Here is a 57671-nt window from a genome sequence, read left to right as displayed (position 1 = left end):
AACGGCCACACATTCAACCGATCATGCATTAAATCATGTGATTATTGAATTTTACGAAAAGCTGTCGTCTTGGGAGCACGCCATTGTACGTGACAAAGGTTTTAGTCTGTCGCAGGTGCACACCATTGAGTTACTTGGCGTGCATGGCGCTATGCGAATGAAGGAACTGGCGGACAAGATTGGTGTCACAACGGGCACATTAACGGTTCAAATCGATAAAATGGTGGAGGCACAGTGGGTCGTGCGACGCCCCCATGAAACCGATCGCCGTTCGATTCTGGTGGAGTTAACAGAGAAGGGCCAAGCCTTGTTCCTTGAACATGATGCTCTGCATCTACAACTCACCACAGATCTCACCGCAAAAATGAGCAGTGAGGAACGAATCGTGCTGCTTAATTTGCTGTCACGCATGAATAACGAGTTTTAATTTACCTTACGTCATCGACTAAAAAGCGTCCCTCGTTGACGCTTTTTTTATAGCACGACATCTTTAAAAACGCGATTCATTCTAGATTAATCATCTGCTATTACAGTATCTTACCTTTTGTTACATTCTTGTTGGATTAATAGTTGAACTGGATATTAATTAAGGTAATGTAAGTGCAGATCTCAAGATGGACTTTGTATAAAAGGAATAGAATGAATAATAAATTACTGCCTTGGTGCATTGCAGGAGTGCTCGGAATGAGCGGTCAACTTCACGCAGAAGAAGATAAATATATTTGGTTGGAAGATGTTGAAGGCGCTAAGCCAATGGAATGGGTGAAAACCCAAAATGCCGTATCTGCCGCCGAAATTAAAGCCTTCAAAGGTTTTGATACCATAGTGGCGAATAGCCTCGCCATCCTGAACGATAAAGAACGCATTCCCTACGCCACCCATATTGGCGACAAGTTATATAACTTTTGGAAGGATGACACCCATGTGCGCGGCATTTATCGTCGCACCACAATGGAAGAATATGCCAAGGCCGATCCTAAATGGGAAACCGTGCTCGATATCGATGCCCTAGGTAAAGCCGAAGCCGTCAATTGGGTATTTAAGGATATTAGCTGTCAATATCCTGAAAATGAGCGCTGTTTTGTCTCATTGTCTCGCGGCGGTGCCGATGCGGTGGAAGTGCGTGAATTTAATCTCAACACTAAATCCTTTGTTACTGCCAAAGATAAGCCATTCTTTTTAAAAGAAGCCAAATCAAGCCTGAGCTGGATAGATAAAGATCACGCCTTTGTCGGTACTGATTTTGGTGATGGTCAAAGCATGACGGATTCGGGTTATCCCCGGGGCGTTAAACTGTGGCAACGCGGCACGCCACTCGAGCAAGCTAAGCCTGTTTTTACCGGCGACAAGGCTTCAGTTGCAGTCTCTGGCTGGGTGTTATTCGATGATAAAACTCCGCTGAGTTTAGTGACCGAGGCGCATACCTTCTACACCGCCAGCCAATATGTGTACCAAGACGGTAAACTCATTGGATTGCCTTTACCGCAAGATTCTGAGATTAAAGGTTATTTCAAAGGTAAGTTATTCATTGAGTTAAAGAGTGATTTAACCAATCAAGACGGTAACTTTAAGCAAGGCGCGGTCGTGTATGCCGATGTAGCTGATCTCATCGCTCAAAAAGCCAAGTTCAGTTTATTTGTGAGCCCGACTCAAACCGCATCGATTGCGCAGCTCAGTTTTAGCAAGAGTGCAATTTTCGTTAATTGGCTCGATAACGTGAAAAGCAAATTAGTGCGTTATGAGCAAGACGAAAAGGGCGCTTGGCAGAGCACTCACGTACCGTTTGAAGCGAATGGCGCCTTGACTGTGATGGACGTTGAGCAAGACAGTGATGATTTCTTCGTGAATTACACTAGTTTTCTTGAGCCTTCAAGTCTCTACACTGTGAATGCCAAAACCTTAAATCCAAAGAAAATTAAAGGTATGCCGCAACAGTTTGCTGCGGACAAGTTTAAAACTGAGCAATATTTTGCGACGTCTAAAGATGGCACTAAAGTGCCGTATTTTGTGGTGATGGCTAAGGATCTTAAGTTAGATGGCACTAATCCCACGCTACTTTACGGTTACGGCGGGTTTGAAGTGTCGCTGCGTCCTTCTTATTCGGCCACCATTGGTAAGAATTGGTTAGAGCAGGGCGGCGTCTATGTGTTATCCAACATTCGTGGCGGTGGCGAATACGGCCCTGCTTGGCATCAAGCGGCGTTAAAGCAAAATCGACATAAAGCCTATGAGGATTTTGAGGCTATCGCTGAAGATTTGATTGCCCGTAAAATCACCTCAAGCAAACATTTAGGCATCCAAGGTGGCAGCAACGGCGGCCTGTTAATGGGCGCGGCATTTACCCGCAGACCAGATCTTTATAATGCTGTCGTGTGCCAAGTACCTTTACTTGATATGTTTAGATTCAATAAGTTGCTAGCGGGTGCCAGCTGGATGGGCGAATACGGTAACCCTGATATTCCAGAAGAATGGGCGTACATTAAAACCTACTCGCCTTATCATAACCTGCATAAAGACGTGCATTATCCAAAGGTCTTTTTCACCACTTCTACCCGTGACGACAGGGTTCACCCAGGTCACGCCCGTAAGATGGTCGCTAAGATGAAAGACATGGGGATTGATGTGTTGTACTACGAAAATATCGAAGGTGGCCACGCCGGCGCTGCAGATAATAATCAAGCTGCGGAACTTAATTCAATGGCGTTTGCCTACTTATTACAGCAGTTACGATAATCACCGCAGGGTTAACATGAATTGTTAATTCGTTGGTGATAAAAACCGAGCAAGGCCCTAATAGGTTGGGGAGCAAAAAACGGTCGAACTCATTGAGGTTCGGCCGTTTTTTTAAGTTTGTTTTTTAAATGTGAGCATTAACCACAGATAATTTGAGCCATTACCAAGAGCTTGCTACTATGGCAAAAAATTTGACTGTTACAGCCTAAGATTACCTTAAGAAAATTAAGTTAGTCTCGACAAACAACTAATTTGAGTGAGAGCTATCAGTGCTAGCAAGATTTAAGACTCTATCGGTGAATCGATTCACTTTTATCACAGCGTTATTTTACGTTTGTATCTTCAATATCCCACTATTCGGCATCATTAAAAAAGGCATCGAAAAACAACCGGATGTCGATCCTATTTTCATCGCCACTATGCCGTTGTTTTTAGCATTTGCCCTCAGTTTTGTGTTTTCCTTATTTACGGTGAAGTACCTCGTTAAGCCGTTTTTCATCATACTCACCTTGTTGTCATCGAGTGTGTTCTTCGCCGCCTATCAATACAATGTCGTGTTTGATTACGGCATGATAGAAAACACCTTTCAAACCAATCATGCTGAAGCGCTGATGTATGTGAATTTTGCTTCGATAATGAATATGTTACTGACAGGGATTTTACCTGCGTACCTTATCTATAAGGCCGATATTCAGTACCAGCCTTTCTTCAAAGAGTTACTGCATAAAGTGCTGTTTATGCTGGCGATGTTGGCGGGGCTCGGCATTATTGCTTTCTTTTATTTCCAAGATTACGCCGCCTTTGGCCGCAACAACGACGAGCTAAAACGTTATATCGTACCGACGTATTTTATTGGCGCTGCGTCTAAGTACATTAATGTGCACTACTTACAAACGCCGATTGAATATCAGCCGCTGGGTCTCGATGCTAAAAATGTCAGTGCCAACCCTAATGGTAAACCTAACTTATTAGTGCTTGTGGTCGGTGAAACCGCGCGTTCGATGAGTTATCAGTATTATGGTTACGACAAGCCAACCAACGCCCATACCCAAGATCAAGGCTTAATTGTCTTTAAAGATACCAGTTCATGTGGCACGGCAACGGCAGTCTCCCTGCCTTGCATGTTCTCGCGCATGGGACGGGAAGACTACGATTCACGCCGCGCCTATGCCCAAGATACTGCGGTAGATGTGTTGAACCATGGCGGGATTAAAGTGCAATGGTTTGATAACGACTCTGGCTGTAAAGGCGTGTGCGATCAAGTTGAAAACATTTCGATTGATTTGAACAGCGATCCTGAGTTGTGTACTGGCCAATATTGTTTCGACCAAGTGTTACTCAACAAATTAGATGAAACCTTGGCCACTGCAGAACGCAAAGATACCGTGATTGTCCTGCATGTGATTGGTAGCCATGGACCGACGTATTTCTTACGTTATCCACCGGAGCACCGTAAGTTCACACCGGATTGTCAGCGCAGCGATATCCAAAACTGTAGCCCAGATGAGCTGATGAACACCTACGACAACACTATTTTGTATACTGACTACATCATCAGCGAAGTAGTGAAAAAGTTACAAAATCAGCAAGATAAATTTGATCCAGCCATGTTGTATCTCAGCGACCACGGCGAATCTTTAGGCGAGAAGGGCATGTATTTACATGGCGCACCTTACAGCATTGCCCCAATCGAACAGACGAGTATTCCTATGGTTGCTTGGGTATCTGAAGATTTCAGTAAAGATAACCACTTAGACATGGCCTGTTTAGCTGAGCACGCGGCGAAGGGCGGTTTCTCCCATGACAATTTATTCGACAGTCTTTTAGGCTTAATGAATGTCAAGACCGAGGTATATCAGCCTAAGTTAGATATCTTTGCCAGTTGCCGAGGTTAATCAACCCATTAACTCATCAATATTGAGTCGCTAACATTATCGTGCGACTCAATATTATCTTGTGACTAAGTATGATCTACTGACCAAAAGTTATTGAGTGATACCTCGTTAGTTTGTCTTAGTCGATCCAAGTATGAACTTCAAAGAGGATGGCAACATCCTCTTTTCTTTTGCGCCCTATCATAATAATTGATTTCTCCCATATCCAAATCCAAGCACATGAGTTAACTTAATGCATACAAAAACATAACAAGTCTATGGTTCGCGATTTATGCCTTCTACTGCAGAAAATAAAGAGCTTGATTCTGCCGCGCAAATTTTGCGTTTGGCCGTACCGCAAATGTCTGCCCTCGATATCCCCGTTACACCTGAAAACTACACTGTTTGGTATGAATATTTTGCAGGGACAAATCTCGATTTAAACCGTGCGATTGATGGCTTTCTGGCAAATTCGGTCTCTTTTACCAAGGAGGTCAACACCAGCCTGTATAAGAACTTTATTCAAGAACAGTCACCCGAAGTGATTGAAAATGTGCAGATTGAAACGCAAATCCTGATCAATAGTTTGTTAAGTAAAATCAGCCAGTTGAGTCAAGGCACTGCGGCGTTTTCAGGTTCATTAGCCGAGTTTGGTTTACGCCTACAGACGAATCCCGACATTAATACCTTAAACGAGCTGGTTGACGGTGTAGTCGATGAAATGCAGATGCTACTCATCAACAACCGTGAGATGGAGCAAAGCCTGTGCACCATGGGCCAAGAAGTGCAAAATCTTAAATCGGAAATGGAAAACCTGAGCCTAGCAGCGATGACTGACCAATTAACCTCGCTGCACAATCGCCGTGCCTATGAACTGAGTATTCAAGATCAAATCTACCTCTCCCAAGATCACCAAACCCGTTGCAGCCTTTTACTGATCGATATCGATAATTTTAAAGCTTTTAACGACACCTATGGCCATTTAACCGGCGATAAAGTGTTGGCCTATGTCGCATTAGCCTTAAAACAATGTGTGCGAGGGGATGATTTTGTGGCGCGTTATGGCGGCGAAGAATTTGTGGTGGTGTTACCCAATACCCATTTTCACGATGCATTACAAGTGGCTGAAAATTTACGGGAACGTATCTCTGAGCGCCGCTTAACCATAGGAAAAGACAAAAAACTTTCCCTCGGCGCGATTACTGTTTCGATTGGTCTCGCTTCATTACAGCAAGGCGACGATGCAGAAACTCTATTCAGTCGCGCCGACAAAGCGCTGTATCAAGCGAAGGCCGAAGGCCGTAACTGCGTGAGAGGATAAATAGATAGGGGATTTGCGGCTGAGTTTTGCTGGTTCAGTTACCATAAACAGGTTGATTTTGCTGCGTTTATTCAGCCAATGGTGCACGGCCTAGGCTCATTACCAATACTCTTCTCAAGCATCCTGACATTTTAAGTGATTAATAGATAAGAGTAAGTTGCATAAAAATTAAACTGTGTGGTTGTACTATGGATTTCAGCAGATGTGATAACAAAACGCCGCAAATCATTGCGGCGTTTTGTTAAGTTTGGATAGGCTCTATTTGTCACTGGGCGGTTTTAAATCCATATGCATTTTGATCAAATGCTCCTCCATGTCGAAGCTCACCTTAAAACCGAGACTCTTGGCAAGGCTGGCCATATTGCGATTCTCGAACATGGTAAAGCCGGTCAGCACAGGCGTATCGTTAGCTTGGTAATACTTAATCAGTTTTTCGAGCAACAACTTACCTAAACCTATTCCTTGATGATCGCCGCGCACTGCCATAGCAAACTCGGCCTCGGTATTGTCGGGGTCGATGGACGCACGCACAGCACCTAAAGTGATGTCATCACCATCGGGGCCTTTGGCGGTGGCGATAAAAGCCATCTCACGGGCGTAATCGATTTGAGTTAATACCGCCATTTCTTCATGGGTCATTTTCGATCGCACCCCAAAATAACGTTTGTATCTGTCTTCATCGGATAACGAATTATCAAAAGCCAAATGCTTGGGCTCATCTTCGGGAAGAATCGGTCTTAACATCACCTTTAGGCCATTTTTAAGCTCGGCAACTTCTTCTAATTCCTTCGGATACGGCATGATGGCCATGCGCGATGAACTGTCGGCATTGGCATCGTGCAAACGGATATTCACATCGAGCAGCGTGATATTTTCACCCGCGGCTAATACCGGGTTTAAATCCAAAGAGGCGATTTCGGGGCAATCGATAATGATGTGGGATATTTGCGTTAGCATCACACACAGGGCATTCATGTCTAAACCGAGCGGTAAATGCCTGTCCTTCAACTTATGGGTCTTTAACGCTTGGATCACCATGTAACGCGCCAGTGCCATATTCAGTGGCGGCAGGGCAACGGCGGCGTCATTGGTAGGGTCCCATTCAGAACCGCCTTCACCAAGACAAATTGCCGGACCAAAGACAGGATCGCTTATCACGGCAACACGGATTTCCTGTGCGCCAGCGGTCAACGCCATCTTTTGCACTATCATGCCTTCGATAATGGCTTCGGGATTGGCTTGATGCACCCTTTGGGTAATGGCACTCGCGGCGTGGCGGATATCTTCGGCCGAGGTTAAATTGAGCATTACCCCGTGCACATCGGACTTATGCAAGATGTTCGGAGACTGCACTTTTAACGCTAAGGGATAGCCCGCTTCATTAGCGATGGCGACCGCTTCATCGGCATCTTTCACAAACCAAGTGTCTATCGTGTTCAGCCCATAGGCGCGCAAAATAGGACTTGCCTCGTGGGTTTCGAGTACCGATTTACCTTTCGCTTGAGCCGCTTGCAGTAATGTGCGCGCCGTGTGGCTATCGGTAGGAATATTGTCGGGAATAGATTGCGGTACTTCTTGCAGCAGTTTTTGGTTGCGGCGGTATTCAACCATGTGCATAAAAGCACCCACGGCGCCTTCGGGCGTACGATAGGTGGATATGCCGCCCTTAGTGAAGCGTTTTCGCGCCTGATAGGCTGAGTCTTCGCCGCTCCAGTTGGTCAAAATATTAAGGCGATTCTTTTTCGGATGCGCGTGGATCACGCTAATCAAGGCATCGGCGATTTCAACGCTTTCACCGAGCGCCGAAGGTGAGTGTAATACCAAAATGGCATCCAGCTCATTGGAATCCATCAAGATAGTCAAGGCTTTAGCATATCGTGACGCGTTCGCATCACCAATGATATCGATGGGATTTTGCCTTGACCAAGTATTAGGCAACACGGCCTCTAATTTCGCTATGGTGTCATCTGACAATTCAGCCAATTTACCGCCGCGCATAATGAGTTCATCCACCGCTAACACCGCGGGGCCACCACCATTACTGATAATCCCTAAGCGTTCACCTTGCAGCGGATTGGAATGCGCAAGGCTTTCAACCGCGGCAAACAGTTCAATCAAGTCGTTAACCCGTAGCATACCCGCACGGCGAAATGCGGCTTCATATACGGCATCGTTACCGCCAACGCCGCCCGTATGTAATTTTGCGGCGCGGGCCCCTTCGGCGCTGCGACCAGATTTAATCACCAGAATCGGTTTATTGCGTGAGGCGGCTCGCGCAGCGGAGAGGAAATGGCGTTTCTCATTCACAGAATCGATATAAAGCATGATGGCACTGGTGCGACTGTCGCGACCAAGGTAATCGAGCAATTCGTCAAAGTTAATGTCGGTGGCATCGCCCAGAGAGATAAAGGACGAAAAGCCAATACCTTTGTTATTAGCCCAATCGAGTACTGTTGTACAAATGGCGGCTGATTGAGACACGAAGGCAATTTTACCCGGTAGGGCGCTGGCATGGGCCAAACTGGCGTTTAATCCCAATGGCGGCAGCAACATACCTAAGCTATTTGGCCCCAGAATGCGCATCCCGTAACGCTTGGCATTTTGCATTGTTAGATCAAGTAGACTCACGCCATCTTCGTTAAATTCCTGCGCCATGCCCGACGCCATAATTATCGCCACTTTACAGCCAAATTGCGCCAGGGTTTCAACGATGGCGGGCACACGGCAAGCGCGGGTACAGATGACGGCTAAATCGGGTTTGATGGGTAACGCTTCAATATTGGGATAGGCGAGCACACCCATCACTGCCCGATATTTAGGGGTGACGGGCATGATAGGCCCAGAAAAACCACTGGAGAGCAGGTTTTTCATCAGCACATTACCCGCGCGTTTCTCGGTATTCGAAGCGCCGATAATGGCAACGGAAGTCGGTTTAAATAAGGAGTGTAATGTACGTTGACTCATAAGCGATTCCATCCCAATCAATGACGCTTCCAGTGTAACCTAGGGTATGAATACTGCACAGTTAAGTTTCGGGTTCTATAAAGGCAAGTTTATTAGCAAATCATGAATTTACAGCGATTTATTGAAGATTGGCGCCCAATACTGAGGATTTCTAACGGGATAACTGCATTTTCCGCATTGCGACACGTAACAATGTGAAAAATTTCACTTTCATGTTTGAAAATCACCCAATATGAAACTACTTTTTAATCACTGTACAATTATTGTGAAGTCCATATGACATACAAGGATGGGGTCGTTGCGTTGCTCGCGGCAGGCGTTGGATATTTGCTGAGTTTAATCACCTTGTGGGCGATGGGGCCGATTATTTCTGTGTTGATTATGTTGCTGTGGCAATTTTATCAGCACAAGCAAATGCAGTCAGTTCAACAGCATGATGATAAGTCTTCAAACACCCAACTTGCCGCCGATTGGCAAGCTCACGTCAGTCTGTATCAAGAAACAATCACCACACTCAACAGTTGTGGATCTAACATTGACAGCGTACTTGCGGTGCAGGGCGATGCGGTCAATCTGCTGGGAGAATCGTTTGATGGCTTAGGGCGATTAATGACCGAGCAAACAGGCTTCATTTCAGCTCTTGTTCAAAGCACTGACGATGCTGAGTTATTCCATTCAGACCAAATGAAACAATTTGCCAATAATACCTCTATGACGTTAGAGCGCTTTATTCAATCCACCATAGAAATGTCGGCATCGACAATGGAGTTGTTGGAGAAAGTGAACCTCATCTATGAGTCTATGCCCCAAGCGATGAAAGCTTTGCAGGATATAGATCAGATCTCTTCCCAGACCAATTTACTCGCCTTAAATGCGGCAATTGAAGCGGCGCGGGCGGGTGATGCGGGCAGGGGATTTGCGGTTGTGGCCGATGAGGTGCGGGCTTTATCCACTCGCAGTGCAGGCTTTAGTGAAGGCATTCAAAAACAGCTTAGATCGATTCAAACTCAGATTGAGCAATTAACCGTACACGTGAGTAAAGTTGCTGCACAAGATATGACTTATATCATAGATGCAAAGAAGGATATTGATACTGCGCTAAGGCAGATTATCGTTAAAGCAGAGAAGGATTCTCAAGTGATCGAACGCATAGATTCATCGGCACATGAACTCGAACAGGCCATTTCAGATACGATACGTGGCTTGCAGTTCAGTGATATCACCTCCCAAAGTCTGATTTATACTAATCAATCCTTAAGCCATTTAAAAGAGTCCCTCAATCGTGTTGCCACTATGTCACAACAGGAGTTTTGCATTCAAGGTGATGACATTTCGACACAAATGAGTCGCCGACGCCAGGAGACGCATAATCCCGTATCGAGGGATCAAATAACCTGTGGTGAAATTGAACTCTTTTAATTAGGGATAGCATAATGTCAAATATTAAAGTTATTTCATTGCCAGAGCGCTTTGACTTTTATTACCACAAGAAATTTACCAGTGATTATCAAGAGATGTTAACCCTCCCAGAGGTTAATCATATTATTTTAGATTTTAGCCGAGTGCTTTATTTGGACAGTTCTGCTTTAGGCATGATGGTACTGCTGCATCGAAAGGCGCAGGAATTACATATTTCAACATCTGTCAAAGGGGCACATGGACAGGCGAATGAAATCCTAGATATCGCCAATATGCAGAAAATATACATCATAGAGTAACACTCGTTATGGTATCACTTACTCAGCCTGAACATTTTATATTAGTTGTCGATGATGATGCTATTGCGAGTCAGAGGATCAGTGATTTTATTCATAGTAAAGGTTACAACGTGATTGTTTGTAATGATCTCGAGGAGGTATTTTTTGAAATAACGCAAAATACGGTTGATTTAATCCTGATTAACTACTGGCTCAAAGATGGCACTGCACTGGCGTTACTGAATAAGTTGAACGAGGAAAAACAAGAAACGCCTGTTATTGTGATGAGTGAGACTAAAGAAAGCCAAAACGTGTTAGCGTGTTTTAGTATGGGGGTATTAGATTTTGTCGTTAAACCGATCAATGTTGAAATATTTTGGTACAAAGTTGAATGCTTACTTAGCCGTGTGCAACTACAACATAAAGTCGAACAACAAAGAATTGAACTCGAAAAAATGCTTTATGAGAAGGCCAGAGAAGAACACATGGCCCGGCATTTGTTTGAGCACTTAGTTAATATTGATAATACTGATTTTGATTTTGTGCAGACCTACTGCCAAGCAAGTGCCAATTTTAGTGGTGATATTATCCTTAATGGCATGGCACCTAATGGCAATTTCTTCTTAATTCTCGCTGATTCAACGGGTCATGGCCTGAGTGCAGCCATGCCGATTATGCGCGTCGCGAGCACATTTAGAGCTATGGTTTTAAAGGGGTTTTCTTTAATAACGCTGATCTACGAGCTGAATGCTAAGGTTCATCGCGAGAATCCAGAAGACAGATTCGTAGCCTGTATTATTTTGGAAGCCGATTTTAATCGCAATAAATTACACATTTGGAATGGCGGTATGCCGCCTGTGTATATTCAGGCTGATGAACGCGCCAAGTTACTGAATACTGATGTTGAAGAACGTCATATTTCAAGTTCAGATAACCATAAAGCGATTGAACAATTTAAATCAACCAATATGGCACTGGGTATATTGCCGCCACATACTTTTATTGCTGATATTTTTACCATTGATTTACCGAATAATGGCCATGCCTGTCTTTTTAGTGACGGTTTAATTGAGCAATATACCCATGAAGAACGCCCATTTGGTATTGATAAATTAAAGGAGTTGTTTATTAATTTATCCGGTGGCCTTACCCATTATTTGAATGAAAATATGCATGAGTACTGCTCTGCTGAAAATATTGCAGATGATATTACGATTTGCACTTTAGATTTCGAGAAACTAAGCAGTTGGCATCAAAGTCGAGAAGTCAGCCGAGTGCAATCTATCATGGACGGTGAGTTTTGTTGGGATGTCAGCATCGCCGGACCTATGTTACTCAGCGCTGACTATTTAAGCTCATTAAATCAATTTTTAAGCATATTTGGCTTTGCCACTCATTTCTGCCAACGGGTTTTTACTGTCGTCGCAGAGTTATTTAGCAACGCCATTGACCATGGTGTACTAAAATTAGATTCACGGCTAAAAAACGATCCAGAAGGCTTCGAACTGTACCATAGTATTAGGGACAGTTTTGCAGACAGACTCACATCAAACGATTGGGTGAAAGTGAGCATTATCTGGCGCTCATCGCAAAACGAGTTACATATTAGTGTGAGCGACAGTGGAAAAGGTTTTACGGGTAATGAGAACATCATTGCTGACATTCCTCAGTTGTCTGGTCGCGGTCTCTCACTGGTGAAAACATTATCTAAGACCTACGAATTAGTACCCCCAGGGAATATAACTAAAGTCATAATGGAATAGCGCATGAGTAAAAAAATATTAATTGTTGATGATTCCGCTGCGATTCGACAAATGGTCGAAGCGACCCTTAAATCGGCTAACTATCAAGTGGTGCTGGCCAAAGATGGTCGAGAAGCCCTCGATATCTGTAACGGGCAGAAATTTGATTTTATTCTGACTGATCAGAATATGCCGCGAATGGATGGGCTGACCTTAATTAAATCCTTACGTGCGATGTCGGCATTTATGCGAACTCCGATCATTATGCTTACGACCGAAGCGGGCGATGACATGAAGGCGCAAGGAAAAGCGGCAGGTGCGACGGGATGGATGGTAAAACCCTTTGATCCTCAAAAGCTGTTGGCTATTACGGCAAAAGTGCTGGGTTAACTGCAACGGGGTGCGCTATGTCCATCAATATGGCCGAGTTCCATCAGGTCTTTTTTGAAGAAAGTCATGAACATCTTGAAAATATGGAACAATTGCTATTGGCATTGGACCTTGCTTCTCCCGATCCTGAAGAACTGAACACAATTTTCCGTGCCGCCCACTCGATTAAAGGTGGCAGCGGTATTTTTGGTTTTACCGCACTGACCAGTGTCACCCATGTGATGGAAAACCTGCTGGATAAGACCCGCAAGGGCAACTTCCAACTCACCTCATCGATTATCGATTTACTGCTGAGTACCGTTGATACGCTATCTCATATATTGAGCCTGTACCGCGAAGAAGAACAGATTGATTGGCAGGAGGTGGAGTACAGTAAAAGTCAGCTGGTCGCAGCGTTAAATGGCGAGTCTTTTAGCTCATCGGTTGCAGTACGCAATGGCACTGATGCTGCTAATGCTCCGATTTCTCCCATTATCCAAGCCGAGTCAGTGGAGAAGGTGGAAGATCAGGGTTTTGGATTCTTTGAAGTTGAAATGGCTCGCGATATTGCTATTGAAGGTGAAGACTTTGGCTTTTTTGAAGAGGCTTATCAAGCCGAAGAAATCAGCGTACAAAGTGTCATAAATGATGTAAGCAATACTGAGAAAGCGGCAGAGCCCTTTGATTTCACATCCGATGATGAATTAGGTTTTGGCTTTTTTGAAGCGTTGACGCCCGAATCCTTCGCTAATGAAATCGAGTTACTGAGCTCAAAGCCAGTAGCGCCTAAGGTAGTTAAACCCACCACAGTTGCCAATCAAGCTAAAGTCAACGCAGATAGCAGCCAAGCAAAACGCGGCATATTTAAAGAAAAAGAGGGCGCTACTGACGCCAAAGTGTCGCCTGCTATAAGTGTTCCCGCGAGTGTTTCTGTAAACCCCAGCTCGCCTGCTGCAATCCATTCAAATGCAACAAATTCAAATGCGGCACTCAGTTCATCCGCTATACCAAAAAATACGCCTCCAGAGATGAAAGCAGCGGCTAAAAAACCTGCCGCGTCGGCTCAGGATGCCACCTTAAGGGTCGAAACCTCCAAAATCGATACCCTGGTCAATCTAGCGGGCGAGCTAGTGATCACTCAGTCCATGCTAACGCTTATTGGCAATGAAATGACGGGCGATTTAGGCGAGCGGCTTAAGACTGCGCTCAACGAATTGGAACGTAATACCCGTGAAATGCAAGAAGCTGTGATGTCGGTGCGTATGCTGCCGGTATCTTTTGTGTTTAACCGTTTCAATCGTTTGGTGAGGGATCTTTCTGAGCAACTGGGTAAAAACGTCAATCTCGTGATTGAAGGTGGCAACACAGAAATTGATAAGGGCATGATTGAAAAGCTTGTCGATCCACTGACCCATTTAGTGCGCAATAGCTTAGATCACGGCATCGAAAAACCTGAAAAACGACTCGCAGCGGGTAAATCCGAAGTGGGCGTATTGTCCCTAAAAGCCAGCCAAAGGGGGGGCAATATTGTTATCGCTGTGCATGATAATGGCGCAGGTTTAAACCGTGAGCGCATTATTCAAAAGGCGCGGGAAAACGGTTTGCAAGTGGCTGATAACATTAGCGACAAGCAAGTCTGGCAATTGATTTTTGCCGCAGGTTTTTCAACCGCAGTGGAAGTCACAGACGTGTCTGGCCGCGGTGTCGGTATGGATGTGGTGCGCCGTAATATTGAAGCCTTAGGCGGACGCATTGATATTGAGTCGACTGAGGGTCAAGGTTCAACCTTTGAAATCCAATTGCCACTTACGCTGGCGATTGTCGATGGTATGACGGTTTCTGTGGGAAGTCAGATCTACATTTTGCCCTTAGTGCACATCATTGAATCTATTCAGCCGCAAACTGAACAACTCAAATTTCTAGCCAAAGAAAGACTTTTAAAAGTACGTGAAGAATACTTACCCCTGCTAAACCTTTATCAGCTGATGGAAATTGAGCCCAATGCTAAGAGCCCTGAAGAGGGCATAGTGGTATTGCTCGAAAGCAACCACAAGCGCTTTGGCCTGTGCGTTGATGCCTTAGTTGGCCAGCAGCAAGTCGTGATCAAGAGTCTTGAAAAACATTATCGTAGGATCCCCGGAGTTTCAGGCGCCACCATCATGGGCGATGGCAGCGTCGCTTTGATCCTCGATGTCGAATCGCTCGCTCTGCACATAAAAAATTAAGGAAATAGCCATGGAGAGTCGATCAACTATGACTGCCAAAGTGGAATACAACTCCCATGATGAGGTGGAGTTTTTGAGTTTTATGCTGGGCGAAGAGCACTATGCCCTCGATATTATGTCTGTGAAAGAAATTCGTGGTTATGAGTCAGTCACCAAAATTGCCAACGCCCCCAGCTTTATAAAAGGCGTGATTAATCTGCGCGGTGACATAGTGCCCATAGTGGATTTACGGATGAAATTTGCAGTTGGAGCAGTCACTTATAACGAGTTCACTATCGTCATTATGCTCAACGTATTCGAGCGCATTGTCGGCATAGTGGTCGATGCCGTATCCGATGTGATTAAGCTATCAGCGGAGGAGATCTTACCCGCACCAGAATTTGGTGTGGCGTTCGATAGTCGCTATCTCAAAGGCTTAGCCACAGTCGAGGATAAGATGATCATTTTAGTAAATATTCAGGCTCTGATCAGCAGTGATGAGCTGGGTCTAATTGATGCAAATAGTCTGACTGATCAGGAGTAACAATAATGAGTATCTTCAAATTTTTTGGCAATGATGAAGCGCGTGAGCAAAGGGATGAAGAGCGTCAGCGCTATTTTCAGCTACTCGATAACAGTGGCAACAGCTTCATGATTGCTGACAGTCAGCGCAATATCATCTATGCGAATAAAGCCGTCGTCCGCTTGCTGCAAGAGGCCGAGGATGATATTCGTAAAGAGTTACCCCAATTCTCGGTCGCTAAACTGATAGGCAGTAATATCGATATTTTCCATAAAAATCCAGCGCATCAACGCAACCTGTTAGAGCGTTTGACTCAGTCCCATACTGCGCAAATCACCATTGGCAAGCGTACCTTTAGGTTGATTCTGACGCCGATTATCACCTCTGAAAATAAACACTTAGGTACAGGTGTTGAGTGGATAGATCGCACCGAAAGTATCGAAGCCGAGCGCGCAACCCAGCGTATTATGGAAGCGCTCAACAATACCAGTACCAACGTCATGATCGCCGATGCTAACCGTACCATCATTTATATGAATCGCTCGGTCGAAGCCATGTTACGTCAGTCTGAGCATGAAATTAGGCAGGCTTTACCGCATTTTTCTGTGGATAAAATCCTCGGCAGCTCGATGGATATCTTCCATCGTAATCCTGCCCACCAAGCGAGTCTACTCGATAAATTAGACCGCAAATATGAATCGCTGATTAAGGTGGCCAGCTGCCATTTCCGTTTAACCGCTAGCCCCATAGTGTCAAAAGAAGGCGAGCGCTTAGGGACTGTGGTTGAATGGCTCGACCGCACCATTGAAGTGCAAACCGAGCAAGAGATTTCCCGCATTGTGACCGCAGCAGCTGCGGGTGATTTCTCCCAAAGGGCGGACACCGAAGGCAAGCAAGGTTTCTTCCTGATGCTGGCGAACAACTTAAATTCCTTAATTGAAACCTCAGACCGTGGACTACAAGATGTGGCGCGCGTACTGATGGCGCTGGCGGATGGCGATCTGACCACCCGCATTTATAACGACTATGAAGGCACGTTTAATGATTTGAAAAACTATTCAAATCAAACCGCTGAAAAGCTATCTTTCATGATCCAAGATATTCAGCGAGCGGCGGATACCATTAATACCGCCTCAGCAGAAATTGCCCAAGGCAACGCCGATTTATCCAGCCGCACCGAAGAGCAAGCCTCGAGCCTAGAAGAAACCTCCGCCAGCATGGAGGAACTCACAGGTACAGTGAAACTCAATGCGGATAACGCCAGCCAAGCCAATGCCTTAGCATCTAAAGCTTCGGAAGTGGCGGTGGACGGTGGTGAGCTTATCCAGCAAGTCGTACAGACCATGGCATCGATTAATGAATCGGCGCGTAAGATTGCCGACATCATTGGTGTTATCGATGGTATTGCTTTCCAAACCAATATCTTAGCGCTTAATGCCGCCGTTGAAGCCGCGCGGGCGGGTGAGCAAGGGCGCGGCTTTGCTGTAGTCGCATCAGAAGTGCGCAGTTTAGCCCAACGCTCGGCCAATGCCGCTAAAGATATCAAGGCATTGATCTCGGATTCCGTGTCTAAAATCGAGAGTGGCAACAGCCTTGTCGGTAAGTCCGGCGATACCATGAAGGAAATCGTCATCGCCATTAAACGCGTGAACGACATCATGGCGGAAATCGCCTCAGCGTCTAATGAGCAGGCAATCGGTATTGATGAGATCAGCAAAGCCGTGGTGCAAATGGATGAAATGACCCAGCAAAATGCGGCATTGGTTGAAGAAGCGGCCGCCGCCGCTGAAAGCATGCAATCCCAAGCACAGCAACTCTCAGACAGTGTTGCAAGTTTTCGTGTAGACGATGAGGATGAAGCCCCAAGACACAGCAACGCGCGATTAGCGGCGCCCAAAGCGAAGGCGATGAAACCCATCAAACAGCAGCTTCAATCTATGGCAAAATCAAGGGTGACAGAGAAACCCAAAACCAATGCAATGAAGCCCATGAAGCAAGATCAAGATGAATGGGAAGAATTTTAATTGAGCGAAAACAAACCATTGGAGCGAGAGTTTGCCTATACCTCGGTGCACTTTAATACTGCGCGGACGACGCTGTACCGCTTAGCGGGGATCAAACTCGCCGATAGCAAGGATGCTATGGTGTATAGCCGTTTAGTGCGGCGGATCAGGACATTGAAATTAGCCGGATTCTCGCCTTATTTTGAGTATCTGTTAAGCCATGAAAACGAACACCAAGAATTTATTAATGCGTTAACCACCAATCAAACGGCTTTTTTCAGGGAACCGCATCACTTTGAGGTGTTAAAGCAATATTTAATCGATAATCCAGATACCCGCAGGATCTGGTGTGCGGCCAGTAGCACAGGGGAAGAACCATACTCGATCGCCATTGCTGTCGCTGAGCATTTTAATAGTTTTAAAACGCCTATCGAGATCATTGCCTCCGATATCGACAGCGGCGTACTAAAAAAGGCTGAAATGGGTATTTATCCCTTAGACCGGATTGATACTGTCAGCGATATCCGCAAGAAACGTTTTTTTCACCGTGGACGCGGTTCACAGTTGGGCAATGTGCGCGTGGTGCCCGAATTAAAACAAATGCTCAAGTTCACCCGCATTAATTTACTCGATTCTTTTTGGCCGCTAAAAACGCCAATCGATGTGATTTTTTGCCGTAATGTAATGATTTATTTCGATAAAGAAACACAGGAAGTCATTTTAAAACACATGATGAACTCCCTCAGCGAGGATGGGCTTTATATAGCGGGACATTCGGAAAATTTTAACATGTTCCCGCAAATTATCACTGCCGTTGGCCAAACAACCTATCGGCCAGTGAAGGGGCTCATGAGTGCTAAAACCTAATATCGAATATGCCATTACAGAGCCGAATCGCTATCATGACCATCATTTTGGTTGCGATGCGGTAAAGATATTACCCGGCGAGTATTTTGCGACCCGTGAAGACACCATGATAGTGACAGTGCTTGGCTCCTGCGTGTCCGTGTGTTTGTATGATCCTAAGCTCAAAATTGGCGGGATGAATCACTTTTTATTGCCAAGCGATAACAGCAATTGCACTGGGGTACTCGCTGACTCAGCCCGTTACGGCGTATATGCAATGGAGCTATTAATCAACGACTTGCTCAAGCTTGGCGCGCAGCGCAATTCACTCGAAGCTAAGGTGTTTGGGGGGGGCAATATGTTACGTGGCTTTACCGTGCACAACATTGGCGAGCGTAATGCCGAGTTTGTGATTGAATACCTCAATCTGGAAAACATCCCCATAATGGCTGCCGATTTACTCGATGTGTATCCGCGCAAAGTGTATTTTTTCCCCCATACGGGCAAAGTGAAAGTTCGCAAAATTAAAACCATGCATAACAGCACGATTCTTGACCGAGAAAGCGAGTACCGCTTACGGGTTCGTAATCTCCCCACGGGCGGTGACGTTGAACTATTTGGTGATTAAGTTATGACGATCAAAGTGCTAGTTGTTGATGATTCCGCGCTGATGCGCAGCCTACTCGGTAAAATGATTGAGGCTGATCCTGAACTGTCTCTGGTTGGGCAAGCTGCCGATGCCTTTGAGGCCAAGGATCTGGTGAATCAATTTCGCCCCGATGTGATCACCTTAGACATCGAAATGCCTAAAGTGGATGGCTTAACCTTTCTGGACCGCTTGATGAAAGCCAGACCCACTGCGGTAGTAATGATTTCCTCATTAACCGAGCAGGGCGCTGATGCGACCTTTAACGCCTTGGCCTTAGGCGCGGTAGATTTTATCCCTAAACCGAAATTAGACTCGCCCCAAGGTATCCATGATTATCAGGATTTGATTTTAGATAAGATCAAATCCGCCGCGAAAGCCAAAATCATCAAACCGCAAAAATTTGTTGAGCCAACACGCCCAGTATCGAGTAAGCGGCCGGTATTGGCCAATACAACCCTAACCCAGCATCTAGTTGCGATAGGCGCCTCTACAGGCGGCACTGAAGCCATTTTGTATGTATTACAGCATTTACCTGCGGCTATGCCACCGATAGTGATCACCCAACACATGCCAGCGGGTTTTACCCGCACTTTTGCCGAACGCTTAAATCGACTGTCACGGATCACAGTCAAAGAAGCCGAGCACGGTGAGCGACTTTTACCCAGTTATGCCTATGTTGCCCCTGGCGATCATCACCTTGAGATCATCAAAGTGGGTGGCAGTTATAAAGTGAAATTAACCCAAGATGAAAAGGTCAGCGGCCACAGGCCGTCGGTCGATGTGATGTTTAATGCCTTGGCCCAATGTGCCGCGCCCAATATCAGCGCGATGATATTAACCGGCATGGGCAAAGATGGCGCCGAAGGTATGGTGGCGCTGCATCAAAAAGGCGTCACCACTTTTGCCCAAGATGAACAAAGTTGTGTGGTATTTGGTATGCCAAGGGAAGCGATAAAGTGCCGCGCGGTGGATTATGTGGTGGAGTTGTCGCAGATGCCGAGCAAGCTTATCAACCATTTAAGCTCACTGTGATTGCTGCCTTTAACGTGCTTAAAAAGTAATCATCAATATGGCGGTGAGTCAAACCGAATGACATTACGGCCTGATTCATGCGCCGGATGAGTGAATGGCGTTCAATCCTGCCCACTTGGTGAAAACACTAATTGATTTCGGCCTAAACGTTTCGCCTCGTACAAGTGCTTATCCGCCAGTAACAGACAATCTTGAAACTCCTCACATTCGTCCGAGAACACTAAACCGCCGCTGAGCGTCACCTTAAACTCAACGCCATCTTCGACAAAGACGATATGGCTAAAGCTCTCGCGGATCGTATTTAACTTAGCTATCGCCAATGGTTTTTGCATATCTGGCAGCACTAACATAAATTCCTCGCCGCCATAGCGACCGGTAAAGTCAGTTTGCCGTAAGGACTGTTGTAGAAGATGGGCAAAGGCCAGCAACACCTTATCACCGCCGGCATGGCCATAGGTGTCGTTCACTTTTTTGAAGTGATCTAAATCGAACATGGCGATACAAACCTGAGAGTTAATTCGCCTCGCCACGTTATAGCAGCGCCTCGCGGCAACCAGAATCTGGGTATGGTTTAACAATCCCGTTAAGCTGTCGCGGCTTGCCGAACTGCGAATATCATGGCCACGTTGGGCGCGGGATATCACTTGCGCGACAAATAAGCTCGGCGCAGTTTGCTTCGAAATTAGGTCATCTGATCCCGCTTGTATGATGCTGACTTTATTCTGCATGGTATCGTCAGAGCTCAACACGAGAATTGGGCTAGAGGTGTATTTATCCAGTTGGCGTATCATCTTTGCCAGTTCAAGCCCGTTCACCTCAGGCATGTATAAATCAAAGATGAACAAATCAGGCTCAAACTGCTCAAGGGCAGGCAAAACTTGCTCGGCGCTCGATAACCCTTTCACCATCAAACCGTGACTGCGTAACAGGCTTGAAAAATAATCCACCATAGACTGTTGATCATCCACCAGTAACACCTTCAAGGGCTGCTTCTCTGACATCTTGAGAGATTGATGGATTTTGCGCACCAATAAAGTGGTTTCCGCAGGTTTGACAAAATATTCGCTAACGTTGGCACGAATGGCCAGCAACCGCATGTCAAAATCCCCGCGCGAGGATAAAACAAACACTCGGGTATTGTTCTTTTCAAACTCTGTGGCGGCTTCGAACAAGGCCTCTTCAGTCCAATCGGGCAGAATTAAATCCAATAGAATCAGATCGAAGGGCGTTTCATTTTGCACCACCAGAAAGCTCGTGAAATTCAAAAAATGCTGCACACTAAAACCGAACTCTCGCAGTTGCTTTGTGATCATTGCGCCGACATTACCATCGTCTTCTATGATGGCAATATGGTGATCATGCCGCGCTTTAGCCGGTTTATAGGGACTTTGCTGCATTTGCGCCTCTACCACAGGCGGCGACGGTTGACCGCGCATATTGTTTTGCAACAACTGGTGGAAGAGGGTATCTAAGCCTTTGATAGTAGGAAGTTCGGGAGCTGGCGCATTGAGCAACCCTTTAAGCTGCAACTCGAGTTTGTCGACTATGTGTTTGGTATCCGACAACCCAAAGGTCTCGCTCGATCCTTTTAAGTTATGCACCTCACGATACACAGCAGACAACATGTGTGCATTCCAATTTTTACGCAATGAAATCCACAGGGTAATGATTTGTTTCTTTTTATCAGGGAGCGCATGTAAAAACTGTCGTTTAAGTTGCTCTAACGAATCTTCAAAACTCATAGGCAATAGATATCCTAAATGATTGAGCCCTAGGTTTTCCGTGTGGTCGCTACTTCGGGACGATAAAACCTGTTTATACCGATACTGAAATTGGCACTGTTATCAACAGAAGGGTGTAACAGATTCAACCAATTGCATGTATCTTTTGACTGACTAATAGAGTGTAAACCACTGCGAAAAAAACGACGGGGAAAAGCACAGATGTTACCCGCCTAAATAGACTTCCTTTTTCAATCGCCAATACTCGGGTTGTGATATAAAACAGCAAAACGCAAAATATTTTATGCAAAACAGCAGGATAATGATGATGTGTATTTTGTATCAAAAGTGATTGTGATAAGTTAGCGTCATTAAAAACAATCACTTGTTGCAAAAGGATTTTTGTCAGTGAGCATAGCGTTTTATAATGGCCATGCCGTAACACTCTCGGCGCAGTATTTGTCTAAAACCTTTGAAGAAGTGCATTCAAGTTGGTTACATCATCTTTTTCCGATCCTCGCGAGAGACAAACTATCGATATTGGATGTGGGAGCGGGCTCAGGGCGGGATGTGCATTATTTAGCCAAAAAGGCACAGAGCAAAGAGACGCAAATTTTTGCAATCGAACCTGCGGTTGCTTTAGCGAAAATGGGGCAGGTGTTAACGCGGGATCTACCCGTTCGTTGGATTGAGGATAGTTTACCTCAGCTACAAAAAGTAGTTGGCCTAGCACAACAGTTCGATCTGATTTTACTCAGCGCTGTGTGGATGCATTTATCTCCCTCTGAGCGCCCACTAGCACTAGCAACACTCTCACGTTTACTCAATTCAACGGGACTTTTAGTCATCAGTTTGCGCCATGGTCTAAGCCCCGATGCCCGCGTTATGCACCCAGTCAGTGCAGATGAATTGCTCGCACTGGCTGCAGATTGCCAGCTAGCACTCAAAGATTCGAGCCAAGATGAGACTGACAAACTCGGTCGCACGCAAGTGCATTGGCAGACACTCGTATTTACACCAAAAGCCGTCCCAAACGTTACTGTTCCCGAAGCAAACGCCATTATTCAGGGGCGTCATCATGCCGATTGATGCGAGAAGACAAGTTGAATTTATTAGCTATTTACAACGTCTGTTGGTTGAAGGTGATTTCGTTGCAACATATAAATTTGCCTTACTGCATGCGATCGCCGATATCTGCATCGAACGGCCATTAATACTCAATGCCGATCCTGAACAGAAAACCGCGATCAGTATTGATGAACTGGTTGAAAAGTTTATTGAACTCTATTGGCAACACTCCTTACCTTTTGGTGCTGTTAATGCGCATTTTGTTCTACTTCAAAATAATGGAAAGCAATCAGCCTTAATCAACAGTTTGATTGAGCTACGTAATCAAGGCGTTAACAGTTTATCCCAGTTAAAAGCGCATCTTAGTTATCCTGCTCTATTGAGTAAAACGCGCGGCACCGTTAAAGAGGGCCCGTTATGGCGCTTACAAATTTTGTCCCGAAACGCAGATTGTTTTCTTTATCCCCATGATAAAACTAAAAATTATATCGAGTTGAATCCGGGTATCGCATTCTGCTTCAGGCGATTTCATGATTTAGTGGTGTCATTAGCTCGCACACAATGGGTGCAGAAAGTCGCCGAGTTTCCCGCAAATCTGGTCGTTATTGGCAGTAAAGGCAATTTAAGCGAGTTTCTATTTGGCAGTGACCGACAGACGATCACTCACGCTAGACCTGTGCTGCTTGATATCCAAAAGGGCCAATGCTTCTATTGCCATAAGTCATTAAAAGAAACTGGCGAAGTGGATCACTTTATTCCTTGGGCACGATATCCTAATGATTTAGGGCATAATTTTGTCCTCGCTCATAGCAGTTGCAATAACAATAAACGCGATCATCTTGCCGCACAGCGTCACAAAGATAACTGGTATGAGCAAAACATTATCCAGCATGGCCAAGCGTTACATTCTGAACTCAGCCGATATTTCGTCTGTGAAAGTGATCGATCCGAAGCCATCACCACTTGGGCCTATCAGCTTGCAGGGCAAAATCGCTCTCCACTCTGGCTCGATAAAAAAACCTTAGTGCCTTTTAACGCGATAGATAATGACTTATCGAGTACAGCAATTTAGAAACAAAGTAGTAAGTAGCGTTTATTCAGCCTCAGAATCTTAATAATCTAATTTTTAAAGGAAAGGTATGACAGAGTTACTAAAAGGGATTTTTTCAGTTTCACTTATTTTGTTGGGTATGGGAGCGATTTTAGTCCCTATGTTTTTTGTTATACGACATAGAGACAGAACGGTAAAGCTGCCTATTGATAGGGAAAAGTTGAACAGATTGCCTGGTTTTGGCATTCAAAAACAGATCCAAGAGCTGCAATTTGATATTCTGAGCGCAATGCTCATGTCGGTCATCGTTGTCACCATTCCGTTTGCATTTGAAGGATTAAGGGGATACCTCGACAAAGGTACATTTCCTTTGGCATTTATTGGATTCATTGTACTCGGCCCAATTTATTTTGTGGTCAAAACCTATCGTAGTATGACTCGATTGACTAAGTTACGTTTGGGGCATACGGCCGAATTAGCTACTGCAGCCGAACTAATGCGTTTGCAGGGATTGGGTTATCAAGTTTTCCATGATATTCAAGCCGATGGTTTTAACATTGATCACTTAGTCGTGGGGATTAATGGTGTGTTTGCCATTGAAACTAAGGGGCGGCATAAGTGGTACAGTGATAAGAAGAATGAGTCAAATGGTGGGCAACATAAGGCACATGAGTTGTTTTACCGTGATGGGAAATTGGTGTTTCCGTCTTGGACAGAAACGGCACCGATTGAACAAGCTCAACGTCAAGCTAAGTGGGTGAGTGAATGGCTCACAAAGGCTGTAGGCCAATCTATTCTGGTAATGCCTGTACTCGTATTTCCCGGGTGGATGGTGAAGTCACAAACTAAACCACCGTTTCCTATCATTAATCATAAGCAAGTCGCGATTACACTTCCTAAGATGAATGCCGCTATATTCACTCAAGAGCAAGTGAATGCGATTGCTTATCAAATTATGCAACGTTGTTTGCAGGGCAAGCCATAACTCTCTTCAGATTTTTAAATCATTATTTAGCCCAATAAAAAAGTCGTCATTGGATAACCAATGACGACTTTTTAATGCGATAACGCTGGGTTAATCAGCGTAAGTTAGCCTAATATTATGCGCTTTTTCTCGCTTCCATTTCAGCTTGGCTTGAAAGGTACTCATCGAAGGTACCTTGGAAGTTAATTATTTTTTTATCTTTAATATCAATGATACGCGTTGCGAGTGACGATACAAACTCACGGTCATGACTAACGAATATCAAGGTGCCTTCAAAGTCTTTCAACGCATTGTTTAATGCTTCGATAGCTTCCATGTCCATGTGGTTGGTCGGTTCGTCCATGATCAGCACGTTGATGTCTTGCATCATTAACTTACCGAATAACAAGCGGTTTTTCTCTCCGCCTGAACAGTTACGGGCTTTCTTGTTGGCATCGTCTTCGGTGAACAGCAGACGGCCTAACATGGCGCGTACCATTAGATCGTTGTGCTTGGGTTGGCGCCACTGTGACATCCAATCCATTAGCGTGTAGTCATTATCAAATTCGTCACTGCTGTCTTGCGGGCAGTAGCCGATTGATGCGTTTTCTGACCACTTGATCACGCCTTTATTGTGTTCTAAATCATTGACTAAGCAACGTAGGAAGGTGGTTTTACCCACGCCGTTCTCGCCGATAATCGCTAATTTTGCGCCGGCTTCGAGGATCAAGTCGCCGCCTTGGAATAACTGTTCGCCATCAAACCCGTGGGCGAGATCTTCGAGGATCAGCGCTTGGCGATGCATTTTTTTGCCGGCATCAAAACGAATAGAAGGGTGGATACGGCTAGATGATTTCACATCATCGAGTTTAATCTTGTCCATCTTTTTAGCGCGCGAGCTAGCTTGCTTCGCTTTAGAGGCGTTGGCACCAAAGCGGTTAACGAAGTCTTGCAGTTCTTCGATTTCAGCACTTTTCTTGGCGTTGCCCGACAATAATTGCTCGCGGATCAAAGAGGATTGGGCGAGGAAGTATTCGTAGTTACCTGGGTAAATGCGCAGTTCGCCGTAATCGATATCGGCCATGTGGGTACAGACGGCATTCAAGAAATGTCTATCATGGGAAATAATGATCATGGTGCATTTACGTTTGTTCAACTCGGCTTCTAACCAGCTAATGGTATGGATGTCCAAGTTGTTGGTTGGTTCGTCGAGCAGCAGAATATCTGGATTGGCAAATAGCGCTTGTGCCAACAGGACTCGTAGTTTCCAGCCCGGTGCCACTTGCTGCATTAGGCCGTAATGGAAAGATTCTTCAATACCCGCTTCGAGCAGGATTTCACCGGCGCGGCTTTCTGCGCTGTAGCCATCCATTTCGGCAAATTCACTTTCAAGATCGCCAACGCGCATGCCATCTTCTTCAGTCATATTTGGATTAGCGTAAATTGCATCGCGTTCCTGTTTGACTTTCCACAGGGCTACATCCCCCATGATCACTGCATCGATCACACTGTATTGTTCAAACGCGAACTGATCTTGGCTTAGGGTACCGACTTTTAAGCCGGGCGTGATGGACACATTGCCAGAGGTTGGCGCTAAAGCTCCGCTGAGGATCTTCATAAAGGTCGATTTGCCACAGCCATTCGCGCCGATCAAACCATAGCGGTGACCATTGCCAAATTTCGCTGAAATGTTTTCAAACAATGGCTCAGGGCCAAACTGCATCGTGATGTTCGCGGTAGAGATCAAAGGAGCTTTCCTAGGTATTTGCTAACGGGGATTGTGACAAACAAGCCTCAAAATGAAACATGCGCTTCACCCACTCTAAGCCAAAACATTAAAGTTGGGATAATAAGGTCGCGGAGTATACAGACTAAGGGCTAAAGATGCGAGCAAGTATGTGATGCGCAGCTATAAATCGAGCCGTTTCAGTTGCGTTTATTTTGAGGATGAGCGAAGGCGTAAGCGGTTTATCGGCAAAAATTGGCACAGGTCTGAGCTTGCTACTGAGTGAAGGTCTGTTAAGTATCTCTTATCTAAGCGTCTACCTATGAAGTCTCTATATAAAATGCCTATCTATGAGGTGTCGATGGTAGATTCAAGCCTTCATGGCGACTTGAGACGCGGTGGATTTCATGCGCTAAAGCCAATGCTAAACCCCGCCAGAGCAAATAAAAGGAGGCGTTTAGCTTATTTACCGTTATTATTCCCGCAGTTTTGCTGAGAAAGCAGATTTTGCGGCTAATTCTGCGGCTACATAGTTAACTGCTCTATATGCAAGTTTTGGGTCTTTAAGATTAACGATTCAAGTATATAACGCTGCATGCTAGTGCCGTCACTTAGCAAATAGCTTAGCGAGTATCATCATTCGCCTAGATGGCTTAAATGACTTAAGTGATTTTAATGGCTTAATTAACTAATGTTATAGCTGTCATAGCCCGTTTAGTCGCAAATTCAGTAACTAATTTGATAACTCAACACCGTAAACTTATACAGTAAAATCAGCCAATTGGGCTGAATTTGGAATTCCCATGATACAAGAGCAACAAAACAACCCATTACACGGCCTCAAACTCGAGACAATGATCACTGAGTTAGTCGATTTTTACGGTTGGAAAATTTTATTCGCAGCATTAAAGCTAGGCTGCTTTAACACCAATCCGACCATTGAGGCCAGTGTCATTTTCCTCAAAAAAACCGAATGGGCGCGGGAGAAAGTGGAAAACTTCTACCTGTACCGATTTAAGCGTATGCCTAAAGCCGTCGGTGAGCAGTTTGACCTCAAGCCACGTGAGCGAGGTTTTGCCTCAGGTATCGCGCCGCGTAAACCGATGGAACTGACATTAGCCTCTATCGCTGAAATGCAGGCCAAAGCCAGCGCCGAGTACGAAGCGGGCAACCGCCGTCCAAACTCTGGATATGGAGCAGGTAGCTCAGGTAAAAGCGCAGGCAAAAAACCTGCGGGTGGACGTGGAACAGGTTCTGGCTATGGTTCATCGAATAGCAGCTCCCAGCGCCGAAGCGAGCCTAGAAACGATTCAAGAAATGATTCAAAAATGACAGAGCGCTCAGGACCAAGCCCGTCGACAGATGATAACGATCCGTGGGGCACTAAGCGTAGCTAATCCTAATCCCATGTCTGCCAAATTTAGCGGACATGGCTTTTAGCTGGCGTTAGTTTTGCACTCGTTTTTTCACGCATGCGATTTGCCGTTGTTTCTACGGCTTGCAATTCTCATGCAGGTAAAGAGTGAGTTTTTGTATTCAGTTTGCTCTGGTATGAGTTGGCTTTAGTTCTTGAGTTGATTTTTACAAGGCGTGGCTTTTGTAAGCGTAGGTTTGAAGTTATGGATCTGACTGTTTGATAAAACGTCTGATTTATCGCCTGATTAAATGAAAAAGAGGTTAACCGTAGAACACGGTTAACCTCTTTTTTATGATTAACTATTCACTTTATTGCATGATGGTTAGAAAATTCTCGGGGGTTATAGTTTTAGATTTGCATATCGAGCGCATAATGAGTGAATTCCACAATTTACAATCAAATAGCGCTGGTCGCTCATTATTACGTCAAGTTAAAATAGCTCACCTCCAAAATCAGCCCTAAACTTGCTTTAAACGCTAATGCCAAAGCTCATGCTAAGTACTGCTTCCAAGGTCTAGTTCAAACCTTTCATCTAAAGCGCAAAAAGCCTTTTCTACACTTTTCATTTGTCAATTCTTGTTCACTTGTTACCTGACGCTTTTTACGCTGCGCCATTTTGTCAGCAAACTGACCTTAGTGGATGTCGAATTGTTTGACTATGCTGCTCCAAGGTAACCATTTAAAAGCTTGGTTGGCATCGGGTAAGTGGTTGTGACCGTCCTGTACCACCAGCATTCCCTGTTGCCAAACTCCACTACCAACGGGCAAATGCGTGACGGCTAGCCCATCGGTTTCGGCGCTGCCGTCGATGCTGGTTTCGCGGCCATTTTCCATCCCGTTCAAGTTCACGCCAATGCGAAAACGTCCCACCTGTGCGTAAGGCGCGCTTGCTTGATAAAGCAGATAACTGTTATTGCCTTGACTGGAGACCACCAGCAAATCTTGTTTTTTGCCGTGAATGCTCGCACCTTGGTAGAGTGAAACCCCTTCAACATCGGTAGCTTTGAATCACAACCCACACCTTACGCTGTGACTCATTCTACTTTTCATTCTGTCATTCCGCGCCAAGGTCACTTTCAATCGCCACGCTATGCACTGTTTGCAAGTGAATATAGGCTCGGGTTGGCGGCGGGTATTCGTTTGTCGCTGATGCGGGATAACTTAAGTTTGCCAGAGATGGCAGAAAAACTATCGATGAGCCCAGCGACCTTAAAGCGCCGCTTGGCTGAAATGGATCTAAGCTTTGGCCAACTCGCCGATGAAACACGTTTAATCAAAGCCCTGTATTATTTAGCCACACCTTCGCAGGACGCTCACAGTATTGCCAATTCACTGTCCTTCAGCGACGCCAGTAATTTCAGGCGTTCTTTTAAACGCTGGACGGGCCAATTACCCATCTATTTTCGCAGCTGGCTGGCTTAAGTCATAAGCGAGTAACAAGATGTCCTGCCTGTATTTTCAAGCGTATTTTTTGTTTTTATTTATTCAAAGCGTGAATTTTTATGCCTTAAAAGTGAAGTTAGGTGAGAAATTTGTCGGCATTATATGTTCATAATTGAATACTTAACGCATAACCAATCAATTTCACCATTAATGGTTATTGCGCAAGGCTCATAAGCGTTATGCTGGCTGAACTGTGATTCCGCTGAGTGAGTGGCGAGTGTTTATGGTAATGATTTTACCGGATGAATGACTAGACACTTTTTTATTGTCGCTATTTTGACTGTGCCATGGTCTCAGATAAACAATGCCATTTATACTCACTTTCCTATTGCAAAAACGTGGTGAACATTAAGCTGAAATGGAGCAACTAAGTGGTGAGTGACGAAAATATCACTGGACTTTATTTCATCGAGGGACTTAAGCGCATTTGGATTACTTATACATATAGACATCCAGAGCCAATAGATGACATCGACCATACGACATATATGGAGCTGCTAGATAAAGTAAAAAATACAGATGGAACGCGATATGATTTGTACACCTATCTCCTATCAAAACAAAACAAGTGCACAGACATTCTCCAATTTCTTAAAACACACCCGCACAGAGAATAACCTTTCCCAAGAAGATTTATGTGGTTTGCTCAGGCAAAAAAGTTGTCTGTTCGATACCTTAGATTCCATCACGATTAGCCGTTGGGAGCGAGGGGTTAACATCCCATCCCTTGCTAAACAGTCTGAAATTGTTGAAATATTTGGCTCTGAACTCTTTGATATTTATCGGGAGGATAAAAAGTTTATCAACGAAGGCTTAGCCCTGATTAACCTTTTTGAGTCCAACATAGAACGCAGTGACCATCCGTACTACCGCAATACGCCTTATCGTGTCGAATTTATCGAGAGCCACCATCATAACTTCATGGCGTTACTGCAACTCAGTTTGGTTTATGAAAGTAATCCGCGTTTATCCTTTGTGAGCCGTAACTTATCTCAACCGTTTTTCCATGGTCTGTCATTAGTTGTTGCGTTTAGCTCGGGCGATCAGATAGTCGGACATAGTCTGTTTTGTCGCACTCAGGGCAAAATTGCCCTCGAATTTATGAATGATGAGGTGGACTTATTCGAGGTGATTAACCATAACAGCCAAGCCTTACCAGATACCTTGATGGTGTTCTCCTCCTTTGGTGTGACTCCCTATATTGAAAACTACATGATGTCTGTTTATCTCAATGAATTGGCTGCGAGTCGATCACTCAAGTTTTTAAGTTTTAATATCTGTGATGAGTCATTAAAACGAAAGTTAACGCAATTTAAGTTACCCATTTTCAAAGTGAGAACGATAGAAGGTTGCTGCAAACCGATAAAAAACTATTCGTTTTTTTCCAGTCGCACAGAGGTGATGGCAAATCGTAATCTACTCAAGCTTTCCGTCATTCCTTCATCAAAATCCCAAACGATCGATCCCATTTTCTTCATGCAGTTAGAGACCCCTATATGAATATTCTCATCATAGATGATCAGCGCTTTATTCGAGAAACCATGAAAGCCGATATCCATAAGTTCTTGGTTGACGATAATGTGCAGATCTATGAGGCCTGTAATGGTAATCAAGGCATAGAACTGATTATTGACATCGAAGTGGTGCTTGATTTGATCATCATAGATCTTAAGATGGACCAAGGAGATGGAATCGCAGTCATCAATATGTTGGCCTCCGAGCCCCGTTTTGCCGCGATTCCGATTGCGGTGATCAGCTCTTCGGATAAACGGACTTTAGAGCTGGTGGACAATATCATCACAGTGCTGAGGCTCAACTTGCTGGGGGTATTTGCTAAGCCTATCAACGTGAATGATATTTTAACGCCATTGTTAGAAGCATCCACGGATAGACATCATGCGCATCAACATCAATCGATCGTGCAAAACAGGGCGGCCAATATCAATGTGCGGCAATTGCTTAAAGATGAACAATTAATTCTCTGCTATCAACCTAAGATCAACCTAAAGACCAAGGAAATCATGGGTTTTGAAGTGCTGTCGCGGCTTTGCGATCAATCCAATGGCTATATTTATCCCGACGTTTTTTTGCCACTGGTTAATCAACAGGGGCTGAATAGCCTGTTCTCGCGGATGGTCATTTCCCAGGCGTTGCAATGTTGGTCGCGTCAACCTTTACTGACGGCGTTTGCGCTGTCGATTAACATTACCGCCGACGATCTGACCTGCGATGAACTGATTGAATTCATCATCGAATGTGGCCGTGAGCATAAACACATCCATTTGATTTTAGAGCTCACTGAATCGCAAGAGATCATCAATCAAGATAGAGTGCTTAACTCAATTGCACGGCTGATTATCAACAATATCGATATTTCCCTCGATGATTTCGGTAAAAGTTATTCCACTTATGATCGTCTCGATGCCATTCCCTTTAAAGAAATTAAAATTGATAAAAGTTTTGTCTCCGATATGGATATTAATCACCAACATTATCTCATTGTGGAGTCCACCATAGCACTTGCGCAGAAGATGCACGTAAAGGTGGTTGCCGAAGGCGTTGAGACAAGTGCAATAGAAGCCATTCTCTCTGAACTAGGCTGTGATGTTGCCCAAGGCTATTTATATAGCCCGCCAATTGAAGGTCGTTATCTTATTGATTGGATAGCGCAATACAATAGGGAATGCCTAACTCATGGATACTAAGTCAATAATTAATAATGAGTTAACACTGGCCTTATCGACATTTTTTGAGCAATACAGCCAAGAACAGCAATCGCGGCTGCGATCAACACTTATCGCAGAGTTGCAGCGTATGCGACTCGAGCTAGAAAAATGTGAGTCCAATGACAGTATCGAGGCCATAACACATCAATTCGTGGGGATTGCTCGCTATTTGCAGCTTAAGAATACCGTGCCTATGGCTAATTATTGCGAGCGAGAACAGTTCAAACATCAGCTAAACGATTTGCTTAATGCTGTAATGGATTACGTCAATGAGCGTTAAATACAGTGCTTGCATCAATATGTTCAGTGGCTTATGGGTCACAATATTAGTGCTGTGGCTAACCTTGTCCCACTCGCTGTATGAGTTTGACGCTATTTACGATAAAAAAGCGCAGGCGGTTTTTACTTCCTCGCGGGATATGTTCCTACAACATAAGATCATGTTGGATGCGCTGAAATCTTTTTTCCACGCGTCGAGTAAGGTGACGTCACAGGAGTTTGAGATTTTTGCCAAGGATTTACTTAAAATCAAATCTGCCGTCGCTTTTACGCTGACCCCCAGTCTTGAACTGGCCTATATCTCAGATAAAACGATGGCTACTGAGCTTAAACAGTTTGAGCTAGTCAAGGATCCTAAAGGGGAGCTTAAGGCGAGCCTTGCCAATTACACTTTGGCTGTGGTGGCCATTGATAAGCCTAATATGCCTTATCTCGTTTATGCCGTTTCTCATCAGCGGATACTCGCGCGAATCGAACAAGAGCAGGGCGTTTGCATTACCTATCAATTTGAACAGTCATTTGAGCAGTCGTTACTGCAAAACTCATTCTGTAATCTTAAGTTAGCCAGCGGCCTATTTTCATTATTTAATTACTCTGATAGCCAAACCTTAGCGATCCCTGAATATCAAACCCGAGTGAGTTTACAGGTACAATATCAAGTGCCGCAAAAAGAAGTTATCGAGCTTATCGTGATCATCCTACTGATTGCAGCCCTTGGCATAGTGTTGTCCTTCCTTTTGTACTTTAAGTCTAAAAATCAGCAGATTGTGGAGCAAATTAAGCTCGATAATCGCGCTAAATTAGCCGTACTTTCGAGCATTAATCATGAGATCCGCACCCCAATCAATGCCATTCTTGGCTATAGTCGCATGCTAAAAAAAGCCCTCTCACAACCACAGGAACTGGATAAAATCGTCGATAAAATGGCCTGGTCTGCCAACTTACTCTATTCGGTTGCCGAAAATACCTTAAATTACAGTAAGGCAGAAGCTGGGCAGTTAAAACTGAATTTACATTCGGTGAACTTACACGAGTATGTGGGCAATATTCAGGACTATTATCGTGCATTTAGTGCAACCTCCGGCAAACGTTTACACATTGTAGTAAGTGAGTCTTTGCCGAAGTTTATCGAACTCGATGGGACTAAGTTATTCCAACTCATGACCAACATTATCAATAATGCGTTCAAATACAGTACGGGTAGCGAAGTGCATTGCTATATGGATTTACACCTTAAAGCGAATGCTAAAAATCAGCGCCCTGTGCTTAGGGTGCTGATCCGCGATTTTGGCGATGGTATGTCAAAGGAAGCGCAGCGCGCTTTAGTCGATCCCTTTATGCACGCCGCTAACTCACCTATTGCCGCGACATCGGGTATGGGACTCGGGCTCTATACGTGTAATCGATTGCTTGAGCAGATTGGCGGTCGGTTTAGGCTGCGCAGTCAAAAGGGCAAAGGCACCACAGTGTTACTGCATTTCCCCTGTCAGCTCAGCGCAGCGAAAGAACGATTAACACTTCAATATGATCAACAAAAGGTGCTGATCATAGATGACAATCTGTTTAATCTTGAAATTTGTCGCGCCATGCTGGAGCACTATCATTTTCAAACCTTCAGTACTGATAATACAGAGCAAGCACTGAAGATGTTGGTTAACCATTTGCCACAGATTGTCATTGTGGATTATCGTTTACAAGAAATGAACGGTTTACAACTGGTCAGGCAGATGCAGCAAGTATTACAAAACCTGGTGAGTGATAGCCCTATTGAACATCACTGTCGTTTCTTTTTGCTCTCCGCGAATGACTGCGATGATATTCCCGAGTTAGCGTCGTTTCCTGAGGTGCATTTCATGCAGAAACCATTTAGTGCCGAAGTCTTTCTCAGCAAATTAGCGGTAAAAGAGTAAACCATCAACATATTGAATGTTATATAGAAATATGATTTTCTGACTTCATCCAATTGGTACTGAAATACTGCAAATATCTTTGCAGTTAATGTGTAATCTAAGGTAGAAGCGCTGTGATCCGCGCAGAACACTGCTACGCTAAACATACCTAAGTTCTTATTTAAATGTGTCACTGCTAGGAATGCCGATGGATAAGAAACCCCTTGAATTGGTTTACCCATTTTTAACGGAAGCTTTGCGGCTGAGCGAGAATGGTCTAGCGGTGTTAGACAAGCATAATCATTTTATCTTTTATAATAATACCTTTGCGAAAATGTTTGGTTTTGTTGATCAAGATATGGTCGGCAAGCATTTTGACGACATGATGCGCTTTGCCTTTACCCATAAACAGGGACCGAAAATTGAGCATGAAACCATAGAGGAATGGCTCGAGCTTATTCATGCTAATCAACGTAAATCGGCTTTTAGACGTTTTGAAGTGGATCTGGTCGACGGTAGCTGGTTGCAACTCTCGGAGCAGGTTTATCACAATGGCGATATGGTGATTGTTTGCACGGATATCACCCAGTTAAAACAGGTCGAATTTGCCCTCAGGAATGCGCAAACGGAGTTAAATCGCCTCGCGCTCACCGATGAGTTAACGGGGATTGCCAATCGGCGGCACTTTTTTCAGCAGTTAGAGCACGAAATCAAACGCTTGAGTCGCTTACAGTTGCCATTATGCCTAGTGATGATGGACATCGATAATTTTAAACTCGTCAATGATCGCTATGGTCATCAAGTCGGTGACAAGATATTGCAGCATTTTACCCAATTTATCAGCGCCCGAACCCGTCCCTACGATATTTTTGGCCGCTTAGGCGGTGAAGAGTTTGCACTGTTACTGCCAGAAACCACAGTTGAGGCGGCCCAGAAAATCGTAATGCGTATGATGTCATCCCTTGCCAATGAAGACATTTCTGCAATCGTGGCTGATTTTCAATATCAATTTTCAGCAGGGGTTAGCGCATTAACCCCTGTGATTATTCATCATGGAATCGATAACAGTGCTGATATTGCAGATGTAGTGCAGGTTGCATTGCCCGTCGAAACAGGAAGTCAGTGCCGCTCGGATGCTGAAAAGCTGGTGGCCGAGGCGGATAAAGCGCTCTATAAAGCTAAAACCCTAGGGCGAAATCGCGTGGTGATATGGGATGATGTGATGTTAACGGGTAACCAGCCTAGCTAAGTAAAGTGTATCTGAATCAGTGTATTAGTTGTGTAGAGTGTCAGTCATCCATGTGTAACTAAGACGGCGTAACTAAGGTAACGAAGGTAACTAAGACTGAGCCGCTAGCCCAGCGTGTCGCTAATCCAAAAATAAAACCCAAAGCTAACAAAACTTGAGTTAATTCCAAAACGAAAAACTAAACCCGCTTAGCGGGACCTGTATTCATCAGACTACCAAGCATTCGCTTAACTTAGTGTTGTACTCAAAACGACGTTTTGTTCCTTTGGTTTTTCACCTAAAATAGCCGCCATATCAGTCCACATTGCTTTAGCCTTCAAGGGAAACCGTGTTAATCAATCAGCAATATACCCGCCATGGACCCGATTATCGATTTGGTGAGCAGGTGACATTTCTTGATGTTAAACAAACCTTTGGTTTTAGTCATGTGCGCGTTGGCCGCTGGGTTACGCGGGATGAATCGCGCATCGCTGCGGATCTGGTGTTTGATTCGCTCGCCGATCTGGCCTTTATCTTAAAGCTGCCACCTTTGACGTTAGGGCTGCGGGAAACCGTGAGTTTAGCCTTTGGCCATGGCGGTCAAAAGGGCGTGCAGGCCCATTATGCGCCCGCGACTCGGGAATTGGCCTTGGCAAAAAATGCTGGCGCTGGCGCTTTAGCCCACGAATTTTGGCACGCGTTTGACCACTATATTGCCGCTAAGTCCTTCAAATCTTCGTCTAAGCGGTTTCAATGCGCGAGCGATCTTTGGTTATCGGATCTGCCCATCATAGAACATCCACTGAATGCACGGTTATCGGAGATCTTCAAGGTGACGTTTTTGAGTGGCAATGGCGATGAGCCCCATGATTATGTGCGCCGAGCGATTGCCTTAGATAAAAAACATGGAATGCAGTACTTCGCACGGCCAACTGAAATGATGGCGCGGGCATTTGAAGCCTGTATTGAATCCTATGATGATATTTCGAATCAGTATTTAGTGTCAGGGACACGCTTTTCAGTAATGGCAAAGGAGGGCGCTTATCCCGATGAAGCTCACAGAAAAGTGATATTCCAAGCTTTGATCAATTACTTCGAGCCGCTAGGAATGGCATTGAGTAAACATCCGCTTGGCTGATTTTAAATTTTTGAATGTAGATAAAAATACGGCAAATGGCAGTGTGATGCGAGTACGAGCTTAGTTGGCGAGTCGACAAATTCGAAACTGATTTAACGATTCAACGGTTAGTGAAGGTGTGAGTCGTGCCGTTTTGCTTAGTCGAAAGTGTTTGCCAGCAATAGGCCAAACTGTGGCGGATAGCATCGAGATATTGGGACGCCTGAGTATCCATTAAGTACCAATAGCTGGGTTTTGATTCTGGCATGTGATTAAAAAATAATGCTTCGGCATTGATGACTTGTTTTAAATCCGCATATTTCAGCCAAACATCGATAGGCATGTGTGCCAGCGCAATCAGCCAATCAAGTTGCATGTGTTTTGCGGAATGTGGAATATCTGCCGATGGGTTTGATTCTTGTAAACGCGCAAGTAAATCAAAGGGATTGCCCGAGTTAATCACCTGCGAAGCTTGGGATGAACTCTCTTTGTCTGTTGTAGCTAAATTTGCTAAAAAAACCGGTGACAGAGTGAACTCCGGCCAGTCGAGTGCGGGCGCGAACGTCTGCGCAATCCGCCGCTCGCCTAACCAATTATGCACCATACAAGGTAAGTGGTCTTCAAGTGGTAAATCATTGGGCCTTGCTAAACTCGGAAACAGCGACATACGCTGCACTTGTACATGCTGAGACAATTGCTGCATCAATACGATTGTGGTTAAGCCAGATGAAGGCCAGCAGCCAAGCTGAGGCGTTAATTCAATCGCAACTTGTGTCAAAGCTTGGGTAAGCAAATCATTTTGCGGGTGACCTTGTACCACAAAAGCATATTTTGATTCGGCAAAACCGCCATTAGCGATATTCACTATCTGATTATTTGGGTTACTTTTCTCATTCCATTGAGTGCCGTTGAAGATAAATGTCGTGCCAGTAGTAGCTGGCTGCCAATTGCCAGAAGCATTCCCAATAATGGTCACTTGCTCGAAGGCAAGTTCGCGCGCCAAAGTGTGCAGTTCGACTCGCGAATGCGGCATCTGCAAATGTTGGTGCATGTGGGTATGAGACTTAGGCATAGGCTGAATATCTGTTTCACGGACTCAAAATGAACTTCATTGTAATGGATATCTCCCTGAGCCCAAAGGCTTAATCCTCTGTCGTTTACCGGATGATGTTTTAACACATGATAGTGCTGACTTAGGGATGCCGCGCATAAAAGCGATGCGCGGTATCCCTAGTGAGTAAGATGATCAGAAATTGTAGCTCAAACTAAGTTCGACATTTCTCGGCTCGCCGAAGAATCCTTGATCGTAGAAATCGATACTTGCCGGGGATTAAGCTTAATCAGCGTACAAACTCGAGGCAAATAACAGGCCCGAAATGAGTGTAGCTAATAACGTTTTATGCATCATGATTCCCCATCATAGTATTTTGTGACCGGCATTCTAATTGAAAACAATTACCGGTACATCGTATTGATAACAATTTGCATTACCTTTACACTCTCGACATTAGATAAGTGTTAGGAAAGTCACAAATGGCGAAGATCAGTAACCGGTTCTGGTTTATGTTGCACGGTTGGGTGTCGCTCCCAATATGGTTGTTATTTTGTTTTATCTGTTTGACGGGCACGATTGCGGTATTGAGTCATGAGATCACTTGGCTCACGAATCCTGCATCCAGAGCATTGAATCCTAATGATTTACCGGAGAAACCAGTCAGCGAGTTGATGACAATTGTTGAGACAGCCTACCCAAGTGCGGCGGTTACTGGCGCTATGACTTTAGAGCCATATTTGGTGAATGTGGTGATGTTCAGTGACGCGGATAAACCCTTTGCCATGGCCTATGTAAATCAATACACAGGTGAGATCCAACAGATCAATGAAGGTATGACCTTTATCGGCTTTATCAGATCGTTACATGCGTGGTTACTATTTCCCTGGCAAAGCAGTTACAGCCTTGGCTATTACCTCGTATGTTCGATGGCGCTGTTCATGCTCGCGTCTTTAGTCACTGGATTGATTGTCTATAAACGTTTTTGGCGGAGTTTTTTTGCACCTAAGCTGCGCATCAGTCAAGGCAAAAAGACGTTATTAGCAGATTTACATAAATTGTCTGGTGTTTGGTCTATTTGGTTTATCGCCATCATGGCCGTGACAGGATTATGGTATCTAGTCCAAGCCATTTTTTGGCATGCAGATATTGATATTGAACCCCATGCGCCATTAGTCGCGGCAGAACAATTGCCCTTCGTCCAAAAGAGTGACATGAAGCCAGCAGTGCCGAACGTGTCACTTACACAAGCCTTAACGTTAGCGCAAACACGCTTTCCAAATTTTCAGCCAAGTTATGTGATGCAACCAGAGCACAATCGAGACATGTTTCATCTGAGCGGTAGCGGCGATCATATTTTCTACGATCAGTATTCATACAACCTCAGTATTAATCCTTGGACAGGGGAGGTTGCCAGTGCCACATCACCCGAAACAATGACGGGCATGCAAACCCTAATGCATATCGCAGATCCCTTACATTACGGCACCTTAGGCGGCATTTGGACAAAAATCATTTGGTTTATTTTTGGGTTAATTCTATCGGGTATGTCAATTACAGGATTTATGATGTGGGGATTACGCAATCTGCGGGCATTTAAAAATGCGAGGGTTGCAAACACTGCGACTGACCTGCTAGAGGAGGGATATTAATGACTGTCACAGACTCAAGCTTTTGGCTAAAAAACAAATATAAACTCAGTGGGTTAATTCTACTCCTACCGCTATTGTTTCTATATCAGTCGTTAACACCGACATTTCCGCCTGCATGGCAGGCTCAGCAGTTGGGCGAGTTTAGCATTGCGCCTTTACCCTTAAATCTTAACGCACCTTACGTGCATCATGATGATTATGTGAAAGATTTTATGTTGGTTTTTGAAAAAGGTGAAATAGCTAATATACGTCAAGGCTACGCTAACATTGGAACTCAGGCTCTGCCGATAGCAGACTTACAGCGCAGTGAGAATGGCATTTTACACGGTAACAAGCATGGCCAACATGTGCACGCCATCGCATCTGAAAAGTTAACCTCGGCCGACAGTCTGTGGATTTCGATAGAGAATTGGCAAGGTGAGTGGCAAGTCGGAAAATGGCCGCTGCCCGCTGATATACTCGTGCAGTAACACAAATCACTTCAAAACAAGTTTAAAACCTAAAGCCCAGACAGCAAAGACGACCTCTTAGAGTGACAAGCTAAGGGGGGTGAGGTTAAGCATCTGGGCTTAAATACGGCTAAAAAATCACTTTTCTTGCTATGAGCTTTCTCTTAAATGGCAAGTTTCAATTGCATGAAACACCAAGTTGTCTTGTCCTTCATGAGTCAATAGCAAATATGTTATCTGAATCACTAAAATACAAATGAAAGTGATTCGCAATAGTGTTACCGTATTGCCACTCTAAATAAACTATCCAACTAACTATGCAATTTAATTTACTTCCTCTTGCGGCGGCTATTGCTTTGGCCTTAAACCCTTTACTGGTTTTAGCCGAGGAGCAGTCAACTCCTGATCTCCAAGACCAGAATATTGAAAAAATCACTGTGATGGGTAAATACACTGTCAGCAAGACTATCGATACCGCCACTGGGCTTGGATTGTCGTTGATGGAAACGCCGCAGTCAGTGTCGATTTTAACGGCTGAACGAATTCAAGATCAGGCGCTTAATACCGTTGTTGATGTCGTTAATAATGCTGTCGGTTTATCGTCATCTAAAACTGACAACGTGCGTAATGGTTTCAATGCTCGCGGATTTTCAGTGCAAAATTACCAGATTGACGGTGTACCTTTATCTTGGAGTTTAGGGGGGGATGCCGGCGAAACCGTTTCTGATGTATCCCTTTATGAACGAGTTGAAGTGGTGCGAGGGGCAACAGGCTTACTCACAGGTGCCGGTGATCCGTCTGCTTCGATTAACTTGGTACGCAAACATGCCGATAGCAGCGACCTGAAGGGTTATGTCGATGTAGCAACGGGCAGTTGGGATAAAAAACAGATCACCGCAGATGTCTCTAATGGCCTCAATGAAAGTGGTAGTGTACGTGGTCGCATGGTCGCTAAATACGTCAATAGCGATTCATACCAAGAGCTTTATCAAGACCACAAAACCATTCTTTACGGTGTTATCGATACTGATATCACAGATAACACTATGTTGCGCGTGGGGGGCAGTTACAACAACAATAACCCTAAAGGCGCCATGTGGGGAGCATTGCAAGCCGTATACAGCGATGGCACTCCTACCGATTGGGATGTTTCTGCTACAACGGCAGCAGATTGGAGTCGCTGGGAAACCACCAACGTAAACTACTTTGCAAACCTCAATCATTATTTCAACAATGGCTGGCAACTGGTGGCGAACTACAATCGTATGGAGTATGAAACCACCACTAAAATGATCTACATGTCTGGTTTACTTGATAAAGAAACGGGGGCAGGATTGAGTGGTCAGCGTTATCACAGCCACGGTGAGAGCAACTCTGATAATTTCGATTTGCAGCTGAAAGGGGATTATCAACTGTTTAATCGTGAACATGAGTTTGTCGTCGGTGCCTTATACAGTAAACAAAAATCCTATACGGATACTTTCGAACCTATTCGTGATGAAACGAACCTCTACGACAGTAAGCCCGTAGATAACTTTTACGAATGGCAAAACAATGCATTTGCAGAGCCTGAATGGTCAACGGACGCCAATCGCCAGCTTAAAATGGACACTGAGCAGAAAGGTTTTTACGCTGCAACCCGTTTCACCATTACAGAAGCCTTAAAAATCATTGCAGGCGGCCGGATTTCGAGCTGGAATCGTGAAGGAGTGAGCTACGGCACTGATACCAACTTTGGTGATGATGGGGTGTTTGTACCTTATGTTGGTGCCTTATATGACATTAGTGAGCAACATCGTGCCTACGCGAGTTATACCGAAATATTTAATCCGCAAAATGTGACTAATGCTTATGGAGAGTATCTCGACCCATTAAAAGGTAAAGCTTATGAAATTGGTCTGAAGAGTGCTTATCTTGACGATCGTCTGCACACAACTGTCGCGCTATTTAAAATCGATCAAGACAACCTAGCAACGCCGGATGGAACCGTCATCATTGATGGCAAACCCGTTACTAATTACAAAGCTGCTCAAGGTACTGAAAGTACAGGTTTCGAGTTAGAAGTGGTGGGTGAGTTTATTGATGGTTGGAATATCACGGCTGGCTATTCTCAGTTTACAGCGGAAGATGTGGAAGGAAACAGAATGGCAACCACAAGCCCACGTAAACAGTTTAAGCTATTTACCACGTATCAGTTTGTCGATTATCTGCCTGAGTTAACCGTGGGTGGGGGTATTAATTGGCAGAGTGACAGTTACTCTGAAGGCGGCACAGTGAAAATAGATCAGGAGTCTTACTCCCTCGTTAACCTGATGGCCCGCTATAACCTCGCCGATAATATGGATCTGCAACTTAACGTGGATAATTTATTAGACGAGAAATACTACGCTTATATGTCAGCCTCATCCTTAATGTCCGAAGCATATAGCGTGTATCACTATGGCACGCCACGTAATGTGACCTTGAGTTTTAATTACCGCTTTTAAGTTTTCCGCTAAACAGGGTAGCCGAGTGATCGGCTACTTCTCCTGCATATTCTATTATTGCTAATGTTTTGATTGCTCGTGCTAGTTCGTATTAACGACTCAGCACTGATATCTATAGATGTTGGACTAAGCCAACCTTTGCTTCGTACCAAAATCCAATACAGTTATCGCCTGAAAGTGGAAGAATGATGTGGTTCAACCAAGTCATGGTAGGACAACACATTAGGTTAGCAGTTTCTCACAATTTTTTTGCAGGCATTATACTGTTCGCAATCAGTGCGGCAACGAACAGAGTCAATGAATAAAAACGGGTATACTCATCATTAATAACCTTATGCTGAGGATAAATATGCAAATTGAAACGCTTTATGATGTTATGCAATGGACTAAAAATATCCACCAACAGCTGCATGTGTTTGCGGCACATTGCGCACTGGAAAATGATAGCGAACGTAGCGAATTACTGCTGAAATATATTTCATCGCACGAGCAGAAAATGGCACGGGTCATCAGACAGTTCGAAGATAATGGCAATAGCAATGCACTTAACACTTATTGTCGACATTTCTATGAAAAAACGGCCATACCTATTCATTTAACAGGTGAACATCCGTTTGAGAAGATGGATACAGATGAAATAGCAATAGCCACACTTGAATATCATAAAAATATTGTTGGACTGTTTGAATATCTACAAAATTGCAGTTCTGCACCTTCCGTAACTGAATTTCTTAGCAATATATTGTCACTTGAAGAAGCTGAAAAACGGTTGCTAGCACGTAACATGAAACAAATTGACGATTTATAGCATGTACAGTTCGAGCAGGCTCTGTATTTACTCAGTAGTTGAGGAGTAAACTCATCTCAAGCGTTGATGGCACACTGATATATAGCGGGATTAGCTATATAATAGAATTGCATGCGTTAAAAGCCATATTGAAATCTAGTGAGAAGTAATATTTAACGTTAGTCATATCAAGTGCATTTAGTTTGTTGATTTAGTGTGGTTTATTATTTTTGAGATTTGTGAACGACTACATTGATACAGTCTGTACGCTATCGCACAGACGCACTTTCAAAGAAAGTATAAATTTGGTTATAGGTTTAGATTGATATATCTTCAAACATTGATATTCACATTAATTAATATCATTCCTGTTATTTAATCTGATGATTTGTGAATGTGACTCGGCTACAGCCTTAGTCCATAGTCACAAATAGTTAGATAATAGATAATAAAAGTAATTCATAATGGATTTCAAATTCACAGTGACATGTCCACTATAGCGCACACTCAAGGATTTACGCGCAAGATAAAGTTCAATATGGCGATAAATCATTCCTATATTAGACCCAATTTTTATTTTGTAGCAGTATAAATACTGAAGTTAACACTGTTCGCTTGATGTAAAGCACTGCCAGTGAAATCTAACGCTAATAAAGCGATATGATTTTTCGTTTAACCTTTAACCTAGTTTTACTAATGTATTTACGCATTAAGATATTCACTAAAAATCAACCCTGGCTCAGAGCTGATTATGAGCACTTATTATTTAAACATTATATCAACCACTTCAAAAGGAAATTGACCATGAACAAAGACTTGATAGAAGGTTCAATAAAAGATGCTGCAGGCAAAGCGCAGCAAAAAATAGGTGAGATAGTTGGAAACCCCAAACAACAGGTAAAAGGTTGTAGTGGCACACTAATTTTGGCCACCTAAATAGAGGTGATATTATTGCCTCGTAGATGACTTTAGGTGAAAACATGAGAGCAACAACCAGAAAAACATTTAGTGCTGAATTCAAACTTGAAGCAGCCCAATTAGTCCTCGATAAAAACCATAGCATCATCGAAGCTGCAAAGGCGATGAACGTAGGTAAGTCCACTATGGATAAATGGGTGAGACAGTTAAAACTAGAACGCCAGGGTGGCACACCAAAAGCATCTCCGATTACCCCTGAACAAATTGAAATCCGTGAGCTGAAGAAGCAAATAGCTCGTCTTGAGGAGCACAATCTTATCCTAAAAAAGGCTACCGCTCTCTTGATGTCAGACTCGATGAACAATTTACGCTAATCAGCGCACTCAAGCAGAGCCACTCTATTCTCACAATTTGTAATGCATTCAAAGTGCATCGAAGTAGCTATAAGTATTGGCTAAAAAGAAAAGAACATATTGATACAGACTTTACTATTTTATGCAGTGAAGTGAAGGCCGCACATCGTATTAGTCATGGCTCTGCCGGTGCGCGAACGATAGCGCAATTAGTGACTAACAAAGGGATTGGTCTCAGTCGTTATCGAGCCCGTAATTTAATGAAAAAGCTTGGGTTATTAAGCTGTCAGCAGCCTAAGCATTCTTATCGGAAAGCGACACAAGAGCATGTTGCAATCCCCAATACGCTTAATCGACAGTTTGCAGTAACTCAACCAGATCAAGTGTGGTGTGGCGACGTGACGTATGTTTGGGTCGGTAATCGCTGGGCCTATCTAGCCGTTGTTTTAGACTTATTTTCCCGCAAACCTGTTGGATGGGCTTTGTCATTATCACCAGATAGTGAGCTGACCTGTAAAGCTTTGAAAATGGCATTTGAGTTAAGGGGTAAGCCTGAGAATGTGATATATCACAGCGATCAAGGTTCGCATTACACGAGCTTGAAATTCAGACAATTAATATGGCGTCTTCAGATTGAGCAAAGTATGAGTCGTCGCGGGAATTGTTGGGATAACGCACCAATGGAGCGTTTCTTTAGAAGTTTGAAATCTGAGTGGATACCCGCCAGTGGTTATGGGAATTTTACTGAAGCAGATAAAGAGATCACAAATTACATCACTGGATATTACAGTGAGACCAGACCCCATCAATATAATGGTGGGTTAACGCCAAATGAGTCAGAACGTTTATATTGGAATGACTCTAAAACCGTGGCCAATTTTACTTGACCACTACAGGTGTTCAGAAGCAGATAAAAGGTAAAACTCAAAAAAAAATGGGTAATGTAAAAGAAGCGGCTAAGGATGTCGACAAACATAGTTGATGTAAGAGGTTTTACGATTAAGTAAGCACCTTAAGCATAAGGTATGACTACTTTATGTGAGTTTTTAAAAGGGTCTTAGTCTGTAGTGCTCAAGTCATATTGATTAAGATTTCTGGTTCGAGTGATATCCATAATGTCTAGGAGACTCTCATGACGGTAGGAACAATATTATTGGTTGTTTTGATTCTGATGTTAATCGGTGCGGTACCAACGTGGCCACACAGTAAAAGCTGGGGGTACGGACCAAGCGGTGGATTAGGTTTGGTGGTATTTATCCTCGTTATACTCCTTCTACTCGGTAAAATTTGAGTTATAAACCCTAAGTGATGTGATACCTCAATATTGAGTCGTCATTTCAATGTAAACAAATAATGAGTGATGTTTTTAGTCGTTTAGAAATGACTGGCATCGCTCGTTTTTCTAGCACAGCAGTGCTCGCGGATACTGGCATTGAAATGTCCCATACTGCTAAATGACTTTACACGCGAGATCGCTTGTTAAGGCCACATCAAGTGTCGTCCTTACGATAATGATAAAAGTCACTAAGCCCGTAGTGATACACTTTGCACGCGAGTATTCAGCAAGGTTGTACGAAGTGAGCTAAATGGAGCAATAATACATGCAGAAATGGGTATTACAACAACGGCAGCTTAGTAACTAAAGGCGTTTACTCGTGCAAATCGCTCGCACAAACAGCTAGATTTAATGCTTATTTGTGAGCAATAGGTGTATCTGTAAATAAGTAATGTTTTAGCTGTTTATCAAAGCTTTGGTCTTGCCTCCTTATCCATTCCTGTAGCATTGCAGCATGTTCTTTCTCTTCGTCTCGATTATGTTCAAGTATCTCTCTCAACTCATTATTCTTGCACGCATCAACTCTTTGGTTATACCAGTCTACCGCTTCGAGCTCTTCCATCAGTGATGTAAGTGCTCTGTGCATGTCCTTGGTTTTATCTGTGAGTTCAGTGATGGATTCATGAAAGCCTTCATTCGACATTGGGAGTTCCTCGCTAAATGCTGATGGGATCGCTCACTATAGAGCGATTATGATAATTGCAGGTGATTGTCTTAACGCTATTTTTAACGAACAGACGATGAATGCATGATTCTGCAACATTGACCTTCGAGTGTCTGTTCGATGCCGTACTTAGTCAGAGATTTTTAGGCGGCTAGCTTAAAAGGATGGGAGAGGTCGCAACAATTCTACTGCCAATATTGGTTTTAGTAGGGGGTATTACGTTTTGGATGTTGAATAGTGTAGATGTTCGGATTCTATTTAACTAAATCAAAAGCATAGGGGCGATAGGTGACATAAATATGTGTTTTAAAGACGGTTTGATTTAATTTTTTATTGGTAATTGGATTACTAACTAGGCGAACAGATGAAATGCAGAATAAAAAATGGTACACCCGAGTGGACTCGAACCACCGACCCCTACCATGTCAAGGTAGTGCTCTAACCAACTGAGCTACGGGTGTATCGTAAATTTTAGCTTACTATTCAAAAGCAATTTTAACTTACTATTCAAAAGCGTTGCGCCTTGGAACGAGCGCTATATTAGGGGCATAGCGCAGAGCTGGCAAGCAAAAAAATCAAATTTGTCGTCAAATGGTGAATTGCTGTGCAACTTGTCCAGTGTTTCAGCAAAGTCGCTGATAAAACCGCAGTTTCTTATCCGTTTATACCAATCGTATAAAATATCTGCTCATTCAGCGGGAGTTCAACGCGCTTTAGCAAGGCGAAGGCTTGAAGGCATAGTGGTGCTCTGTCTAAAGCCTTAAACGCAGTATAAAGCTGCGTTGCCATGCCGTTAACATCAGCCGCCCTTCGGGAGCCACACAGGCATCCCACTCCGGTGTTGCATTGACTTAAAAGGGAATGACCATTTCTGCGTCAATGCGCCTTGGATTGAGATGCCTGTGAGGCTCTGAACTGATTAGATATTTAATGTGATTGGTATTAGAGAAGGCATCAAAATCAAACCGATAAACAAAACGGCGAGCATCGATGCTCGCCGTTAATGCTATCAATGATGCACACTATCACCATCGATGAGGCTCAAATGCACGCCATGTTTTTGGATGTAACGCAGTCGAATGAAAAATAGCAGCGCCGCCGAGGTGAGGCCTGCAATCAATCCGGCCCAGAAACCATGGGCGCCCATGGCAGGAACGATATGATCCGTATAAGCCAAGGTATAACCGAGTGACATCCCTATGCCCCAATAGGAAAACAGCGTGATATAAAAGGCACTGCGGGTATCTTTATAACCACGTAGGGCTCCGGCGGCAACCACTTGGACTGAATCTGATAATTGATACAGTGCCGCCATCAACATCAAGCTGCCGGCTAAAGCGACAACTTCAGGATCACCATTATAAAGCTCTGCAATCTGGAATCTAAATATGACGGTCAAGACTGCAGTTGATAATGCAAGGGACAGCGCCAGCCATAAACCCACTTTGGTAACCACTGCGGAAATATCGGCGCGATCACGGCCTAAGTAGTAACCAATTCGGATCGATACCGCGATACCAATAGATAACGGTAGCATAAATACGATGGCAGAAAAGTTCAGTGCTATCTGGTGACTTGCCACCACAGTTGCGCCTAATGGGGCGAGTAACAGCGCGATAATGGCAAATAAACTCACTTCAAAAAACAGCGCCATTGCTATCGGCATACCGAGTTTGGTCATTTTTTTCATCGTTTCAAAGTCAGGACGATGAAATTTACTGAAAGGAGCCAAGGCCGCGAATTTCTTATGCAGTTGCATATAAATAGTCATAGCAATCAGCATGGCCCAAAAAACCAAAGCGGTGGCAATACCACAGCCAGCACCGCCCATCGGAGGCACGCCAAAGTGTCCATAAATAAAGATGTAGTTGGCGGGGATGTTCACTGCTAAGCCGACAAAGCCAATGACCATAGTTGGTAACGTGTAAGAAATCCCTTCACTACAGCCGCGCAGCACTTGATATAGCACAAATGCGGGCGCACCCCATAAAATACCGTCGAGATATCCAATGGTTAAGCGGTATAATTCTGGTTCTAAATCCATATGGCCAAGCACAAAGGGCGCTGATGCGAGGAAAATCATCACGCTAATGCCACCAATGATGGCAAGATAGGCACCTTGAAAGGCCAAAGGTTGGATGGCTTTTTGATTATTCGCCCCATTGTAGTGGGCAAATAAAGGCGTAAAAGCCATCAGTAAACCTTGGACGAATAGAATAGCGGGCAACCAAAGGCTAGTGCCTACCGCAACAGCGGCCATATCAACCGCGCTAACACGGCCCGCCATAACGGTATCAATAAAGCCCATCATGGTCTGAGTGACCTGAGCTATTAGCACCGGCAGCGCCAATTGGATTAAACGTTTGGCTTGATAGCCTGAATTATTCATAAATACAGCCTTTAACGATTAAGCGAGCAGAAAATGTTTACAGGTATAGTTCAAGCCACCTGCGAGGTGGTTGCAATACATAAGAAAGATGGCCTAAATACCCTTGAGGTAGCGTTCGAACCTGATTTGCATGAGGGACTTGCGATTGGTGCAAGTGTGGCAAATAACGGGGTATGTCTTACTGTGACTCAGGTCGTTGATGATAGGGTATTTTTCGACGTAGTGGAAGAGACCTTGCGACTGACGAATCTGGCTAATTTGTCTATAGGTCAAAGCGTTAATGTTGAGCGTTCGTTAACTTTTGGTAGTGAGATTGGTGGTCACATTCTCTCTGGCCATATTCATACCAAGGCTAAAGTTGTCGATATTAGCCATACAGAACAGCATTATGATCTGACACTGGGCATTGAGCCAAAATGGATGGATTACATTTTTTATAAAGGTTTTGTTGGCGTTAACGGCTGCAGCTTAACGGTAGGCGAGGTGAGTGGCTCCGGCTTTAAGTTGCACTTAATTCCTGAAACCCTAAAACTGACCAATTTGAGTCAATATAAAGTGGGTGATGAACTCAATATTGAGATCGATAGCCAAACACAAGTTATCGTTGACACAGTCGAGCGCGTGCTGGCCAGGCGTTTTAACGAACAAGCACGTTAGTTTCATGACATCGCAGCCTTTAGTGCAATCTCGTTTAATAAATTTGCTCGTCGTCCGAGTCGATATACAGCTCCACGGTACGTCTCGACTCATCGATATGTAAGCGTAAATGAATGGGATTACAACAAATTCGACAATCATCGTAATAATCTTGATCTCCGCAGCTGGCATCGATACTGATATCTTGATGGTGCCCGCAGTGGGGACAAGCAATAACTTTGTTCATGACTCTCATGCTGTAACTCCTTATAGCTAATAGAAGAAAGCCACAATAGAACAGAGCCCCCATAGGATAGAGCGAATCGCTCAGTTCAATCAGCACATCTCACACTTAGTTCACTCATCGCACCTATTGTTGTGCGCGTTGGTTTTGCAAACCTGAGTGCTGTTTATGTGCGTCCTATTCGAGTGTTTCTATTTAAGTGCTTCCTATTTGAGTATACAGCAGAGTGCAGTGCGCTGACTTAGACGAAGTCGGTATCAAAATGCAGCATGATAGACCTTCTGGTTAAATGCTTTGCTTAGTGGATCAATAACCCTTTTAGCATCTAGTCCTTAACCGTGACTAACCCTTCCATTTCGCTGCTGTGTAACACGCCATCGCGGGCATTTTGGGTAATATCCAGCGTTAAACGCTGCATCTGTAGCTCAAGCTCACTTTTAATATCAACGAGTAATACTTGAGTATCAATCTGAGGTTCGTTTGTACTTATATGCTGCGGCTCAGGTAAAGCGGCGGCTGTGTTCGTGAGTGCCACAGCCAGTAGAATGCAGTTCAACATATCAACTCCCTTGTCATGTTTTCAGTGATGGCTAATAAACTGGCGCCAGAATAGGGGAGTTAGATGACCGCTAAGTTACCAAGACACTGCAAAATCATGAATTTGCTTTTTGCTTTCAATCCCAATTCTGGCCAATATGCTTGCGCCTTTTAGCTACAATCCCTTAGAATAAACGCCCTGCTACGCAAGGCGGCTAAGACTCCTGTACTGTCTTAACCTAGCGAGCATTTCTCTTACATTAACTAAAACCAAGTGGCCCTACGTGTGGGTCACCACTGGAAAGGACATTTCATGCCTGTAATTACACTTCCCGATGGTAGCAAACGCGAGTTTGCTCATGCTGTATCGACTCTCGATGTTGCCGCCGATATTGGCCCAGGTTTAGCGAAAGCTTGTATCGCTGGCCGTGTTAATGGCGAATTAAAAGATGCTTGCGATCTCATTGAAACCGATGCAGAGCTATCAATCATTACCGCCAAAGACGAAGAAGGTGTTGAAATTCTTCGCCATTCTTGCGCACATTTATTAGGTCATGCTATTAAGCAAATGTGGCCAGAAACCAAGATGGCGATTGGTCCAGTTATCGATAACGGCTTCTACTATGATATCGACCTTGAGCACAAGCTGACTCAAGATGACATCGATGCCTTAGAAAAGCGCATGCTTCAACTGGCCAAAACTAACTATGACGTAGTAAAACGTGTGGTTAGCTGGCAAGAAGCCCGTGATACATTCGCCGCGCGCGGCGAAGATTATAAGATTGCTATTCTGGATGAAAACATCAGCAAAGACGCGACGCCTGCGCTGTATCATCACGAAGAATACACAGACATGTGTCGTGGACCGCACGTACCTAACATGCGTTTCTGCCAACATTTCAAATTAATGAGCATTGCTGGCGCTTACTGGCGTGGCAACTCAGAAAACAAGATGTTGCAACGTATCTATGGTACTGCTTGGGCTGACAAAAAAGCCTTGAGCACACACTTAACCCGTCTTGAAGAAGCGGCTAAGCGTGATCACCGTAAAATCGGCAAGCAGCTCGACTTGTATCACATGCAAGAAGAAGCACCCGGTATGGTGTTCTGGCATAACGACGGTTGGAGCATCTTCCTCGAATTAGAAAGATTCATTCGCCGTAAGTTAAACCAATACACTTACCAAGAAGTGAAAGGCCCATTAATGATGGACCGCGTGTTGTGGGAACGTTCTGGTCACTGGGATAAATACTCAGAAGCCATGTTCACGACCAGCAGTGAAAACCGCGAATATGCTATCAAGCCAATGAACTGCCCAGGCCACGTGCAGATCTTCAACCAAGGGTTGAAATCTTACCGTGACCTGCCATTACGTATGGCAGAGTTTGGTTGCTGTCACCGTAATGAACCTTCTGGTTCGTTGCACGGATTAATGCGCGTACGTGGTTTTACCCAAGATGACGCTCATATTTTCTGTACTGACAGCCAAGTTCAAGAGGAAGTGAGTGCTTGTATCCAGATGGTTTACGATACATACGCCACCTTCGGCTTTGAAAATATCGTGGTGAAACTGTCGACTCGCCCAGAAAAACGTATCGGTGACGATGCGATGTGGGACAGAGCGGAAGAAGCGCTTAAGCAAGCTCTGCGTGACAATAATATTGAATTCACCATTTTGCCAGGTGAAGGCGCCTTCTACGGACCAAAAATCGAATTTACTTTACACGATTGTTTGGACCGTGCGTGGCAATGTGGTACTGTGCAGCTCGATTATGCGTTGCCAAGCCGTCTTGGTGCAACTTACGTTGCCGAAGATAATAGCCGTCAGACCCCAGTGATGATCCATCGTGCCATTTTAGGCTCTTTGGAACGATTCTTGGGTATCTTGATAGAAGAATATGCAGGACGTTTCCCAACTTGGTTAGCCCCAATGCAAGTTGTCGTGATGAATATCACTGATAAACAGGCTGATTATGTTGAAGAAGTCGTAAAATTCTTCAAAGAACAAGGTATTCGAGCGTCTTTTGACTTGAGGAATGAGAAAATAGGCTTTAAAATACGCGAACACACCTTAAGGCGTGTCCCTTATTTGTTGGTCGTTGGCGATCAAGAAATGGAAAATAAGGAAGTAGCGGTGCGTACCCGTGATGGTATCGATTTAGGTAAGATGCGACTTGAAGATTTCGCCACTAAAATCCATCAACAGATTTCGCTCCGTAGTCTCAAATTGTTGGAGGAATAGGTCATAAAGATCAAAAAAACAGCAGGGCGTCAGCCGGCCCCTAATAGAATCAATGAAGAAATCACAGGTGTACCTGAAGTACGCTTAACTGGCATTGATGGTGAAGCTATTGGTGTGGTAAGCATCAGAGATGCTCAGAATTTGGCAGATGAAGCAGGTGTAGACCTGGTAGAAATCAGCCCAAATGCTGAACCTCCAGTATGTCGCATTATGGACTACGGTAAGTTCCTTTTTGATAAGGCTAAGTCAGCCAAGGAACAAAAGAAGAAGCAAAAGCAGGTTCAGGTTAAGGAAATTAAATTCCGTCCTGGAACTGACGAAAACGACTATCAGGTAAAACTACGCAACCTGATACGTTTTCTGGAAGACGGGGACAAAGCGAAGATTACGCTACGTTTCCGAGGTCGCGAAATGGCACACCAAAACCTGGGTATGGATCTATTGAACCGTATCAAGGCTGATTTGGACGAGTATGCGGTTGTTGAATCTTTCCCGAAAATGGAAGGCCGACAAGCAATTATGGTGCTAGCGCCTAAAAAGAAATAAGTAGGGCAAAACTTAAAGTAGCAAAGGTCTATGGCCTTTGCTCGCCTTGCTTTTTATTAAACATCCCAATGCGGAGTTTTAGAAATGCCTAAAATGAAAACAGACAAGGGTGTAGCGAAGCGTTTTAAGAAAACCGCTAATGGTTTCAAGCGCAAGCAAGCACACTTACGTCACATTTTGACGAAAAAAAGCACTAAACGTAAACGTCACTTACGTGCCAAATGTTTAGTATCAAAAGCTGACGTTCCAGCAATCGCGCGTCAATTACCTTACGCTTAATTTAGGAGTTTAGAAAATGCCAAGAGTTAAGCGTGGTGTAACCGCTCGTGCTCGTCACAAGAAAGTTTTAAAACTAGCTAAAGGTTATTATGGCGCTCGTAGCCGTACTTACCGTGTTGCTGTTCAAGCAGTAACTAAAGCTGGTCAATATGCTTATCGTGACCGTCGTCAGAAAAAACGTCAATTCCGTCAACTTTGGATTGCACGTATTAATGCTGCCGCTCGTCAAAATGGTCTGTCTTACAGCCGTTTCATCAACGGTCTGAAAAAGGCGTCTATCGAAATCGATCGTAAGATTTTGGCTGACATCGCTGTATTCGACAAAGTTGTATTTGCAACTTTAGTTGAAAAAGCAAAAGAAGCGTTAAACTAAGAAATTAGTTTGTTGCTGTAGAGAAGGGACCATTTGGTCCCTTTTTTTGTGCGCCATTTTTGACTTAACCCAATGATGTTATTTACTTAAACACTTATAAGCGCTCATTTGACTGGTACAAGATTAAGCATCGTGAAGGAAAAACATGTGCACGCGTGAACAGTGCTGATTGGCAAGCTCACAAAATTTTTTGTAATCGCTTAAGGATTTTGGGCTAAAAAAATAGCAGGCTAAGCCTGCTATTCGTTGAAAAATCGAGTCTAGTTACTTCTTAGCGTCTAAATAACGCTCTGCATCGAGTGCGGCCATACAGCCTGTGCCCGCAGAAGTAATCGCTTGACGATAATGTTGGTCCATCACATCACCACAAGCATAAACACCTTCGATACTGGTTTGCGTGGCGTTACCTTGCAACCCGCTCTGTACTTTTAAATAACCGTGGTTCATTTCCAACTGGCCTTCAAAAATACCGGTATTAGGGCTGTGACCAATGGCGACGAACACACCAGCAACGGCTAAGTCAGTAATAGAGCCATCTTTAGTGCTCTTCATCTTCAGGCCGTTTACACCCATAGCATCACCAACCACTTCATCCATGGTTTGATCTAAGTGAAGGATGATGTTGCCATTGGCAACTTTGTCCATCAGACGGTCGATCAGAATTTTTTCTGAGCGGAAGGTGTCACGACGGTGGATCAGATGCACTTCAGCGGCAATATTGCTTAAGTACAATGCTTCTTCAACGGCAGTGTTACCGCCACCGATCACAGCGACCTTTTGATTGCGATAGAAGAAACCATCACAGGTCGCACAGGCTGATACGCCGCGGCCCTTGAATGCTTCTTCTGACTCTAATCCTAAGTAACGGGCAGAAGCGCCAGTTGCGATGATCAACGCATCACAGGTGTACTCGCCGTTATCGCCTTTCAAACGGAAAGGGCGCTCAGTTAGAGTCACTTCGTTGATGTGATCGAACAAGATTTCAGTATCGAACTTTTCAGCATGCTTCTGCATACGTTCCATCAGCGCTGGACCGGTTAAGTCATCCGCATCACCTGGCCAGTTTTCAACTTCAGTCGTAGTGGTTAATTGACCACCTTGCTGCATACCTGTGATCATCACAGGTTTTAAATTAGCACGCGCAGCATAAACGGCTGCGGTATATCCTGCTGGGCCTGAACCCAAAATCAATAAGTTACAATGTCTGACCTGGCTCATTTTTATCTCCGTGCCTTTAGCAAATTGCAAGGATTGTAGGGAATTTACCTGTAGGGGTAAAGTGTTGGAGGGTGATTCTTTTAGATTGCGCTAATCGAGTCAGTGCGCTTTGGTATTCAGAGTGTCAGTTTTACTTTACTGTGGCGAAATAAACACCTTGAGAGGGCATCACTAGCGAAAGCACGGGACAAGTTTGCATACGGGAGAGATTATCGATTCTCATGCTTGAGCTTTGGTTCTGGCCAATAAAAAATCGGCCTCAACAGAGTCGAGGCCGATTTGGATCATTAGCTAGGTAAAACAAACGCAATGTTCCACCGAAAGCTTAAGCTAATTCCACGCTTATGCCAGTAATGAAACTGGAGAGGTGAACGCTAAGTTCAGGGCGTGAGCCACTTCCTTACAGACTACTTTACCGTGCATCACGTTTAAGCCATTCAATAAGTGCTTGTCTTGCAACAGCGCTTCTTTATAGCCTAAGTTAGCTAACTTAAGAATATACGGTAGAGTTGCATTGTTAAGGGCGAAAGTGGAAGTGCGAGCAACCGCACCAGGCATGTTCGCCACACAGTAATGCACAACATCATCAACAATATAAGTCGGATCTTGGTGAGTCGTTGCGTGTGAAGTTTCAACACAACCGCCTTGATCAATTGCTACGTCAACAATGGCACTGCCCGGCTTCATACGTGAAATCATGCTACGGGTAACCAATTTAGGTGCCGCAGCACCTGGGATCAGTACGCCACCGATCACAAGATCAGCTTCAATAACATGACGTTCAATCGCATCAGCGGTAGAGTAAATGGCTTTTACGGCAGAGCCGAATTGCACATTTAAACGACGTAGTGCATCAATACTGCGATCAAGTACTACAACATCAGCGCCTAAACCAACAGCCATTTGAGCTGCGTTAGTACCAACCATGCCGCCACCAATGATAACGACTTTAGCTGGTTCAACCCCTGGTACGCCGCCCAGTAACATACCGCGACCACCAGAAGATTTCTCTAATGCCATAGCGCCAGCTTGGATTGACATACGGCCAGCAACTTCTGACATTGGGGCAAGTAGGGGCAAGCCACCACGGTCGTCAGTCACAGTTTCGTAAGCGATACATACGGCACCACTTTTAATTAAATCTTCAGTTTGCGGTAAATCTGGCGCAAGATGCAGATAAGTAAATAAAATCTGATCGTGACGCAACATAGCGCGTTCAACTGCTTGAGGCTCTTTTACTTTTACAATCATCTGCGCTTTAGCAAAAACTTCAGCAGCAGTCGCTGAAATTGTGGCGCCAGCATCAATATAATCTTGATCTGAAAAACCAATACCTGTGCCAGCATTTGTTTCTACAAAAACTTCGTGACCTTTGATCGCTAACTCGCGAACGCTAGAAGGAACCATACCGACACGATATTCGTGGTTTTTAATTTCCTTGGGAACACCAATAATCATCTTTGAGCCTCAATTGCCTGAAAACCCACTTTTAATGGGCATAATTGTTATTTTATCGTGACCTGAACGTGATTAATTCAGGGATATCTAGTATAGTATCGGCGACGCAGTTTATGCTGCTGAACTTTCGGCATACGTAGAATAAAATGTTGTTTTAGTGATAAAGCAAGGTTAAATAAATGGCATATAATAAAAAGAGTCCTGTAAAAGACTTGGATCGCATCGATCGCAACATTCTTAATGAATTACAACTTGATGGCCGCATTTCTAATGTGGAATTATCAAAAAGAGTTGGACTTAGTCCAACTCCGTGTTTAGAAAGAGTGAAACGACTCGAAAAGCAAGGTTATATCAATGGCTATACCGCATTGGTCAATCCTCATTTCCTGGGTGCATCCCTACTGGTATTCGTGGAAATCACCTTAAGCCGTGATACTCCCGAAGTGTTTGATAAGTTTAACCGTGCAGTACAGTTACTCGACGACATTCAAGAGTGTCATCTGGTTTCAGGCGATTTTGACTACTTACTGAAAACTCGTGTTTCAGATATGTCGGCTTATCGTCGCTTGTTAGGTGAAACCTTGTTGAAATTACCTTCTGTTTCCGACACGCGGACTTATGTCGTGATGGAAGAGGTTAAACACACCAGTCGCGTAGCGATAAATCATCTACTCTCAGATATCTAAATTACCCTGATTGTTTGGTTTTACAATAAGGGGCCTAGGCCCCTTATTTATTGTTTAAGTCAGCACAACTATCCCGTTTAACATCTACTACAACTAACCTTGTCATTGCCCTTAAGTTCGCCAACTTAGGGGCTTATTTTTGTGGCATTTTTAAGCAGAGTTGTTAACGGAAGTGTTTGTGTAATAACTCATTCCTCTCCAAAAGCACACTTAAACACCCCAATAGGTTAATTTTTGCCAATCATGGCCAATTCTGCACAGAAAAACAGGCTAATGTGCTCCACATTTAGTGGGATTCTGGTATCGTTAGGCCACCTGTTTTCACTTTTTATGGATTACGTCGTTTGTCTCAAGGAAATAGTGTACGCACGCTCACTGGCCTGCAACGTCTGCTGGAAGGCGGACTCATCATTTGTTGTGTCCTCGCCACTTATATTTTACTCGCATTGACGAGTTTTAGTCCGTCTGATCCTGGTTGGAGTCAGTCGCATTTTCAAGGCGATATTAAAAACTGGACCGGAGCAGTAGGGGCTTGGATTGCCGATATTCTGTTATATTTCTTCGGCGTCACGGCTTACATCATGCCAATCATTGTCGCGTCGACCGGCTGGCTGCTGTTCAAACGCGCCCATCATTTGCTCGAAGTTGATTACTTTTCAGTGGCCCTGAGATTGATTGGATTTTTGCTGATCATCCTTGGGTTTTCTGCGTTGGCGAGTATGAACGCTAACAACATCTACGAGTTTTCGGCAGGCGGAGTGGCGGGCGATGTGATCGGCCA

General features: G+C 44.3%; 50 protein-coding genes and 1 tRNA gene (1 of these 51 cut by a window edge). 39 read left to right on the top strand and 12 right to left on the bottom strand.

The window, feature by feature from the left end:
* The 4 genes from BM607_RS05935 to BM607_RS05920 all read left to right on the top strand — a co-directional run.
* On the top strand, positions 1-427 hold the 3' portion of the coding sequence (locus BM607_RS05935) for a MarR family transcriptional regulator (protein ID WP_071939479.1). Its footprint begins 80 nt before the window's first position; 427 of the gene's 507 nt are visible here — the last part of the coding sequence; its start codon lies beyond the left edge, outside the window; it ends in the stop codon at positions 425-427.
* Between the two features lie 212 nt (positions 428-639).
* The gene (locus tag BM607_RS05930) at positions 640-2733 is read left to right on the top strand and encodes a prolyl oligopeptidase family serine peptidase (protein ID WP_071939480.1); all 2094 of its coding nucleotides are present in this window, start codon (positions 640-642) and stop codon (positions 2731-2733) included.
* Between the two features lie 269 nt (positions 2734-3002).
* Positions 3003-4628: a phosphoethanolamine--lipid A transferase gene (locus BM607_RS05925; protein WP_071939481.1), complete on the top strand. Its 1626-nt coding sequence runs from the start codon at positions 3003-3005 to the stop codon at positions 4626-4628.
* 271 nt (positions 4629-4899) lie between these two features.
* The gene (locus tag BM607_RS05920; RefSeq protein ID WP_006081693.1) at positions 4900-5928 is read left to right on the top strand and encodes a GGDEF domain-containing protein; all 1029 of its coding nucleotides are present in this window, start codon (positions 4900-4902) and stop codon (positions 5926-5928) included.
* Positions 5929-6186: 258 nt separating this feature from the next.
* Here the strand turns inward: BM607_RS05920 and BM607_RS05915 are convergent, their stop codons facing one another.
* Positions 6187-8892 (bottom strand): acetate--CoA ligase family protein, encoded by a 2706-nt coding sequence (locus BM607_RS05915; RefSeq protein WP_087486481.1) that lies wholly within the window; start codon positions 8890-8892, stop codon positions 6187-6189.
* 276 nt (positions 8893-9168) lie between these two features.
* Here BM607_RS05915 and BM607_RS22250 point away from each other — a divergent pair, with 276 nt between their 5' ends.
* Genes BM607_RS22250 through BM607_RS05865 form a run of 10 tightly spaced genes read left to right on the top strand, consistent with a single transcriptional unit; the run spans position 9169 to position 19957 of the window.
* The gene (locus BM607_RS22250; protein WP_071939482.1) at positions 9169-10311 is read left to right on the top strand and encodes a methyl-accepting chemotaxis protein; all 1143 of its coding nucleotides are present in this window, start codon (positions 9169-9171) and stop codon (positions 10309-10311) included.
* Positions 10312-10325: 14 nt separating this feature from the next.
* Positions 10326-10610: an STAS domain-containing protein gene (locus tag BM607_RS05905; RefSeq protein ID WP_006086737.1), complete on the top strand. Its 285-nt coding sequence runs from the start codon at positions 10326-10328 to the stop codon at positions 10608-10610.
* Between the two features lie 8 nt (positions 10611-10618).
* The gene (locus BM607_RS05900; protein WP_071939483.1) at positions 10619-12352 is read left to right on the top strand and encodes a SpoIIE family protein phosphatase; all 1734 of its coding nucleotides are present in this window, start codon (positions 10619-10621) and stop codon (positions 12350-12352) included.
* Between the two features lie 3 nt (positions 12353-12355).
* On the top strand, positions 12356-12721 hold the full coding sequence (locus BM607_RS05895; RefSeq protein ID WP_006086735.1) for a response regulator: 366 nt from the start codon (positions 12356-12358) through the stop codon (positions 12719-12721).
* A gap of 17 nt (positions 12722-12738) precedes the next feature.
* Positions 12739-14925: a chemotaxis protein CheA gene (locus BM607_RS05890; RefSeq protein WP_071939484.1), complete on the top strand. Its 2187-nt coding sequence runs from the start codon at positions 12739-12741 to the stop codon at positions 14923-14925.
* Positions 14926-14935: 10 nt separating this feature from the next.
* Positions 14936-15448, top strand: coding sequence for a chemotaxis protein CheW (locus tag BM607_RS05885; protein WP_006086733.1), 513 nt, complete (start codon positions 14936-14938; stop codon positions 15446-15448).
* Between the two features lie 5 nt (positions 15449-15453).
* On the top strand, positions 15454-17451 hold the full coding sequence (locus tag BM607_RS05880; protein WP_006086732.1) for a methyl-accepting chemotaxis protein: 1998 nt from the start codon (positions 15454-15456) through the stop codon (positions 17449-17451).
* Positions 17452-18297, top strand: coding sequence for a CheR family methyltransferase (locus tag BM607_RS05875; RefSeq protein WP_071939485.1), 846 nt, complete (start codon positions 17452-17454; stop codon positions 18295-18297).
* Positions 18284-18904 carry a chemoreceptor glutamine deamidase CheD gene (gene cheD, locus BM607_RS05870; RefSeq protein WP_006081683.1) on the top strand — a complete coding sequence of 207 codons (621 nt, stop codon included), beginning with the start codon at positions 18284-18286 and terminating at the stop codon, positions 18902-18904. The genes BM607_RS05875 and cheD overlap by 14 nt, the downstream gene beginning before the upstream one ends.
* Positions 18905-18907: 3 nt before the next feature.
* On the top strand, positions 18908-19957 hold the full coding sequence (locus BM607_RS05865; protein WP_011846810.1) for a chemotaxis response regulator protein-glutamate methylesterase: 1050 nt from the start codon (positions 18908-18910) through the stop codon (positions 19955-19957).
* A gap of 101 nt (positions 19958-20058) precedes the next feature.
* Here the strand turns inward: BM607_RS05865 and BM607_RS05860 are convergent, their stop codons facing one another.
* The gene (locus tag BM607_RS05860; RefSeq protein WP_071939486.1) at positions 20059-21699 is read right to left on the bottom strand and encodes a diguanylate cyclase; all 1641 of its coding nucleotides are present in this window, start codon (positions 21697-21699) and stop codon (positions 20059-20061) included.
* A gap of 387 nt (positions 21700-22086) precedes the next feature.
* Between BM607_RS05860 and BM607_RS05855 the strand changes: the two genes are divergently transcribed.
* The 3 genes from BM607_RS05855 (at position 22087) to BM607_RS05845 (ending at position 24782) form a co-directional block, all read left to right on the top strand.
* Entirely contained in the window at positions 22087-22767 is a 681-nt protein-coding gene (locus BM607_RS05855) for a class I SAM-dependent methyltransferase (protein WP_071939487.1), read from the top strand.
* Positions 22757-23818: an HNH endonuclease gene (locus BM607_RS05850; RefSeq protein ID WP_071939488.1), complete on the top strand. Its 1062-nt coding sequence runs from the start codon at positions 22757-22759 to the stop codon at positions 23816-23818. Before BM607_RS05855 ends, BM607_RS05850 begins: the two co-directional genes overlap by 11 nt.
* A 67-nt stretch (positions 23819-23885) precedes the next feature.
* A complete protein-coding gene (locus tag BM607_RS05845; RefSeq protein WP_071939489.1) occupies positions 23886-24782 on the top strand; it encodes a nuclease-related domain-containing protein in 897 nt (298 codons plus the stop codon).
* Positions 24783-24897: 115 nt separating this feature from the next.
* Here BM607_RS05845 and BM607_RS05840 read toward each other — a convergent pair whose 3' ends face one another.
* Complete coding sequence (locus BM607_RS05840; protein ID WP_006081677.1) at positions 24898-26508, bottom strand: ABC-F family ATPase; 1611 nt, start codon at positions 26506-26508, stop codon at positions 24898-24900.
* Positions 26509-27290: 782 nt separating this feature from the next.
* Between BM607_RS05840 and BM607_RS05835 the strand changes: the two genes are divergently transcribed.
* The gene (locus BM607_RS05835) at positions 27291-27884 is read left to right on the top strand and encodes a VF530 family DNA-binding protein (protein ID WP_071939490.1); all 594 of its coding nucleotides are present in this window, start codon (positions 27291-27293) and stop codon (positions 27882-27884) included.
* Positions 27885-28537: 653 nt separating this feature from the next.
* Here the strand turns inward: BM607_RS05835 and BM607_RS05830 are convergent.
* Positions 28538-28843 carry a phytase gene (locus BM607_RS05830; RefSeq protein WP_249269557.1) on the bottom strand — a complete coding sequence of 102 codons (306 nt, stop codon included), beginning with the start codon at positions 28841-28843 and terminating at the stop codon, positions 28538-28540.
* A gap of 90 nt (positions 28844-28933) precedes the next feature.
* Here BM607_RS05830 and BM607_RS05825 point away from each other — a divergent pair, with 90 nt between their 5' ends.
* The 7 genes from BM607_RS05825 to BM607_RS05795 all read left to right on the top strand — a co-directional run bounded on the left by BM607_RS05825 (position 28934) and on the right by BM607_RS05795 (position 36607).
* Positions 28934-29326, top strand: a complete 393-nt coding sequence (locus tag BM607_RS05825; protein ID WP_071939491.1) for a helix-turn-helix transcriptional regulator — start codon at positions 28934-28936, stop codon at positions 29324-29326.
* A gap of 552 nt (positions 29327-29878) precedes the next feature.
* On the top strand, positions 29879-30847 hold the full coding sequence (locus tag BM607_RS05820; RefSeq protein WP_006081674.1) for a helix-turn-helix domain-containing protein: 969 nt from the start codon (positions 29879-29881) through the stop codon (positions 30845-30847).
* Positions 30844-32052, top strand: a complete 1209-nt coding sequence (locus BM607_RS05815; RefSeq protein WP_071939492.1) for an EAL domain-containing response regulator — start codon at positions 30844-30846, stop codon at positions 32050-32052. The genes BM607_RS05820 and BM607_RS05815 overlap by 4 nt, the downstream gene beginning before the upstream one ends.
* Positions 32042-32353: a hypothetical protein gene (locus BM607_RS05810; protein WP_006081672.1), complete on the top strand. Its 312-nt coding sequence runs from the start codon at positions 32042-32044 to the stop codon at positions 32351-32353. The genes BM607_RS05815 and BM607_RS05810 overlap by 11 nt, the downstream gene beginning before the upstream one ends.
* Positions 32343-34262, top strand: coding sequence for an ATP-binding protein (locus tag BM607_RS05805; RefSeq protein ID WP_071939493.1), 1920 nt, complete (start codon positions 32343-32345; stop codon positions 34260-34262). Before BM607_RS05810 ends, BM607_RS05805 begins: the two co-directional genes overlap by 11 nt.
* 187 nt (positions 34263-34449) lie before the next feature.
* Positions 34450-35490, top strand: a complete 1041-nt coding sequence (locus tag BM607_RS05800; RefSeq protein WP_071939494.1) for a sensor domain-containing diguanylate cyclase — start codon at positions 34450-34452, stop codon at positions 35488-35490.
* 328 nt (positions 35491-35818) lie between these two features.
* Entirely contained in the window at positions 35819-36607 is a 789-nt protein-coding gene (locus BM607_RS05795) for a CLCA_X family protein (protein WP_071939495.1), read from the top strand.
* A gap of 100 nt (positions 36608-36707) precedes the next feature.
* Here the strand turns inward: BM607_RS05795 and BM607_RS05790 are convergent, their stop codons facing one another.
* A complete protein-coding gene (locus BM607_RS05790) occupies positions 36708-37658 on the bottom strand; it encodes a hypothetical protein (protein ID WP_071939496.1) in 951 nt (316 codons plus the stop codon).
* 461 nt (positions 37659-38119) lie between these two features.
* Between BM607_RS05790 and BM607_RS05785 the strand changes: the two genes are divergently transcribed.
* From BM607_RS05785 to BM607_RS05750, 7 genes are all read left to right on the top strand, one after another.
* Entirely contained in the window at positions 38120-39289 is a 1170-nt protein-coding gene (locus tag BM607_RS05785; protein WP_071939497.1) for a PepSY-associated TM helix domain-containing protein, read from the top strand.
* Positions 39289-39759, top strand: coding sequence for a hypothetical protein (locus BM607_RS05780; protein WP_071939498.1), 471 nt, complete (start codon positions 39289-39291; stop codon positions 39757-39759). Before BM607_RS05785 ends, BM607_RS05780 begins: the two co-directional genes overlap by 1 nt.
* 296 nt (positions 39760-40055) lie before the next feature.
* Positions 40056-42224, top strand: coding sequence for a TonB-dependent siderophore receptor (locus BM607_RS05775; protein ID WP_071939499.1), 2169 nt, complete (start codon positions 40056-40058; stop codon positions 42222-42224).
* A 349-nt stretch (positions 42225-42573) separates the two neighbouring features.
* Complete coding sequence (locus tag BM607_RS05770) at positions 42574-43032, top strand: hypothetical protein (RefSeq protein ID WP_071939500.1); 459 nt, start codon at positions 42574-42576, stop codon at positions 43030-43032.
* A gap of 783 nt (positions 43033-43815) precedes the next feature.
* A complete protein-coding gene (locus BM607_RS22090; RefSeq protein ID WP_249269556.1) occupies positions 43816-43947 on the top strand; it encodes a CsbD family protein in 132 nt (43 codons plus the stop codon).
* Positions 43948-43991: 44 nt separating this feature from the next.
* A protein-coding gene (locus BM607_RS05760; protein ID WP_087486472.1) for an IS3-like element ISSba5 family transposase occupies positions 43992-45169 on the top strand; the annotation gives its coding sequence in 2 pieces (ribosomal slippage) (positions 43992-44250 and positions 44250-45169; 1179 coding nt in all).
* A gap of 245 nt (positions 45170-45414) precedes the next feature.
* Complete coding sequence (locus tag BM607_RS05750) at positions 45415-45573, top strand: DUF3309 family protein (protein WP_006081661.1); 159 nt, start codon at positions 45415-45417, stop codon at positions 45571-45573.
* 400 nt (positions 45574-45973) lie between these two features.
* Here BM607_RS05750 and BM607_RS05745 read toward each other — a convergent pair whose 3' ends face one another.
* From BM607_RS05745 to BM607_RS05735, 3 genes are all read right to left on the bottom strand, one after another.
* The gene (locus BM607_RS05745; protein WP_012587635.1) at positions 45974-46261 is read right to left on the bottom strand and encodes an encapsulin-associated ferritin-like protein; all 288 of its coding nucleotides are present in this window, start codon (positions 46259-46261) and stop codon (positions 45974-45976) included.
* A 405-nt stretch (positions 46262-46666) separates the two neighbouring features.
* A tRNA-Val gene (locus BM607_RS05740) sits at positions 46667-46743 on the bottom strand.
* 548 nt (positions 46744-47291) lie between these two features.
* Positions 47292-48671, bottom strand: a complete 1380-nt coding sequence (locus tag BM607_RS05735) for an MATE family efflux transporter (RefSeq protein WP_071939864.1) — start codon at positions 48669-48671, stop codon at positions 47292-47294.
* A 33-nt stretch (positions 48672-48704) separates the two neighbouring features.
* Between BM607_RS05735 and BM607_RS05730 the strand changes: the two genes are divergently transcribed.
* A complete protein-coding gene (locus BM607_RS05730) occupies positions 48705-49328 on the top strand; it encodes a riboflavin synthase subunit alpha (RefSeq protein WP_071939863.1) in 624 nt (207 codons plus the stop codon).
* 34 nt (positions 49329-49362) lie between these two features.
* Here BM607_RS05730 and BM607_RS05725 read toward each other — a convergent pair whose 3' ends face one another.
* Both BM607_RS05725 and BM607_RS05720 read right to left on the bottom strand, forming a co-directional pair.
* Positions 49363-49563 carry a CPXCG motif-containing cysteine-rich protein gene (locus BM607_RS05725; protein ID WP_028759934.1) on the bottom strand — a complete coding sequence of 67 codons (201 nt, stop codon included), beginning with the start codon at positions 49561-49563 and terminating at the stop codon, positions 49363-49365.
* Positions 49564-49876: 313 nt separating this feature from the next.
* A complete protein-coding gene (locus BM607_RS05720; RefSeq protein ID WP_012587683.1) occupies positions 49877-50110 on the bottom strand; it encodes a hypothetical protein in 234 nt (77 codons plus the stop codon).
* Positions 50111-50401: 291 nt separating this feature from the next.
* Here BM607_RS05720 and thrS point away from each other — a divergent pair, with 291 nt between their 5' ends.
* The 4 genes from thrS to rplT all read left to right on the top strand — a co-directional run bounded on the left by thrS (position 50402) and on the right by rplT (position 53528).
* Positions 50402-52330 carry a threonine--tRNA ligase gene (gene thrS, locus BM607_RS05715; protein WP_011846833.1) on the top strand — a complete coding sequence of 643 codons (1929 nt, stop codon included), beginning with the start codon at positions 50402-50404 and terminating at the stop codon, positions 52328-52330.
* Between the two features lie 3 nt (positions 52331-52333).
* Positions 52334-52876 (top strand): translation initiation factor IF-3, encoded by a 543-nt coding sequence (gene infC, locus BM607_RS05710; protein ID WP_012089240.1) that lies wholly within the window; start codon positions 52334-52336, stop codon positions 52874-52876.
* 84 nt (positions 52877-52960) lie between these two features.
* Positions 52961-53155 carry a 50S ribosomal protein L35 gene (rpmI, locus tag BM607_RS05705; RefSeq protein ID WP_006081653.1) on the top strand — a complete coding sequence of 65 codons (195 nt, stop codon included), beginning with the start codon at positions 52961-52963 and terminating at the stop codon, positions 53153-53155.
* A 16-nt stretch (positions 53156-53171) separates the two neighbouring features.
* Positions 53172-53528 carry a 50S ribosomal protein L20 gene (gene rplT, locus BM607_RS05700; protein ID WP_006081652.1) on the top strand — a complete coding sequence of 119 codons (357 nt, stop codon included), beginning with the start codon at positions 53172-53174 and terminating at the stop codon, positions 53526-53528.
* 264 nt (positions 53529-53792) lie between these two features.
* Here the strand turns inward: rplT and trxB are convergent, their stop codons facing one another.
* Positions 53793-54746, bottom strand: a complete 954-nt coding sequence (gene trxB, locus BM607_RS05695) for a thioredoxin-disulfide reductase (RefSeq protein ID WP_011846834.1) — start codon at positions 54744-54746, stop codon at positions 53793-53795.
* Positions 54747-55088: 342 nt separating this feature from the next.
* Positions 55089-56204, bottom strand: coding sequence for an alanine dehydrogenase (gene ald / locus BM607_RS05690; RefSeq protein ID WP_071939862.1), 1116 nt, complete (start codon positions 56202-56204; stop codon positions 55089-55091).
* Between the two features lie 179 nt (positions 56205-56383).
* On the opposite strand from ald, the gene lrp reads away from it, so the two are divergent.
* The gene (gene lrp, locus BM607_RS05685; RefSeq protein ID WP_006081649.1) at positions 56384-56890 is read left to right on the top strand and encodes a leucine-responsive transcriptional regulator Lrp; all 507 of its coding nucleotides are present in this window, start codon (positions 56384-56386) and stop codon (positions 56888-56890) included.
* A gap of 344 nt (positions 56891-57234) precedes the next feature.
* Positions 57235-57671: DNA translocase FtsK 4TM domain-containing protein (locus tag BM607_RS22085; RefSeq protein ID WP_249269555.1), on the top strand; the 437-nt coding region annotated here is incomplete at its 3' end.

This window comes from Shewanella sp. SACH, from assembly GCF_001887095.2.
Lineage (GTDB): Bacteria > Pseudomonadota > Gammaproteobacteria > Enterobacterales > Shewanellaceae > Shewanella > Shewanella baltica.
Note: the sequence above shows the minus strand (reverse complement) of the source record. Positions and strands in the feature narration are given on the sequence as shown.

Bases quoted from the DNA above. Each gene is read 5' to 3' on its own strand.
- BM607_RS05930 (WP_071939480.1), top strand. From the start codon at position 640: ATGAATAATAAATTACTGCCTTGGTGCATTGCAGGAGTGCTCGGAATG.
- BM607_RS05920 (WP_006081693.1), top strand. From the start codon at position 4,900: ATGCCTTCTACTGCAGAAAATAAAGAGCTTGATTCTGCCGCGCAAATT.
- BM607_RS05915 (WP_087486481.1), bottom strand. From the start codon at position 8,892: ATGAGTCAACGTACATTACACTCCTTATTTAAACCGACTTCCGTTGCC.
- BM607_RS22250 (WP_071939482.1), top strand. From the start codon at position 9,169: ATGACATACAAGGATGGGGTCGTTGCGTTGCTCGCGGCAGGCGTTGGA.
- BM607_RS05905 (WP_006086737.1), top strand. From the start codon at position 10,326: ATGTCAAATATTAAAGTTATTTCATTGCCAGAGCGCTTTGACTTTTAT.
- BM607_RS05900 (WP_071939483.1), top strand. From the start codon at position 10,619: ATGGTATCACTTACTCAGCCTGAACATTTTATATTAGTTGTCGATGAT.
- BM607_RS05895 (WP_006086735.1), top strand. From the start codon at position 12,356: ATGAGTAAAAAAATATTAATTGTTGATGATTCCGCTGCGATTCGACAA.
- BM607_RS05890 (WP_071939484.1), top strand. From the start codon at position 12,739: ATGTCCATCAATATGGCCGAGTTCCATCAGGTCTTTTTTGAAGAAAGT.
- BM607_RS05885 (WP_006086733.1), top strand. From the start codon at position 14,936: ATGGAGAGTCGATCAACTATGACTGCCAAAGTGGAATACAACTCCCAT.
- BM607_RS05880 (WP_006086732.1), top strand. From the start codon at position 15,454: ATGAGTATCTTCAAATTTTTTGGCAATGATGAAGCGCGTGAGCAAAGG.
- BM607_RS05865 (WP_011846810.1), top strand. From the start codon at position 18,908: ATGACGATCAAAGTGCTAGTTGTTGATGATTCCGCGCTGATGCGCAGC.
- BM607_RS05860 (WP_071939486.1), bottom strand. From the start codon at position 21,699: ATGAGTTTTGAAGATTCGTTAGAGCAACTTAAACGACAGTTTTTACAT.
- BM607_RS05850 (WP_071939488.1), top strand. From the start codon at position 22,757: ATGCCGATTGATGCGAGAAGACAAGTTGAATTTATTAGCTATTTACAA.
- BM607_RS05845 (WP_071939489.1), top strand. From the start codon at position 23,886: ATGACAGAGTTACTAAAAGGGATTTTTTCAGTTTCACTTATTTTGTTG.
- BM607_RS05835 (WP_071939490.1), top strand. From the start codon at position 27,291: ATGATACAAGAGCAACAAAACAACCCATTACACGGCCTCAAACTCGAG.
- BM607_RS05820 (WP_006081674.1), top strand. From the start codon at position 29,879: ATGATTTGTACACCTATCTCCTATCAAAACAAAACAAGTGCACAGACA.
- BM607_RS05815 (WP_071939492.1), top strand. From the start codon at position 30,844: ATGAATATTCTCATCATAGATGATCAGCGCTTTATTCGAGAAACCATG.
- BM607_RS05810 (WP_006081672.1), top strand. From the start codon at position 32,042: ATGGATACTAAGTCAATAATTAATAATGAGTTAACACTGGCCTTATCG.
- BM607_RS05805 (WP_071939493.1), top strand. From the start codon at position 32,343: ATGAGCGTTAAATACAGTGCTTGCATCAATATGTTCAGTGGCTTATGG.
- BM607_RS05800 (WP_071939494.1), top strand. From the start codon at position 34,450: ATGGATAAGAAACCCCTTGAATTGGTTTACCCATTTTTAACGGAAGCT.
- BM607_RS05790 (WP_071939496.1), bottom strand. From the start codon at position 37,658: ATGCCTAAGTCTCATACCCACATGCACCAACATTTGCAGATGCCGCAT.
- BM607_RS05785 (WP_071939497.1), top strand. From the start codon at position 38,120: ATGGCGAAGATCAGTAACCGGTTCTGGTTTATGTTGCACGGTTGGGTG.
- BM607_RS05780 (WP_071939498.1), top strand. From the start codon at position 39,289: ATGACTGTCACAGACTCAAGCTTTTGGCTAAAAAACAAATATAAACTC.
- BM607_RS05775 (WP_071939499.1), top strand. From the start codon at position 40,056: ATGCAATTTAATTTACTTCCTCTTGCGGCGGCTATTGCTTTGGCCTTA.
- BM607_RS05770 (WP_071939500.1), top strand. From the start codon at position 42,574: ATGCAAATTGAAACGCTTTATGATGTTATGCAATGGACTAAAAATATC.
- BM607_RS22090 (WP_249269556.1), top strand. From the start codon at position 43,816: ATGAACAAAGACTTGATAGAAGGTTCAATAAAAGATGCTGCAGGCAAA.
- BM607_RS05750 (WP_006081661.1), top strand. From the start codon at position 45,415: ATGACGGTAGGAACAATATTATTGGTTGTTTTGATTCTGATGTTAATC.
- BM607_RS05745 (WP_012587635.1), bottom strand. From the start codon at position 46,261: ATGTCGAATGAAGGCTTTCATGAATCCATCACTGAACTCACAGATAAA.
- BM607_RS05735 (WP_071939864.1), bottom strand. From the start codon at position 48,671: ATGAATAATTCAGGCTATCAAGCCAAACGTTTAATCCAATTGGCGCTG.
- BM607_RS05730 (WP_071939863.1), top strand. From the start codon at position 48,705: ATGTTTACAGGTATAGTTCAAGCCACCTGCGAGGTGGTTGCAATACAT.
- BM607_RS05725 (WP_028759934.1), bottom strand. From the start codon at position 49,563: ATGAGAGTCATGAACAAAGTTATTGCTTGTCCCCACTGCGGGCACCAT.
- BM607_RS05720 (WP_012587683.1), bottom strand. From the start codon at position 50,110: ATGTTGAACTGCATTCTACTGGCTGTGGCACTCACGAACACAGCCGCC.
- thrS (WP_011846833.1), top strand. From the start codon at position 50,402: ATGCCTGTAATTACACTTCCCGATGGTAGCAAACGCGAGTTTGCTCAT.
- rpmI (WP_006081653.1), top strand. From the start codon at position 52,961: ATGCCTAAAATGAAAACAGACAAGGGTGTAGCGAAGCGTTTTAAGAAA.
- rplT (WP_006081652.1), top strand. From the start codon at position 53,172: ATGCCAAGAGTTAAGCGTGGTGTAACCGCTCGTGCTCGTCACAAGAAA.
- trxB (WP_011846834.1), bottom strand. From the start codon at position 54,746: ATGAGCCAGGTCAGACATTGTAACTTATTGATTTTGGGTTCAGGCCCA.
- ald (WP_071939862.1), bottom strand. From the start codon at position 56,204: ATGATTATTGGTGTTCCCAAGGAAATTAAAAACCACGAATATCGTGTC.
- lrp (WP_006081649.1), top strand. From the start codon at position 56,384: ATGGCATATAATAAAAAGAGTCCTGTAAAAGACTTGGATCGCATCGAT.